The organism is Pseudomonas sp. GW821-FHT10C09 (assembly GCF_059415465.1).
This window is the reverse complement of the sequence record NZ_JBWKNG010000004.1, coordinates 1-57,671: the sequence shown is the minus strand read 5'-3', so window position 1 is coordinate 57,671 and position 57,671 is coordinate 1. Positions and strand designations below refer to the sequence as shown.

The following is a 57,671-nucleotide window of genomic DNA, read 5'->3' as shown; positions in this document are numbered from 1 at the left end:
GTGTTGCCTGGCAATGTTGACCGCCGAATCCGCTGCGCGCGGCACGGCGCGTTACGCCCGGGTCGGGTCGGGAAGTGCACGCGCTCAGCGGGTTGTACGCCTGGGCTCACGCGACATCGCGCTCGGCCTGCTCCTGCAAGGCATCACCTGCGCACTGGCGCTGGGCGTGCCATTGATCACGCTCGGCAAGTGGCTGATTGCGGGCGGTACGGAGGTCTGGCAACTGGATGACCTGATGCCGGCGTTGCAACAAACGTTGCTGTTAGGCGCTGCAGGCGCGGTCCTCACCACCTGCGCCGCGATCCCGATTGCCTGGCTGTCGATTCGCTCGCCGGGCCGGCTGCAACGGGTACTGGAAAGCTGCAACTACATCACCAGCTCGTTGCCGGGGATTGTCGTTGCGTTGGCCCTGGTCACGTTCACCATCCATTTTGCCCGGCCGATTTACCAGACCACGATCACCGTGTTGCTGGCGTATCTACTGATGTTCCTGCCCCGAGCGCTGGTGAGTCTACGGGCCGGTATTGCCCAGGCACCGGTGGAGCTGGAAAACATTGCGCGCAGCCTCGGCCGCTCACCGGGTCGGGCCTTGTGGCTGATCACCCTGCGCCTGGCCGCGCCGGGGGCTGCCGCCGGCGCTGCACTGGTGTTTCTGGCGATCACCAACGAGCTCACCGCCACCCTGCTGCTGGCGCCCAATGGCACGCGCACCCTGGCCACCGGCTTCTGGGCCCTGACCAGTGAAATCGACTATGCCGCCGCCGCACCTTATGCCCTGTTGATGATCCTGCTGTCGCTACCGCTGACCGGACTTCTTTATCACCAATCCAAACGAACGGCTGGCCGATGAACGCACTTGAACTGCATGCCATTTCCAAGTCTTACGGCGACCATCAGGCGCTGGAGAGCATCAACCTGTCGGTGCCCGCCGGCAGCCGGACGGTGATTGTCGGCCCGTCGGGTTCAGGCAAGACCACCCTGTTGCGGATGATCGCCGGCTTCGAGTTCCCAGACACCGGCCGCCTGTCGCTCAACGGCCAGACACTCGTCGACAACACCCACGAGGTGCCGGCGCATCAGCGCCTGATTGGTTACGTGCCCCAAGACGGCGCCCTGTTCCCGCACATGACCGTGGCCGCGAATATCGGGTTCGGGCTTGCGAGCAAGGGCAGTGAAAAAAGCGAGCGTATCGCCGAGCTGATGGACAGCGTGTCCCTCGACGCAAACATGGCCAATCGTTGGCCCCATGAACTCTCCGGCGGCCAGCAACAGCGTGTGGCGCTGGCCCGGGCGTTGGCGCAACAGCCGCGCCTGATGCTGCTGGACGAACCGTTTTCCGCCCTCGATACCGGCCTGCGCGGTGCCATGCGCAAAATGGTCGCCCGGCTGCTGTCCGATGCCGGCGTCACCACCATCCTGGTCACCCATGATCAGAGCGAAGCGCTGTCGTTTGCCGATCAACTGGCGGTGATGCGTGACGGTCGGCTGGTGCAGTCAGGCCATCCCCTGGACCTTTACCGCTACCCCGACGACGAACAGACCGCGCTGTTTCTCGGCGATGCGGTGGTCATGCCGGCCCGAATCGAAGCTGGTTGGGCGCATTGCGACCTCGGCCGGATACCGGTGAACAACCACCGCAATAACAGTGCCGCGCAGATCATGCTGCGCCCCGAACAACTGCAACTGGTCAGCGCCCAGCCCAATCCCACCGAGGCTGCCGGCTGCCGCGCGGTGGTCACTGAACGGGATTTCAGCGGCAACTCCTGCACATTGACCGTGGAGCTGGAAGCCTCGAGTGCCGGTGAACAGGCCGGACGGTCATTAACGGTTCGCAGCTCGGGCATGTATGCGCCCCCTGCCGGCAGCGCGGTTCACGTCTCGACCATCGGCCATGCCCACGTGTTCAGCGACGCCTGACAGCGGTGCGTCAAAGGTCAAAGCGATCCACTGCGCGACGCCGCTCGTTGTCGTCGCGCACATCGTAGTTGGCGGTTGTCTGGATGTTGCTGTGATGCGCCAGTTTCTGCGCGATCGATAAGTCGTGTTCCTCGATCACGCGAGTGATGAATGAACGGCGAAAATCATGCGGCATGATCTTGACCCCGACTTCAGCACCGCGCTGGCGCGCAATGTAATAGATCGCATGTTTGGTCACGCGCTCGCGGGTGATATGGCTGCCACGGCGGATGCGGTTGAACAGAAACGGGTCATCCACCTCGCCTTCCTTGAGCTGGGATCGACGGAACGCCAGCCAGGCTTCCAACTTGGCGAAGGCCCAGGCCGGCGCGTACTTGATCAATTGCTTGTTGCCCTTGGCGGTGACCCGCAGGCTGCGCTCGGCAAAGTCGACCTGTGACAGCTCGAGGTTCACCGACTCGGACTTGCGCATCCCCGAACCGTACAAAATCCCGATGATCGCCGCGTCCCGCAACCCTTGTGGGCGTGGATCGGCAGCACACACCGCCATCAACTCCTGGATCAGCGTGCGCCGCAAGTTGCGCCCTTGCGACAGCCGGGTGCCGGCAATGCCTTTGACCGAGCGCATTTTCAGCAGGTGTTCCTGACTGATCAGGCTCATGCGCCACGCCTCATTCATCACCCCGCGTACCGCGTTCACGTACAACGAAGACGTGTTGGGCGCGTAGCCGTCTTCGCGCAACGCCGCGACCAGTGCAATGACATCTTCTGGCTGTAGCTGATGCCAGGGAATTTCCTCGATGTTCATGTCTTCGAAGCCCAACCGGTCGGCGGCATCCTGCAAAACATAACGCATGGTCAGCTGGCTGGAGGGCGCTAGCCGGGCCAGGTATACCGTCAACGGATTGGTCTTTGATGCAACAGGATGGGTAACAGGTAAGTCAGTCAAACGAAACGGCCTTGAGTTAAAACACTGCAGTAAAACAACTAAGGATTGAAACATTCCTCATATAAAGCGGAGACTTCCGTAGGACTTTTCTTCTAAAAACCGCGATGAGCGGCAGGAGTCTGAACAGTGCCTGTATGACTCTCATATAAACGAATTGCCGACCGGGTTTTCATGTTCCTTTCACGAAATTGCGCATACCCTCAATGAGTCGCGGCTGTCCCTCACAGGCCCCCAACGTGCCGACTGAAACAGAAAAAGTCAATTGATGCGGTTTGTCAGGCATTTTATGTAACCAATTGAAGCAGCTTCTTTTTTATCGACTACGCTTGCTTTGGATCCAATAAATCCAGTACCACCGTTTGTTCAATTTCAGCCCGAGGTGCCCATGAGTCAGGCGTTTCTCCCCTTCTCCCGCCCCAGTATCGGCGATGAAGAAATTGCAGCCGTCGAGCAAGTATTGCGCTCCGGCTGGATCACCACCGGGCCCAAAAACCAGCAACTGGAAGAGCAGTTCGCCAACTATGTCGGATGCCGACATGCCGTTGCACTTTCTTCCGCCACCGGTGGCATGCACATCACCTTGTTGGCCTTGGGCATTGGTCCGGGCGATGAAGTCATTACCCCGTCCCAGACGTGGGTGTCCACCGCCAACATGATCTGCCTGCTGGGTGCGACGCCAGTGTTCGTCGATGTTGACCGCGACACCCTGATGAGCGATCTGGCAAGCATTGAAGCCGCCATCACCCCGCGCACCAAAGCCATCATTCCGGTGCACTACGCTGGCGCCGCCTTCGACCTCGACCCGCTGTATGCGCTGGCCGACAAACACGGCATTCCTGTCATCGAAGACGCCGCCCACGCCGCCGGCACCTTCTACAAAGGTCGTCATGTCGGCTCCAAGGGCACGGCCATCTTCTCGTTCCACGCCATCAAGAACATGACCTGCGCTGAAGGCGCGATGTTTGTCAGTGACGATGAAGCGCTGGCCAACCGGGTGCGCATGCTCAAGTTTCACGGCCTCGGTGTCGACGCCTACGATCGCATGACCCACGGCCGCAAACCGCAGGCGCAAGTAATGGAACCAGGCTTCAAATACAACCTGGCCGACATCAATGCCGCCATCGCCCTGGTGCAACTGGAGCGCCTGGACGAGATCAACGCCAAACGCACCGAGTTGGCTCACCTCTACCAGCAACGCCTGGAAGGCTGCGCCGTGCAACCGCTGGCGGTACCGACCTACCCGCAACAACACGCCTGGCACCTGTTCATCCTGCGCATCGATGCCGAGCGTTGCGGGCTGGACCGAGAAGCGTTCATGAAGGGTTTGCAGGAGCAGAACATCGGCACCGGCATCCACTTTATCGCCACCCATTTGCACACGTATTATCGTCAGCGGTACCCGAACATTTACTTGCCCAACACCGAATGGAATTCGGCGCGGCTGTGTTCGATTCCCTTGTTCCCGGACATGACTACCGATGATGTCAATCGTGTGGTCGATGCCATTGAAAACGTTATGGACAGATCTCAGTGAAACCTTACCCAATCCGTTGCGTGTCGGTTGTTATCCCGGTCTTCAACGAGCAAGACAGCTTGCCCGAGTTGCTTCGACGCACTGAAGCGGCCTGCGCGCAGTTGCACCATGAATACGAAATCGTGCTGGTGGATGACGGCAGTCGCGACAACTCGGCGCAAATCCTCGAAGAGGCTGCCAGTCGTGAAGGCAGCCCGGTGGTCGCGGTCATTCTCAACCGCAACTATGGCCAGCATGCGGCAATCATGGCCGGTTTCGAACATTGCAAAGGTGACGTCGTCATCACGCTCGATGCCGACCTGCAAAACCCGCCTGAAGAAATTCCGCGCCTGGTGGCCCAGGCCGAACTCGGTTATGACGTGGTCGCCACCGTGCGCAACAACCGTCAGGACTCGGCCCTGCGCCGCTGGCCGTCGAAACTGATCAACATGGCCGTGCAGCGTTCGACCGGCGTGGCCATGAGCGATTACGGCTGCATGCTGCGCGCTTACCGCCGGACCATCGTCGACGCGATGCTGGCCTGCCGTGAACGCAGCACCTTCATCCCGATCCTGGCCAACAGTTTTGCCCGGCACACCACGGAAATCCTGGTGATGCACGCCGAGCGCGAACACGGTGAATCCAAGTACAGCCCCATGCGCCTGGTCAACCTGATGTTCGACCTGATCACGTGCATGACCACCACGCCGTTGCGCCTGTTGAGCATTGTCGGCTTCGCCATGGCCGGCCTGGGCGTGCTGTTCGCCATGACCCTGATTTTCTTGCGCCTGGTGTTCGGCGCCGAATGGGCCGGCGACGGATCGTTCGTGCTGTTCGCCGTGCTGTTCGTCTTCACCGGCGGACAATTCATCGGCATGGGCCTGCTGGGCGAGTACCTGGGTCGCATGTACAGCGACGTCCGCGCCCGCCCCCGTTTCTTCGTCGAAAAAGTTTTGCGTAGCCAACCCGCCGCGCCCGCTCCCGTTGTCACCGTTGACGGCCTCACTTCCACTTCAGATCAGGTTCTCTCATGAGCGCAAAAGCTGTTGTCTTCGCCTACCACGATATTGGCTGTGCCGGTATCGAATCCCTGCTCGCGTCCGGCTTTGAAATTGCCGCCGTGTTCACTCATGCCGATGACCCGAAAGAAAACGCGTTCTATGGTTCCGTTGCGCAGTTGTGTGCCCAAAAAGGCATCCCGGTGCATGCGCCGGAAGATGCCAACCATCCGCTGTGGATCGAGCGCATCGCCAAACTCAACCCTGATTATTTGTTCTCGTTCTACTACCGCAACCTGTTGACCGAGCCGCTGCTGGCCACCGCCCGCAAAGGCGCATTCAACCTGCACGGCTCGTTGCTGCCCCGCTACCGTGGCCGTGCGCCGGCCAACTGGGTGCTGGTGAACGGTGAGACCGAAACCGGCGTGACCCTGCACCGCATGGTCAAGCGCGCCGACGCCGGCGCGATCATCGCCCAGCAAAAAGTTGCCATCGAGCGCAGCGACACCGCGCTGAGCCTGCACGGCAAATTGCGCGTGGCCGCTGTCGACCTGTTGCGCGACACCCTGCCCGCCTTGCTGCAAGGCAAAGTCACCGAAACGGCTCAGGACGAATCCAAAGCCACGGTATTTGGTCGCCGCACGGCAGCCGACGGCAAACTGTTCTGGAAGAAACCGGCTGAAGAACTGTTCAACCTGGTTCGCGCGGTTGCCCAGCCGTATCCGGGTGCGTTCTGCGACGTGGGCGAGCACAAGCTGATTGTCTGGAGTGCCGAAGTTGCCAAGGGCAATGAAGGCCTGGCACCGGGCCGTGTGATCAGCGTCGATCCACTGCGTATCGCGTGTGGCGAAGACTCGCTGGTGATCACCGCCGGTCAACGCAATGACAACGGTCTGTACCTGAGTGGCCCGCAACTGGCCAACGAATTGGGCCTGGTCGATGGTTCCGTCCTGCGCGGCGCTGAATCCGGGCGCAAGCCACGTCGCACCCGCGTGCTGATCCTCGGCGTCAACGGCTTCATCGGCAACCACTTGTCCGAGCGCCTGCTGCGCGACGACCAGTACGAAGTCTACGGCCTGGACATCGGTTCGGACGCCATCGACCGCCTGCGCAGCCACCCGAACTTCCACTTCGTCGAAGGCGATATCAGCATTCACTCCGAGTGGATCGAGTATCACATCAAGAAGTGCGACGTGATCCTGCCACTGGTAGCGATTGCCACGCCGATCGAATACACCCGTAACCCGCTGCGCGTGTTCGAACTGGACTTCGAAGAGAACCTGAAACTGGTTCGCTACTGCGTCAAATACAACAAGCGCGTGATCTTCCCGTCGACGTCCGAAGTCTATGGCATGTGCCAGGACCAGAACTTCGACGAAGACACCTCCAACCTGATCGTCGGCCCGATCAACAAGCAACGCTGGATCTACTCGATCTCCAAGCAGCTGCTTGACCGCGTCATCTGGGCCTACGGCCAGAAAGGCCTGAACTTCACCCTGTTCCGCCCTTTCAACTGGATGGGCCCGCGTCTGGACCGTCTGGACTCGGCGCGTATCGGCAGCTCCCGGGCCATTACCCAACTGATCCTGAACCTGGTGGAAGGCACGCCGATTCGCCTGTTCGATGGCGGCGAGCAAAAGCGTTGCTTCACTGACATCGCGGACGGCGTAGAAGCCCTGGCGCGGATCATCGACAACGAAAACGACGCCTGCAACGGTCAGATCATCAACATCGGCAACCCGGAAAACGAAGCGAGCATTCGCCAGTTGGGCGAAGAGCTGCTGCGTCAGTTCGAAGCTCACCCGCTGCGCGACAACTTCCCGCCGTTCGCCGGTTTCCGCGACGTGGAAAGCAAAGCCTTCTACGGCACCGGCTACCAGGACGTGTCCCACCGCAAACCAAGCATCGCCAACGCCAAACGTCTGCTGGACTGGACGCCAACCGTGGAGATGAGCGAGACCATCGGCAATACGCTGGACTTCTTCCTGCGTGAAGCCATGCTCGAAATCGCGGATCACTCTACCGAAAAAGCATGCTAATGCAGTCAGGCCTTCGAATCGATGTCGACACCTACCGAGGCACCCGTGAGGGGGTGCCCCGGCTGCTGGAAATCCTCGACGAAGCGCAGGTCAAGGCGACGTTTTTCTTCAGCGTCGGGCCGGACAACATGGGGCGCCACTTGTGGCGCCTGATCCGCCCGCAATTCCTCTGGAAAATGCTCCGTTCCAATGCCGCCGGGCTGTACGGCTGGGACATTTTGCTGGCCGGCACTGCCTGGCCGGGCAAACCGATCGGCCGGGACCTGGGGCATTTGATGCGCCAGGCCCAGGCCGCCGGGCATGAAGTCGGCCTGCACGCCTGGGATCACCATGGCTGGCAGGCCAATGCCGGACGCTGGAGCGACGCGCAACTGATCGAGCAGATCCGCCAGGGCGTCGACACGCTCAGCGACATCCTCGGCAACAAGGTCGAGTGTTCGGCCGCCGCCGGTTGGCGCGCGGACGAGCGCGTGATCGAAGCCAAGGAAACTTTCGGTTTTCGCTACAACAGCGACTGCCGGGGCCAGAGCGTGTTCCAGCCGACGCTGGCAAACGGTGGTTTAGGTGCCCCGCAGATTCCGGTGGACCTGCCGACCTTCGATGAGGTGGTGGGCCCGACGGTCGCTGCCGAGGATTTCAACGCCTGGATTCTTCAGCGCTTTACCCCCGAAAAACTCAACGTCTACACCATTCATGCAGAAGTAGAAGGGATTCTGATGGCCAACGATTTCCGTCAGCTGCTGGCCGATGCACGCCAGCGTGACATTCATTTCCAGCCCTTGGGCGATTTGCTGCCCGACGCCCCCAACACCTTGCCCACAGGACGTGTCGTTCGCGGCGTCCTTGAAGGTCGCGAAGGCTGGTTGGGAGTGCAAGGCGCATGAGCAAACGCTGGGCATTACCCCTGCTGTTGGTCCTTTTCGTCCTGGGCTATCTGCTGCCTCTGGGCACCCATGGCTTATGGATCCCGGACGAAACCCGCTACGCGCAAATCAGTCAGCACATGCTCCTGAGCGGTGACTGGGTGTCGCCGCATTTCATGAACGTGCGCTATTTCGAGAAACCGGCGGCGGGTTACTGGATGATCGCCGCCAGCCAGGCGCTATTCGGTCAGAACCTGTTTGGCGTGCGGTTTGCCTCGGCCCTGAGCATGGGCCTGAGCGTGCTGCTGTGCTTCCTGATCGCCCGCCGATTGTGGAACGATCCGCGCAAAAGTTTTGCCTGTGCCCTGCTGTACATGAGTTTCAGCGTCATCGCCGGTCAGGCCGGTTACGCCAACCTTGATCCGCAATTCACCTTTTGGGTCAACCTGAGTCTGGTGGCGTTGTGGTTTGCGCTGGACAGCGTCGGTCGTCGTCAAAAAATCCTGAGCTGGGCAATGCTCGGCCTGGCCTGCGGCATGGGTTTCATGACCAAGGGTTTCCTTGCCTGGTTGCTTCCGGTGCTGGTCGCCCTGCCCTACATGATCTGGCAGAAGCGCTGGAAAGAACTGCTGGTCTACGGCCCCGTAGCGATTGTCGTGGCCATCGCAGTGAGCCTGCCCTGGGTGCTGGCGGTTCATTCGGAAGAGCCCGATTACTGGCGGTTCTTCTTCTGGCACGAGCACATTCAGCGCTTTGCCGGTGAGGACGCCCAGCATGAAGAGCCGTTCTGGTTCTACTTGCCGCTGCTGGTCGGTTTCAGTCTGCCGTGGGCGGCGTTGCTGCCGTCGGCGCTGAAGCAGGCCTGGCAAACCCGACGCCAGTCCAGCATCGGCTTCCTGCTGCTCTGGTTGGTGATGCCGCTGGTATTTTTCAGCATCAGCAAAGGCAAACTGCCCAGTTATATCCTGCCGTGCCTGCTGCCCCTGGCCTTGTTGCTGGGTCACACGCTGGCTGACCGACTGAAGCTCGAACAGGGACGGGTGCTGGGGCTCAACGGGTTGCTCAACCTGGTGTTGGGTCTGGTGACCCTGATCGCCCTGGTTTACCTGCAACTGAAAAAGCCGCTGTACGACCATGAACTGCACAATCTGGTGCTGGTGTTCATCGGTTTGATCGGCTGGATCATGGCCAACCTTCTGCAAGCCTTCAGGCCGCTGCAATGCTGGGCTGCACCGGCGTTCGGCAGTCTGCTGCTGATCGGCTTGATTCCCGCCGGACTGCCCAATTCGGTGGTCGCCAACAAGACGCCCGACCAATTCATCCTGCATCACATGGATGAACTGGCGCAGACCGGCAAACTGCTGAGCAACGATCTCGGCGCCGCCTCCGCTCTGGCCTGGCGCATGAAGCACCCGGACGTGTCGTTGTACAACTCGGTAGGCGAATTGAAATATGGTCTCGCCTATCCTGACTCCGTACAGCAACTGGTCACCGTCGGCCAGGTTCAGCAGTGGATGCGCGACGCCCGCCGTAGCGGCTCTGTCGGTGTCGTCATGCGGGTTAAAGGTGAGGACGAATTGCAGGAAATCGAATTGTTGCCCAAGGACGGTAAACGCTATGAACAGGGCAACCTGGTGATTCTGATTTTCCCTCAGGAGGCGCCATGAGCCTGCTACTGGTTCTGGTCGCGTGCCTGTTGACGTGCCTGGGTCAGATTGCTCAGAAGTACGCCGTCGAGAGCTGGCGCGGCCAGGCTTCGGGATGGGGCGCGAAACTGCGTTCGCCGTGGCTGTGGCTGGCGCTCGCCGCGCTGGGATCGGGCTTGCTGGTCTGGCTGCTGGTGCTGCAACGCCTCGAAGTCGGCATCGCCTACCCGATGCTCAGCCTCAATTTTGTATTGGTCACGCTGATCGCCCGCTTCGTCTTTCACGAAACCATTGATCGCCAGCACTGGTTCGGCGTCGCACTGGTGATCGGTGGCGTGGTTCTGCTGGGGCAACACGCATGAGCCTGCGTCGCGGAATCACTTTCGCCATGGGCAGCGTGGTGCTGGGCAGCGCCGCGCAACTGGGCATGCGCTGGAGCATGACCCGCCTGCCCTCGCCCGAAAACTGGCTGGCCGCCAGTTTCGAACTGGTCCCGGTACTGGTCGTGCTGAGCGCGATTGTGGCCTACGCCCTCTCGATGCTCTGCTGGCTGGCCGCCCTGCGCGACTTGCCGCTGGGGCGGGCCTATTCGCTTTTGAGCATCAGCTACGCGCTGGTGTACGTGCTGGCTGCCAGCCTGCCGCTGTTTCACGAATCGTTCAGCCTTTCCAAGACTGTCGGGGTGGCATTGGTCATTCTCGGGGTCATCACTATCAACTCTCGTTCAGTCCGTGCGACCGAACTCCGGGGTGCGTCATGAAAATCAGTGTATTTGGTAGCGGTTATGTCGGCCTGGTCCAGGCAGCCGTACTGGCTGAAGTGGGCCATGATGTGGTCTGCATGGACATCGACGAGAAAAAAGTCGCACTGCTGCAACAGGGCCACGTGAGCATTTTCGAGCCAGGGCTGGCCAGCCTGGTACGTGAAAGCCTGGAAGCCAAACGACTGCAATTCACCACCGACGAGAAACTCGCCGTCCAGCACGGCCAGGTACTGTTTATTGCCGTGGGCACGCCGTCCCGGGACGATGGCTCGGCAGATTTGAGCTACGTGATGTCGGTCGGTGACGCCGTGGCGCGGCATCGCGAGCAACCGGTGATTCTGGTGGAGAAGTCCACGGTCCCGGTGGGCACCGGCGATGCATTGCGCGCGCATATCGACAAATCCCTGGTGAAGATCGGCCGTGTGTTGCAGTTCGATATCGTCTCCAACCCCGAGTTTCTCAAGGAAGGTTCGGCCGTCGCCGACTGCCGGCGCCCGGACCGGATCATCATTGGCTGTGAACGTGACGAAGTGCGCGAAGTGATGCGCGACCTCTATGCACCGTTCAACCGCAACCACGACCGCGTCATGTTCATGGACCTGCGCAGCGCCGAACTGACCAAGTACGCCGCCAACTGCATGCTGGCGACCAAGATCAGCTTCATCAACCAGATCGCCGAACTGGCCGAACACCTCGGCGCCGACATCGAATCGGTGCGTCTGGGCATCGGCGCCGACTCGCGCATCGGTTACCACTTCATCTATCCCGGCTGCGGTTATGGCGGCTCGTGTTTCCCCAAAGACATGCGCGCCCTGATTCACAGCGCCCAGGAAGCACACTGTTCCAGCGACCTGCTGCAAGCGGTGGAAGCGATCAACGAGCGCCAGAAACACAAACTGTTCGAGCGGATCAACGCGTTCTACCGTGGCGACTTGCGCGGCAAGACCTTTGCGGTCTGGGGCCTGGCGTTCAAGCCCAATACCGATGACATGCGTGATGCGCCGAGCCGGGTCTTGCTTGAATCGTTGTGGGCCGCCGGGGCCAACGTCCGCGCGTATGATCCGGAAGCGATGCAGGAAACCCAGCGCCTGTACCCTGACGAATCGAAACTGATGCTGATGGGCACTCCGGAATCCGTGCTGTCTGGCGCCGATGCCTTGATCGTCTGCACCGAGTGGCAACAATTCAAGGCCCCGGATTTCGAACTGATCGAGCAGCGTTTGAATGCGCCGGTGATTTTCGACGGACGTAACCTGTACGACGCCGAACGCCTTGAGCGCAGCGGGTTCAAGTACTTCCCGATGGGCCGTGGCGAGTCACGCAACCTGCCGATTCCGCACCAGCAATGGGCTGCTGACTCGGTTGTTGCCTGATCGTGTTATCACCGACTCGCCAGCAGTCCCTGGGTATCGGGTTACTGGCACTGATCCTGTTCAGTGCCGGGGTTTATCAGCAAGCAACCATCGGTTTCGATTCGCGGTTCGTGCTGTTTGCCCAGGAAATGTTGCGTAACGGGCCATCAGTGTTTCCCACCACCTATGGCCAGCCTTACGCCGACTACTCGGCCGTCTCGACGCTGTTCATCTGGTTGCTGTCCTTGCCGTTCGGGCAGGTCAACAGCCTCAGCGCCTGGCTGCCGAGCGCGATGGCCGGTGCGGTGATTGTCACGTTGATGTACCGCTTGCTGGCGCCCTACTCCCAACGCTGGGCGCTGCTCAGCATTGCCTTGATGCTGATGACCAGCACGTTCATCACCGAAGCCCGCGCGGTGTCTCAGGACCTGATACTCGCGGCCGTCGCGTTTTCGGTGTTTTATCTGGGGTATGCCGCCGACCACTTCGGGGCACAACGCCGCTGGTGGCTGATCCTTGCCCTGCTGGTCCTCGGTTTCGGAGTACGCGGGCCGATCGGGCTGGTGGTGCCCACTGGCATCCTGTGCAGCTACTTCTTGCTCAATCGCCAATGGCGCCACCTGTTCGGCTTCGGCCTGACAGCGGCCGCATTGTTGGCGGTCAGCGTCGGCGCCTTGTTGTGGCTGGCCGACACCGATGGCGGCCCGGCCTTCATGCAAGACGTGGTGCGCATGCAGTTCATGGGGCGCCTGGACGGCAGCGAAGGCGCCAGTGGTGCGCTGTTTTACTTCACCAGTTCGATGGGCAACTATGCGCTCGCCTATCCGCTGGCCTGGCTTGCGTTGGCGGCGATTGCGCTGACCCAACCCCGCCAGGCAGGCCCGGCATGGCGCCTCTTGCAGTACTGCGTGGCGGCCGGGTTGATTGTGATGATCGGGCTGTCGATCCCGCAGGCAAAAAAGGCCCGCTATCTACTGCCGATGTTGCCGATGGCGGCGATTATTGCGGCGTACCCGTTTCAGGTGGCGCAAGGTCGGTTGTTTGCCGCGCTACGTGGGTTGATGCAAGGGTTATGGTTGCTGATCCCGATGCTCATGATCGTTGGATTGGTGGTCGCCCAGCGCCGGTTTCCCGAGCAACTGACGTCGATCCGCTCGATCGTGATCCTGCTCGGCGTGTTGCAGGCCATCGCGCTTGCCATGCTGTTCAAGCCCCGTTGGCGTGCAGAGACGCTGGCTTTTTGCGCGGTGCTGGCGGTGTGGTCGGTGTACATGAGCGTGTTCGAGCCGGTTGAGCGTCGGCTCTATGACACCCGCACATTCAGCCTGGCCGTCTATGAACAGGTCCAGGAAGCACCGGCGCCCCTGGTGTTGCACGGGATGGGCAAAGACGCCAAGGCGATCAAGTTCATGATCAACATCCCGCATGACTTGCAACCGCTGTTTACCGACTCGATCCCGGAACTGCAAAGTCTTTCAGGGCCTGCCTGGTTGATGATGGACCTGAACGCTTACGACGCCTTGCAGGGCACTGCCCTGGGTAACTTGCAACCGGTGTTGAGCGGGCGATTCGACAAGAATGATTTCGTGCTGCTGCACGTCGTGCAGTAGTGCGGCAACGCGCCGCGTAAAACACTTTCGTCCCACCGAAAACTCGGAAACCTCCTACATCCCCCCTGAGACATTTTCAATAAGGTGCCCCTCCGACGAAAAGGAGTGGCACCCCTATGGCCAATCACGGCTACATGACCATTACAGGCAACACCCAAGGATTGATATCGGCGGGCTGTTCAACTCAAGCGTCCATCGGCAATAAATGTCAGACAGGGCATACAGACGAAATCATGGTGCTGTCCTACAGCCACAACATGGCCAATATCGGTAACATCAACAAGCCTACGCACAGCCCTCTCGTCATCACAAAAAACGTCGACAAGTCCTCTCCGCTACTCGCTCAAGCGCTATCAACCAGAGAAGAAATAAGCTGCGCGATCAACTTCTATCGAATTTCTGCATTTGGTCTTCAAGAGAAATTTTTCAGCATTGAAATCGAAGGCGGCATCATTGCCAACCTGACACTTGATATGCCCCACGTTGTTTTACAAAACGACGTCGAACCCCAAGAGCACGTGGCTATTCGTTATCGCGAAATCACCTGGAGGCACCACCTCGCAGGCACCAGCGGGCACGGATCCTGGGGGAACAGCGAATGGGACAGTTGAAAGCGCGCTGCGAAGACAGTAGTTGCGATTACTGGGCCGTCAGCAAAGCGGCGGCCAATTTGACCCAACAAGCCTGCACGTTGGGCGCCCGTTATATCAATGACGGGACGCTACGCCTGCAATTCAATCGCGAGGTGTCTTACTACGCGAGGGGGATTGTTAATGATGTGGCGCAGGGACGGAAGAGCGCTGATCAGGGTTTGAACGAGATCAAGAGCGAACAGAGTAGTTTGCTTGTTCAGGCATCGGAAGTTGCACAGAAAGGCGTCGGATTTATTGCAGGCGCTCTTCAATTCGCAACGGGTGTCGGGATTTGTTATGGATCGGCGGGAACGCTTTGTCTGCTCGGTGGTACACCGATGATGTTGCATGGAACCAACAACATGTATGAAAACGGCAAAAATCTATGGGAGGGACGTTCAGATGTACAAGGACCTGTCAGAAAAGGCTATCAGATGATTTCAAAAATAGTTGGCCAAAGTGATGCGGAAGGAAACTTTATGTACGGGGCTGGCGATTTGGCAACATCTGCTTTAGGGGTGACCAAGCTGGTTCTAAAGCCCGATTCTTGGCGTCTATTCAGATATGTACGTACTGACTATGTTCGGGCGTACAAAACCACACCTGTACCCGTTCTTATTTTGGAAAGAACCGCAGACGCTATAACGATCGACGGGATGTTGGACCAGCTAGAAAGCCACAAATAAATCAATTAGCAGCCAAGGTAAGCCTGTATGAAAAAAATAGTATCAGATGCGCGACTGTATTTATTTTCCTTTGGATGCGCCGGGTTTCATACAGTATGGATTGCATCAATAATAGATTATTTTTTCGAGATGGATATCTTCGCCGCCAGAACAGTGGTAATTATTTGCTTTATTGTAATCTCAGCCTATTGCATAAAAATCATACCTGAAGGACTTCGAAAACTTGAAAAAAAATAAAGTCTTACTCACTCCATATAGCCCCTTAATCCACCACTCTCAAATCAAACCTCAAACCGCAGTCTTCAAATTAACACCCAACGCCTGCGCAAACGCCTTTACCAGCGGACTGCGTACCGTGTTGTGACGCAGGATCAGATTGAACGGCGTGACGATGTTGATCAGGTCCGGGCGTACCGCGCGAAACTGCCCCTGAACCACCAGGGGGCCCGCGTAATGCTGCGGCAGGAAACCGACAAAACGACCGGTCTTGATCAACAGCGCCACGGCCTCCACCTGGGTGGCGGACGCCGAGAAGCTGTCGTAGTGAGCGAAATTCAGCTTGTCCCGATGAATCGCGTAGCGATGGTTGATGCACTCGTGATGCCTGAGCACATCGCTGCCCATTTCGGCGTCCGGCATCGAAAACAACGGGTGCCCGACCGCGCAATAAACTTCCGAGCGTTCTTCATACAGCGCGTAATAATCGAACTCCTCTCTTTTTTGATACACCGGCACGATTCCCGCCACTAATCTCCCCTCCACTACACCCCGTTCCACTTCGTCCAATTGAGACGCTTGAAGTTGAAACCTTACTTTCGGCGACTCTTCGTTTATTCGTCTAAGCGCCGCAACTAACGGTGAATTAGCATCGGAAATCGTATTATCAATAACCCCCACTCCAAGATCGCCGATCAGTTCGTTCTGCGCTGAACTAAGCCGATCCCGAAAGTTATCGACCGAGGCAAACAAGTCGATCGATGCCTGATACACCAAGCGGCCTTCTTCGGTCAGGTGAAAGCCTTCTCGACCCCGGGTACACAGGCGCATGCCGATGCGGATTTCCAGGTCGGAGATCTGTTTGCTGATGGCCGCCAGCCCCACATTCAGCTCGTTTTGCGCCGCACTAAAGCCCCCGGCCTCGACCACAGCCTTGAATACTTTGAGCAATTTGAAGTCCAGCCCACTGAGGGCCAACGGTGCCCGTTGCAGCGGTTTTGGCGGCGGGTTTCCGGAATTGGAAAGTGGGGTTTCCATAATGCTTATTTACCTCTGGCGCCGTATTCAACAACCTGTGCCCAACAACAAAAAATATGCCGGTAAATAATAATGACCACAGAAAACCAGGCTTGGCAACCGCCAATAATTTCCGTACTTCAGTGCCAACTCACTGATGTCCAACGACTAAAAGCTGACACTTCGATCAGCTCTCGTGACTTCGCAACTGCGCTTATCCCCTGCCCTTGAATTAATGATTAGGCCGAACCGCGCCCGAATGATTTTCGGCGCGTGTTCCAGGCCCGGCATACCGATTTCAGTTCGCTTTACCGACGAGGAAAACAACAATGTCTCAAACCACCGACCGTCTCTGGGGTGCTCGCTTCAAAAGCGGCCCGTCTGAAGCCCTGGCGGCCCTGTCCCGTTGCCCCGAGCGCTACTTTCGCCTGACCCCGTACGACCTCGCCGGTTCCAAGGCGCATGCCCGTGAACTGCAACGTGCCAGGCTGCTGACCGAGCAAGAAACCCTGACCATGCTCGACGCCCTGGAGCGCATCGGTGATGACTTCCGCGCCGGCAGCATTGCGCCGACGCTGGACGACGAAGACGTCCACACCTTCATCGAGCGCCTGCTGACCGAGCGCCTCGGTGCCTTGGGCGGCAAGCTGCGCGCCGGCCGCTCGCGCAACGACCAGACCGCCAACGACCTGCGCCTGTTCCTGCGTGATCACGTGCGCACCCTGGCCGTCGAAGTGCTGGCCCTGCAACAGGCCCTGGTCGATCAGGCCGAGCAACACATCGAAAGCATCTGCCCGGGCTTCACCCACCTGCAGCAGGCGCAACCCATCGTCTTCGCGCACCACTTGCTGGCCCACTCGCAATCGATGCTGCGTGACGTGCAACGCCTGGTGGATTGGGACATACGCACCTCACTGTCGCCACTCGGCGCTGCGGCCATGGCCGGTTCCGCCATCGCTCGCCTGCCGCAACAGTCGGCCAAGGAAATGGGCTACAGCGGTGTCTGCGAAAACTCCATCGACGCGGTCGCCAGCCGCGATCACGTCGCCGAGTTCCTGTTTATCGCGAGCATGCTCGGGATCAACATTTCACGCCTCGCCGAAGAATTCTGCCTGTGGTCGTCGCGGCAATTTCGCTGGGTAGCGCTGGACGATGCCTACGCCACCGGCAGCTCGATCATGCCGCAGAAGAAAAACCCGGACATCGCCGAACTGGCACGGGGCAAGGCGGGTCGCCTGATCGGGAACCTGACCGGTCTGCTCTCCACGCTCAAATCCCTGCCGCTGTCGTACAACCGCGACTTGAGCGAAGACAAGAACGGCGTGCTCGACAGCGTCGACACCTTGCTGCTGGTGCTGCCGGCCATGGCCGGGATGGTCGCGACCATGAAGGTCAACGTTGAAGAACTGCGGCGTCAGGCGCCACTGGGCTTCACCCTCGCCACCGAAGTCGCCGACTGGTTGGCCATGCGCGGCGTGCCGTTCAAGGAAGCGCATGAAATTACCGGCGCGCTGGTCCAGGCCTGCGAGAAACACGACATCGAGTTGTGGGAAGCCTCGCCGGCGTTGCTGGCCGAGATCGACCCGCGCCTGACGCCGCAAGTGCGTGACAGCCTGACCCTGGAAGCCGCCATCGCCGCCCGCAGTGGCTGGGGCGGCACCGCGCCGCAACAGGTGCGCGAGCAGATCGGCCGCCTGAAAACCGCCCTCGCGGCTCAGCACGCGTGGACCGAGAACTATCAGGGTTTCCGCCTCTGAAGCAGTACGCAAAACCTGTGGGAGCGAGCCTGCTCGCTCCCACAGGGAATGTGGTTGGCCTGAATTACCCAGTGTACGGAGAAACAACATGAGCCAGACCCAGGCAGAACGACTCCAGTCGGAGCGCAAACTGGCGGAAAACCAGTTCGACATCACGCAATACCAGCATGTGCCACGGCGTTATTACGGGCGGATTTTCTTTGCCACCGTCATCGTCGTCGCCATTCTCGGTCTGGTGCGGGCCTTCGCCGAAGGCAAGATCGAATGGTCGTACATCGGCCAGTTCCTGACCTCCCAGGCGATCATGTGGGGCTTGCTCAACACCATCGTCATGGCCGTGCTGGCGATGGCGCTGGGCATTATTTTCGGGGTGATCACCGCGATCATGCGCATGTCGGCCAACCCGATCCTGCGCTACGTGGCCGTGACCTACACCTGGCTGTTTCGCGGCACGCCGCTGATCCTGCAACTGCTGTTGTGGTTCAACCTGGCGCTGATTTTCCCCACCATCGGCATCCCCGGCCTGTTCGAAATGGACACCGTCAGCCTGATGACGCCGTTCGTGGCCGCCCTGCTCGGCTTGAGCATCAACCAGGGCGCCTACACCGCCGAAGTGGTGCGCGCCGGGTTGCTGTCGGTGGACACCGGCCAGTACGAGGCCGCCAAGTCGATCGGCATGCCGCGCCTGCAAGCGCTGCGTCGGATCATCCTGCCGCAGGCCATGCGGATCATCATTCCGCCGGTCGGTAACGAGTTCATCGGCATGGTGAAAATGACCTCGCTGGCGAGCGTCATCCAGTACTCGGAACTGCTCTACAACGCCCAGAACATCTACTACGCCAACGCCCGCGTGATGGAGCTGCTGATCGTCGCCGGTATCTGGTACCTGGCCACGGTCACCGTGCTGTCGTTTGGTCAAAGCCGCCTGGAGCGTCGATTCGCTCGCGGCGCCGGCAAGCGTTCTTGAGGAGCCCCACATGAGAAGCATCGTCAAGGCCGTGAGCCTGAACAAATATTACGACCAGTACCACGCGCTCAAGGACATCAACATCGAAGTCGAGCAAGGCGAAGTGCTGTGCATCATCGGCCCGTCCGGCTCCGGCAAAAGCACCTTGCTGCGCTGCGTCAACCAACTGGAAAAAATCGACAAGGGCGGCCTCTGGGTCGACGGCGAACTGGTGGGTTACCGCGTCGTCGGCAACAAACTGCATGAACTCAACGAGTCGCAGATCGCCCGGCAACGCCTGTCCACCGGCATGGTGTTCCAGCGTTTCAACCTGTTCCCGCACATGACTGTGCTGCAAAACATCATCGAAGGGCCGTGCCAGGTGCTCAAGCGTTCGCCCAAGGAGGCGCACGAAGAAGCCGTGGAACTGCTCGCTCGCGTCGGCTTGGCCGACAAGCGCAACAGCTATCCGATCGAACTGTCGGGTGGTCAGCAACAACGCGTGGCCATCGCCCGCGCCCTGGCCATGCGGCCCAAGCTGATGCTGTTCGATGAACCCACTTCGGCACTCGACCCGGAACTGGTCGGTGAGGTGCTGTCGGTGATGCGCGATCTGGCGCAATCCGGCATGACCATGATCGTCGTCACCCATGAACTGGGCTTCGCTCGCGAGGTTTCCAACCGCATGGTGTTCATGGACGGCGGGCAGATCGTGGAGGCAGGAAGCCCCGAAGAAATACTAATAAGTCCGCAAAACCCGCGCACCCAAAGCTTCATTTCTGCCGTTCGAACCTAGGTGTCCTTTGGCACTCACAACACTCATAAGAGAACGACCATGAAGAACTTCGTTATTCCAGCAGTACTCGCCGGCCTGATGGCTTCCAGCTTCACCTTCGCCGCCGAATTGCCGGCCAGCATCAAGGCCAAGGGCGAGATCGTGGTAGCGATCATGCCGAACTACCCGCCGATGGATTTCAAGGACCCGGCCACCAACACCCTCACCGGCCTCGACTATGACCTGGGCAATGCCCTGGCCGAGCGTCTGGGCGTGAAGATCAAATGGCAGGAAACCGGTTTCGAACAGATGATCAATGCGCTGACCACTGACCGCGTGGACATGGTGTTGTCCGGCATGACCGACACCGCCGAGCGTCAGGCCAGTGTGACCTTCGTCGACTACTTCACCAGCGGTCCGCAGTTCTACACCCTGCAGAAGAACAAGGACTTCAACGAGATCATCGACCTGTGCGGCAAGAAAGTCGGCACCAGCCGCCGCACCACGTTCCCGGCGGAAATCGCCGAGTGGAGCAAGGCCAACTGCGAAGCCGCCGGCAAGCCTGCGATCAACGTGATCGGCACCGAAGGGTCGGCCGATGCCCGTGCGCAACTGCGCCAGAGCCGTATCGACGCGGCGATGCAAGGTAGCGAGACCCTGCCTTACCTCAAGACCCAGGAAAAGGACATGTACAAGACTGTGGGCCTGCCGATCTCCTCGCAGTTCACCGGCCTTGGCGTGAGCAAGAAAAAGCCGGAGCTGAGTGAAGCGGTGAAGGTGGCGTTGCAGAGCATGATCGATGACGGCACCTACCAGACCATCCTGAAGAAATGGGACCTGGAATTGGGCGCGATCAAGACTGTGACCATTAACGCCGACAAATAAACCTGTATGGGATGAAAACATCCCTTGTGGGAGCGAGCCTGCTCGCGAATGCGGAGTATCAGTCAACGGTGATGTTGAATGTGACGGCCCCTTCGCGAGCAGGCTCGCACACAGGTATTGAGTAGTGCCTATAAATTATTGGAGTGCCACTGATGTCCTCCTCGCTGCAACCCACCTGGCCCGACCGGCACAAAGCCTGCCTCGCCCTGGCCTTCGACCTCGATGGCCCGACCGGCGATGCCATGCTCAATGGCTCGATCTGGCACAAGCCCGAGTACTTTGGTTTCGGCGGATACGGCCCTTACCGGTCGCTGCCGCGAATCCTCGACCTGCTGGACGAGTACCAGATCCCTACGACATTCTTCGTCCCGGCCTGGGTCGTGGAAAACTGGCCAACGCAGTGCCAGGCGATTGTCGAGCGCGGGCATGAGGTGGCGTACCACGGCTACAAACACGAATCCTTTTACGCCCTGACGCTGGACCAGCAAAAGGACGTGATGAAGAAATCCCGCGAGGTGTTCTGGAAACACCTGGCCATCCGCGCCGAAGGCTTTCGCACGCCGTCCGGCGATTGGCGCGCCGAAACCCCGGCGATGCTGGTTGAAGCCGGCGTGACCTATTCCAGCAGCATGCGCGGTGATGACCGGCCGTATCTGGTGAAAGTGCCCGGCCACGACACGCCCTTGGTGGAAATCCCCGGCCGCTGGGAAATGGACGACTACGCCTCCCTCGCCTACACCCGTGCCCCGGACTTCCCCTCGGGCCTCGACCGCACAGCCAGCTACGAACTCACCCTCGACAACTGGTGCCGCGAATACGACGGCGCGATGAACGAAGGCCTGTGCCTGACCACGCTGTTCCACCCCAAGATCACCGGCAAGCCGGGACGCATCCTGTTGCTGGAAAAACTCTTCGAACACATGCGTCAGCGCGATGACGTGTGGTTCGCCACGTGCCGCGATGTCGCCCAGTGGTGGCTGAAGGAGCATCACCATGGCTGATTCCACTGTGTGGCCCCAAGGCAAGCGCTGCGCCGTGGTGCTGACTGTCGATTACAACGACATCCACGGCATTCTGACCCAGGCCCCTGAAGTCGCCGGGCGCGACAAGACGCTGTCCGTCTGGCGTTACGGCACTCAACGGGGGGTCGAGCGATTGCTCGGTTTGTTCAAGGAACTGGGGGTGCCCAGCAGTTGGTGCATCCCCGGCATCGTCGCCGAGGAAAACCCTGAACACATCCGCGCAATACAGGCCGGCGGGCATGAAATCGCCTGCTCAGGCTATCGCCATCAGAACTACGACACCCTCGATCTCGCCCAACAGAGCGCCGAGATTGCCAAGGGTTGCGCAGCGCTGACTGCGCTGACCGGCCAGCGTCCGACGGGGTTTCGCATCCCGGCCGGCAACGGCGCGCCGGGTTTCATCAAGGCATTAAGGGATCACGGCATTCGCTGGTCTTCATCGTGGCGTGGCGATGACTTGCCGTTCAAGCATCCGACTGCACCTGAAGTCATCGAGTTGCCGCTGCACTATGAACTGGAAGACGAGCCCTACTTCGCCTTCAACCTCAGCCCTGCCGTGCCTCCGGCGCAATCGCGGATCGCGTCTTACAGCCACACCCTGGGCAATCTGCAAATGGACTTCGCCGGGTTCCACCGGTTTGGCCTGTGCTACGTGTTGCGCCTGCACCCGGAAATCATCGCCACGCCGGGGCGCATCGGTGTGCTGCGCGAATTGCTGGAGGGCATTCAGCAGCACAAAGACGTATGGATCGCCACGGCCGCTGAAGTATCAAAATGGTGGGCCGACAAGGCGCAGCCCGTGACCGAGGATCACCCGGCCTCGGTGTATGAACGCCATTATCGGGATTACCTCGTATGACCGAACGCATGCAGCGACTGGTGCAATTCTGCATCGACACCCGCTACGAAGACTTGCCCCCGGCATTGGTGGTGCAAGCCAAGCGGCACATCCTCGACACCTTCGGCGCGACGTTGGCCGGTTCTGTCAGTGAGGTGGCGAAACAGGCGCAGCAGGTGTTCGCGGGTGAAACCGGCGAAACGTTGGTCTGGGGCACAGGGTTGCGGGTCGGGGCCATTCAGGCGGCCATGCTCAACGGTGTGGCCGCCCATGCGCTGGAACTGGACGACACCGGTGGCTGCGACCATTCCGGCGCGGTGGTGCTTCCAGCGGTCATGGCTGCGGTGTCGATGTCGCCCACGCCAGTCAGCGGCCGCGAACTGATCACCGCCGTGGTCATCGGCTACGAAGTCGGCCGACGCGTGCTCGAAGCCTGCGGCGGTTACTCGGCGCACAACGGCGCGGGCTGGCACTCCACCGCCACCTGCGGTGTATTCGCCGCCGCCGCGGCGAGCGCTCGGATCCTGCGCCTCGATTTTCAACAAACGTTATCGGCGCTGGGCATCGCCGGCAGTTTCAGTGGTGGGTTATGGGCCTTTATCCACGACGGTTCGCACAGCAAGAAACTGCACAGCGGTCGGGCCGCAGAGGGTGGATTGCTGGCCGCGCGGTTTGCGCAACAGGGCATCAGTGGGCCGACAAAGTTGTTTGATGATGTCTGGGGCGGGTTTCTGAAAACCCTGGCCGGCGTGACGTCGCAACCTGAGGCTCTGGATGCTGAACTGGGCGTCGTGTGGAAACTCGCCCGCTGCTCGATCAAGCCTTACGCCTCGTGCCGGGGCACGCATTCGGCCATCGACGCAGTGGGGCTGTTACTGGATCAATTGCAGGTCAACGTCGATCAGGTCGAAGACATTCATGTGTCGCTGAGCGGGTTTCTTCAAGGCATGTGCGGTGATCAGGAAGTCAGCACACTGGCGGCGGCGCAGATGAGCTTGCCGTATGCCCTTGCTGCAAGGCTGGTTCATGGTCATTGCCGGTTGCAGGCGTATGACGATGCGCAACGCAGCGATCCGCGTATCGCGCACTGGATGTCGCGCGTTCGTCTTGAAGTGGACCCGCAACTGTCAGAGGATGGCGAACCGGTCGTCAGCCTGCGCACCGTGGACGGTCGGCAGGCGAGCCTGTGTGTCGAGGTGCCGCTGGGGGCGCCAAGGAATCCGTTGAGTGATGCGGAGCTGGAGCAGAAGTTTTTCAGTCTGGCTGGGCGGGTGATGGCGCGGGAACAGGCGGTGTTATTGCTTGGACAGTTGTGGCGGCTGGATGAGATGGAATCGGTTCGTTTGCTGGATCGGTGGCTGGGTTGAATAGGATTTTGTCTGTGCCGACCCCTTCGCGAGCAGGCTCGCTCCCACATTTGGAATGCATTCCCCTGTGGGAGCGAGCCTGCTCGCGAATGGCCGCACCTCGGTCCAACGACAAACACTACAAAACCAAATAAGGACATTTGCCCCACCGTGGCCACTTACTCGCTCGTTATCCGCCGTTTGATGATCGTCTCGCTGACGATTGTCGTCAGCCGCGCCATCACCAGCCCGCTGCTCACGCTGTTCCTGAGCAACAAACTCGGCCTCAATCAACAGGACGTCGGTTTGCTGCTGGGCATCGCGGTGTTCATCGCCACGCTGCTCGCGCTGTATGGCGGCTACATCATCGACCGTCTGGAAAAGCGCCGGCTGCTGATCCTCGCCATGCTTTCCAGCTCCATCGGTTTTGTACTGCTGACGTTCGCCGAAAACCTCTACCTGACCACCGCCACGCTGGTGATCACTGAAACCGCCTCGGCGCTGTTCCTGATCGGATCGAAAGCGATCCTCAGCGAAAACCTGCCCATGGGCCAGCGCGCCAAGGCTTTTTCCCTGCGCTACACCTTGACCAACATCGGTTACGCCACCGGGCCGATGCTCGGCGTGGTGATTGCCGGCGTGTACCCGATTGCGCCGTTCCTGATCGCCGGCGGCATCGCGTTTTTCAGCATTTTCCTGATGATCGGCATTCCCAAGGATTCGGCCCAGCCACCCGCCATCGGCCAGCCCCAGAGTTTTCTCAAGACGCTGATCACCCTGAAGAACGACCGCACCCTGATCATGTTCACCTGCGGCTGCCTGCTCAGTACCGTGGTTCACGGCCGGTTCACGTTGTACCTGTCGCAATACCTGCTGGTGACTCACGATTCCAAACGCGCGCTGGAAACCATGGCCGCCCTGCTCGCCTGCAACGCCATCAGCGTGATCCTGCTGCAATACCAGATCGGTCGGTTCCTCAAGCGCGAACAACTGCGCTACTGGATTGCCGGGGGCACCAGCCTGTTCATCGTCGGCTTGATCGGCTTCAGCCTGGCCGACAGCCTGGTGTCGTGGTGCGTGGCCATGTTCATCTTCACCCTCGGTGAAATGATCATTTACCCCGCCGAGTTCCTGTTCGTCGACACCCTGGCTCCGGAAGAACTGCGCGGCAGCTATTACGGCGCGCAGAACCTCGCCGCACTCGGCGGTGCACTGAGCCCCGTGATTTGCGGTTTCCTGCTGATGCACACGCCCGCACCGACGATGTTCTATGCCCTGAGTGCACTGACCGCGATGGGCGGATTCCTGTGCTTCATGAGCGGACGGCGAGTGGCGATACTGCAAAATTAATGCATTGAAGCTGCATTAATATGAATTTGTCAGCACATCGAATCAACGGCACACTGTGCCTCGTTCCTCCCCCAATAGTTGGAACACCTTCAAGGGCTTTCTGGATATCCCAGCCAAGCCTTTTTTTTTGCTCGTTTTTTTGTCCACGGATCGATTTCATCATGCTTGCTCGCTGGTTGCCCGCCGCCATCAACACCCGCCCTTCCGAATGGAGCCGCGCCGCCATTGGCATGGCCCTTGGGACGCTGTTCAGCGTATGGGTTTGCGGGCAAGTGTTTGGCATGGAAGTGGCGCAGCACCTGATCGGCCCGTTGGGTGCATCGGCCGTGTTGTTGTTCGCCGTGTCCTCTGGTGCGCTCGCCCAGCCGTGGTCGATTCTGGGCGGCTACTTGAGCGCCGGGGTGGTTTCGCTGCTGGTCGCCCACGTGCTCGGGCGAACCCTGGGCAGTGCCTGCCTGGCAGCGGGCATGGCGCTGATGTTGATGTGCTGGTTGCGTTGCCTGCATCCACCGGCCGGGGCGTTGGCGCTGCTGTTGGTGTTGGCCGACCCCGCCACCATCGCCATGGACTGGAAGGCCCTCGGCCCGGTGATGCTCGGTGCCTCGGCGATGCTGCTCAGCGCCCTGGCGTACAACAACCTGACACGCATTCGCTACCCGAAACGCGCCAGCGAACCGGCGGCCGTGATCCCCGCCGACCACCCGCCCGTCGACACCCAGGCCATTACCGCCCAGGACCTGAAACTGGCGTTGGCGGACATGGAGGCGTTCTTCGATGTCACCCCTGAAGACCTCGAACAGCTGATCCACGCCAGTGAATTGCACGCCAAGCGGCGCAGTATTGGTGAAGTGCTCAGCAATCGAATCTGACGCCCCCCCTTTGTGGGAGCGAGCCTGCTCGCGAAAGCGTACGACTATTCAACATCGAAGTTGTCTGTCACTGCGCTTTCGCGAGCAGGCTCGCTCCCACAAGTTGAGTGCAGGGTTTTCGTCGGGCCTTTAAGGCAAAAACGCAGACAGAACCTGCACATATCCCGGTTGTACATCACAAATTTGCACTGGTACGATCCTGCATCGCTCGCGCGCGAGCATCTCTATAAAGAACAATAAAAGCAGGGAGTTAGTGATGACTGCTCAGGTTTCATCGAAGGGGGTTTCATCGAAGGAAGCGTCGTCCATCGATGCCATGCAAAACGAAGTGCTGGCCGAGGTTCGCAACCACATCGGTCACCTGACCCTCAACCGCCCCGCCGGCCTCAACGCCCTGACCCTGGACATGGTGCGCAACCTGCAGCGTCAACTCGACGCCTGGGCTCAGGATTCGCACGTGCATGCGGTGGTCTTGCGCGGTGCCGGCGAGAAAGCCTTCTGTGCCGGCGGCGATATTCGCTCGCTGTATGACAGCTTCAAAAGCGGCGACACGCTGCACCAGGACTTCTTCGTCGAGGAATACGCTCTCGACCTCGCCATTCACCATTACCGCAAACCCGTGCTCGCCTTGATGGACGGCTTCGTGCTGGGTGGCGGCATGGGTCTGGTGCAAGGCGCCGATCTGCGCGTGGTCACGGAAAAAAGCCGTCTGGCGATGCCGGAAGTCGGCATCGGCTACTTCCCGGATGTCGGCGGTAGCTACTTCCTGCCACGCATCCCAGGCGAACTGGGTATATACCTCGGCGTCAGCGGTGTGCAGATTCGCGCGGCGGATGCGCTTTATTGCGGGTTGGCCGACTGGTACCTGGAGAGCAACAAACTGGCCGTGCTCGACGACAAGCTCGATCAGCTCGAATGGCACGACTCGCCGCTCAAAGACCTGCAAGGCTTGCTGGCCAGACTCGCGGTGCAGCAACTACCCGACGCGCCGCTCAAAGTCTTGCGTCCGGCCATCGACCACTTCTTCGCCTTGCCCGATGTGCCGAGTATTGTTGAGCAACTGCGCGAAGTGACGATTGCCGACAGCCATGACTGGGCACTGACCACTGCCGACCTGCTGGACAGCCGTTCGCCGCTGGCCATGGGCGTGACCCTGGAAATGCTCCGTCGTGGTCGGCACTTGAGTCTGGAAGACTGCTTCGCCCTTGAGCTGCACCTGGACCGTCAATGGTTCGAGCGCGGCGACCTGATCGAAGGCGTACGCGCCTTGCTGATCGACAAAGACAAGTCGCCGCGCTGGAACCCGCCGACCTTGCAGGCGCTGGACGCCAAGCATGTCGCGAGTTTTTTCACCGGCCTTGATGAAAGCGGGAACTGAGCCATGCACGATATCGAATTGAGCGAAGAGCAAGTCATGATCCGCGACATGGCCCGGGACTTTGCCCGCGGTGAAATCGCGCCTCACGCACAAGCCTGGGAAAAGGCTGGCTGGATCGACGACGGTCTGGTGGCGAAGATGGGTGAACTCGGGCTGCTGGGCATGGTGGTGCCTGAGGAATGGGGCGGCACCTACGTCGACTACGTGGCTTACGCCTTGGCGGTGGAAGAGATTTCCGCAGGTGATGGCGCTACCGGCGCGCTGATGAGCATCCACAATTCGGTCGGCTGCGGACCGGTCCTCAACTACGGCACTGAAGAACAGAAACAGACCTGGCTGCCGGATCTCGCCAGCGGCCAGGCCATCGGCTGCTTCTGCCTGACCGAGCCGCAAGCCGGTTCCGAAGCGCACAACCTGCGCACCCGCGCCGAACTGCGCGACGGCCAATGGGTAATCAACGGCGCCAAGCAATTTGTCAGCAACGGCAAACGCGCGAAACTGGCGATTGTGTTTGCCATGACTGACCCGGACATGGGCAAACGCGGCATTTCGGCCTTCCTGGTGCCAACCGACACCGCCGGTTTCATCGTCGACCGCACCGAACACAAGATGGGCATTCGCGCCTCGGATACCTGCGCGGTGACGTTGAGCAACTGCACGATCCCCGAAGCGAATCTGCTGGGTGAACGTGGTAAAGGCCTGTCCATCGCCCTGTCCAACCTCGAAGGCGGCCGCATCGGCATCGCCGCGCAAGCGTTGGGCATTGCCCGTGCGGCGTTTGAAGCGGCGCTGGCCTATGCGCGGGATCGGGTGCAATTCGACAAGCCGATCATCGAACACCAGAGCATCGCCAACATGCTCGCCGACATGCACATGCAGCTGAACGCAGCGCGTTTGCTCATCCTGCATGCGGCGCGCCTGCGCACCGCCGGCAAACCCTGCCTGTCGGAAGCCTCACAGGCCAAGCTGTTCGCCTCGGAAATAGCCGAGAAGGTGTGCTCGTCCGCGATTCAGATTCATGGCGGGTATGGGTATCTGGAAGACTATCCAGTCGAGAAGTACTACCGGGATGCGCGGATTACGCAGATTTACGAAGGGTCGAGCGAGATTCAGCGGATGGTGATCGCCCGCGAGCTCAAGAACTATCTGGTGTAAAAAGCTAAAGCTAAATGCTTCGCGAGCAGGCTCGCTCCCACAGTGGATCTCAGGTGTTAATGAGATCCACTGTGGGAGCGAGCCTGCTCGCGAAGGCGTCAGTCAGAACAACGCGTTACTTACCGACGAACTGCGCCTCACGCTTGGCAATAAACGCCGCCATCCCTTCCTTCTGATCCTGCGTCGCAAACGCCGCATGGAACACCCGGCGCTCAAAGCGCACGCCTTCGGACAGGCTCACTTCGAACGCGCGGTTCACGCTTTCCTTGACCATCATCGCAATCGGCAGTGACTTCTTGGCGATCAACGCCGCGACTTTCAACGCTTCGTCCAACAACTCATCCGCCGGCACGATTCGCGCAACAATGCCGCAACGCTCCGCTTCCACCGCATCGATCAAACGACCGCTCAGGCACATTTCCATGGCCTTGGCCTTGCCCACGGCGCGGGTCAGGCGCTGGGTGCCGCCCATGCCCGGCAGCACGCCGAGGTTGATTTCCGGCTGTCCGAATTTGGCGTTGTCGCCGGCCAGGATGAAGTCGCACATCAGCGCCAGTTCACAGCCTCCGCCCAGGGCAAAACCGTTGACCGCGGCGATGATCGGCTTGCGGCGGTTGGCCACGCGATCGCTGTCGCTGAACAGGTCGTCGATATAGATTTGCGGGTAGGTCAGCTCGGCCATTTCCTTGATGTCGGCGCCGGCGGCAAAGGCTTTTTTCGAGCCGGTCAGCACGATGCAGCCGATGTTCGAATCGGCTTCCAGGCCATCGAGGGCGTGGTTCAGCTCGCTGACGATCTGCGCATTCAACGCGTTCAGCGCTTGCGGGCGGTTCAAGGTAATCAGGCCGACGCGACCATGGGTTTCCAGCAAAATCGTTTCGTAACTCACAGAGGGACTCCTTCTTATAAATTGCGCGAAATAACCATGCGTTGAATATCGCTGGTGCCTTCGTAGATCTGGCAGACCCGCACGTCGCGATAAATGCGCTCCAGCGGGAAATCGTTGAGGTAACCGTAACCGCCGAGGGTTTGCAATGCCGAGGAGCAGACCTTTTCAGCCATTTCCGAGGCGAACAGCTTGGCCATGGACGCTTCGACCAGTGCCGGTTTGCCGCTGTCACGCAGCGCCGCCGCGTAATGCACCATTTGCCGGGCCACGGCAATTTGCGTGGCCATGTCGGCGAGGCGGAACGCAACGGCTTGGTGTTCGATGATCGGCTTGCCAAAACTCTCGCGCTCACGGGCGTAGTCGCGGGCCGCTTCGAATGCGGCACGGGCCATGCCCACCGATTGCGAGGCGATGCCGACGCGGCCACCTTCGAGGTTGGCCAGGGCGATTCGGTAACCTTCCCCCTCTTCGCCCAAGCGGTTGGCGACCGGGACTTTAACGTCTTCGAACAGGATCTGGCAGGTGTCAGACGCGTGCTGACCGAGTTTGTCTTCGACCCGTGCGACTTTATAGCCCGGTGAATCAGTTGGCACGATCAACGCGGTGATCCCACGCTTGCCGGCATTCGGGTCGGTCACGGCAAACACAATCACCACTCCGGCATTCTGCCCGGAGGTAATGAACTGTTTGCAGCCGTTGAGCACGTAGTGATCGCCTTCCAGGCGCGCGCGGGTTTTGAGGCCGCTGGCGTCGGAACCAGCCTGCGGTTCGGTCAGCGCAAAGGCGCCAAGCATCGCACCGCTGGCCAAGGGCTTGAGAAAGCGTTCTTTCTGATCGTCGTTGCCGTAGTGCAGGATCGGCACGCAGCCCACGGAGTTGTGCACACTCATGATGGTCGAGCACGCGCCGTCGCCGGCGGCTATTTCTTCCAGGGCCATGGCGTAGGCCAGGTAACCGGTGTCGCAACCGCCCCACTGCTCCGGCACCAGCATGCCGAAGAAGCCAAGCTCACCCATTTCACCGATGGCTTCCTTGGGGAAGCGGTGTTCGCGATCCCACTCGGCGGCGAACGGTTTCAGCCGTTCCTGGGCAAATTGCCGGGCGGCTTCGCTGATCTGCAGTTGTTCATCATTGGGAATCATGCCAAGTCCTTAAAATAAGCCTGTCGTACAAAATGACCGGTTGAAACACTGAACCTGTGGGAGCGAGCCTGCTCGCGAATGCGGTGTATCAGTCGATAAAAATGTCGAATGTGAATCCGCTTTCGCGAGCAGGCTCGCTCCCACATTGGAATAGCGCCGGCCTCAATAGAGGCATTCAACCGCCATGGCCGTGGCTTCGCCGCCGCCGATGCAGATCGCTGCGACGCCGCGTTTCAGGCCTTTCTGGCGCAGGGCCGAGAGCAAGGTCACGAGAATCCGCGCGCCCGATGCACCAATCGGATGGCCCAAGGCGCACGCGCCGCCGTGAACGTTGATCTTCTCGTGCGGGATTTCCAGTTTGGTCATCGTTACCAGACTGACCACGGCAAACGCTTCGTTGACTTCGAACAGTTCCACCTGGTCCAGCGACCAGCCGGTTTTCTTCATCAGCTTCTTGATCGCGCCCACCGGTGCCACCGGGAACAGGCCCGGGGTGTCGGCAAACGCCGCATGGCCGTGAATCACTGCCAGCGGTTTCAGCCCTTGTTTCTCGGCTTCGGAACGGCGCATCAGCACCAGTGCCGCCGCGCCATCGGAGATCGAACTGGAGTTCGCCGCCGTGACCGTACCGCCCTCGCGGAACGCCGGTTTCAACGAGGCAATCTTGTCCAGCTTGGCTTTCGGTGGCTGTTCGTCGTTGCTGATCAGTACCTGTTCTTTACCGACCATGACCGACACCGGGACGATTTCGTCCTTGAAGCTGCCGTCCTTGATCGCCTGCTGCGCGCGGGTGGTCGAGGCGATGGCAAAGGCGTCTTGCGCTTCACGGGTGAAGCCGTTGGTTTCGGCGCAATCCTCGGCGAAGGTGCCCATCAGGCGGCCCTTGTCGTAGGCATCTTCCAGACCGTCGAGGAACATATGGTCAAGCACACGCCCGTGGCCCATGCGATAACCGCTGCGCGCACGGTCCAGCAGGTACGGCGCGTTGGACATGCTTTCCATGCCGCCCGCGACCACCACGTCGGCACTGCCGGCCACCAGCATGTCGTGCGCCAGAATCGCCGCTTCCATGCCCGAACCGCACATCTTGTTCAGCGTGGTGCAACGGGTCGATTTATCCAGCCCGGCGCCCAGTGCGGCCTGGCGCGCCGGCGCCTGGCCGAGGCCGGCGGACAGGACACAGCCGAACAGCACTTCTTCAACGGATTCGGCGTTGATGCCGGCGCGTTCGACGGCGGCGCGGATGGCCAGAGCGCCGAGTTGCGGGGCGGTCAGGCTTTTCAGTTCGCCCTGAAAACCGCCCATAGGGGTGCGGACGGCGCTGACAATAACAATCGGATCGTTGGCAATGGTCATGTCAAAACTCCTTACTTGGCGGCCATGCGCAAGGCACCGTCGAGACGGATTACCTCGCCGTTGAGCATGCTGTTTTCAATGATATGCCGGACCAGCGCGGCGTACTCGCCGGGTTTGCCCAGGCGTGGCGGGAATGGCACGCCAGCGGCCAGCGAATCGCGGACCTCCTGGGTCATGCCGGCCATCATCGGTGTTTCAAAAATGCCGGGAGCGATGGTCATCACGCGGATGCCAAAGCGCGCCAGTTCACGTGCGGCGGGCAAGGTCAGGCTGACGATGGCGCCTTTGGACGCGGCGTAAGCAGCCTGGCCGATCTGGCCGTCATAAGCAGCGGCCGAGGCCGTGTTGATGATCACGCCGCGTTCGCCATCGGCGTCCGGCTGGGTTTCAGCGATGGCGGCCGAGGCCAGGCGCAGCATGTTGAAGCTGCCGATCAGGTTGACGTTGATCACCTGGCTGAAACTGGCCAGTGCATGCGGGCCGTTCTTGCCGAGGATCTTCTCGCCACGCACGATACCGGCGCAGTTGACCAGACCGTTAAGGCCACCGAAAGCTTTGACCGTCGCCTGCACCGCCGCTTCCGCCGCTGCTTCGTTGCTGATGTCCGCAACCACGCTTTGCGCGCCCAGACGCTGGGCCTGCGCCGCAACGGCCTCGGCATTCATGTCCACCAGCATCACTTTTGCGCCGGCTGCGACCAGCATTTCAGCCGTGGCGGCACCCAGGCCGGAAGCGCCGCCGGTGACCAGAAAAACCTTGTTTTCGATCTGCATCATTGTTTCCTTGGATTCAAGCTGAAACGTTCTTCGCGGCGGCCTCTTGAGCCTTGGCGATTTCCTGGTTGCGCAAGATAAAGCGCTGCAATTTGCCGCTTGGGGTTTTCGGCAACTCGCTGACAAATTCGATTTCACGGGGATAGGAATGCGCCGCCAGACGCTTGCGCACGTGTTGGCGCAGTTCTTCGGCCAGTTCTGGTGTAGCGCGGTATTGCGAGCAGATCACGACGAAGGCCTTGACCAGTTCGGTGCGCTCCGGATCGGGTTTGCCGACCACCGCCGCCTCGACCACGGCCGGGTGCTCGATCAACGCGCTTTCGACGTCGAACGGGCCGACGCGGTAGCCGGACGTGGTGATCACGTCATCGCTGCGGCCAACGAAGCTGATGCTGCCGTCCGGGTTCCACTCCACTGTATCGCCACTTAAATAATAGTCGCCGACGAACGCCTTGGTCGGCGCGCCTTCGTAGCCGTTGAACCAGCACATCGGCGATTGGGTGCGGTCGATGGCCAGAATGCCTGGCTGACCGACACCGAGTTCCTTGTATTCGTCGTCCAGCACCACGATGCGGTGGCCAGGCGAGGCAAAACCGGCGGCGCCAACGTGAACCGGATGTTCCAGCGCGTGGTGATTGCACAGGACCATGCCCAGTTCGGTCTGGCCGTAATGGTCGTGGATGACCACGTCGAGGTTGTCGGCAAACCAGCGGATCACTTCCGGGTTCAGCGGCTCGCCGGCGCTGCTGACGATGCGCAGCTTGCCTTTGATCGTTTTGGCGAACTCATCGCCGCCCGCGATCAGCAAACGGTAAGCGGTCGGGGATCCGGTGAGGTTGGTGATCCCGTACTTGTTGATCACCCGGCAGGTGCTTTCGAGGGTAAACGGGCCATCGTAAAAGGTGATCGGATGCCCCATCGACATCGGCCCGGTGACGCCGAAATAGATGCCGTAGGCCCAGCCCGGATCGGCCACGTTCCAGAACGCGTCTTCGGGACGCAAATCCACGGCGTCGCGGGTGTAGCTCTGGAAGGCGACGATGGCTTTCAGTGGCACGGACAAGGCTTTCGAAGGACCGGTGGTGCCCGAGGTGAACATGAGCAGGAACGGGTCTTCGCCGGTCAACAAAACGGGCTCGCACACGGCGGAATAATTGGCCAGTTCGGCCCAGAAGCTGTAATCGCCACGGACGATGCCCTGGCCTTTGGCACCACCGACAGTGACGGTGGTCGGGCAATCGGCGACTTCAGCGAGTTTCGGGCGATTGACCGCGTCGGTCACCACGACTTTCGCGCCCGAGCAGCCGAGACGGTGTTCGATGGCTTTGGGGCCGAATGCGGTAAACAGCGGCTGATACACCGCACCAATGCGCCAGGTGGCGAACACGGTGATCAACAATTCGATGTTGCGTGGCAGGAGGCCGGCGACCTTGTCGCCCTTCTTCACCCCTTGGGCCAGCAGGAAATTGGCAAAACGCGCGGCTTTGTCCTGCAGGTCGCTGAAGGTGTACGTGGCGCTGGCACCATCGCGACCTTCCCAGAACAGCGCAATGCGCCCCGGCAAGGCATGCCGGTCGCAACACTCGACGCAGGCATTGAGCGCTTGCAGGGAACCGCTGAGTGCGGCGTCGACGGTGTGCTGATAATTGAAATGTGATGTGGCAGACAAGTAATCGCGCATTGCCAGAATCCCTCTGTATTTTTATTAGGTTGGGGGAACCGTAAAAACCAGGGAAATACTCGCTCTGTGGGCAGAACGGGGCAATGGTCAAAGTTATCAAGTTGCGTGACTGCTTTGGCCAAGGTTCAGCAGGTGTGGTGGCAGGGATGTCCCCTTCGCGAGCAGGCTCGCTCCCACAGGGGGAGTGCATTCCAAATGTGGGAGCGAGCCTGCTCGCGAAGGGGCCAGACTGAACGACACAAAATCCGGATCAGTGCGCTTCGTTCAGAATCAGGCTGCGATAATGCCCCGGATTGGACCCCGACCACTTGCGGAACGCCTTGTAGAACGAGCTGGCATCGGCAAATCCCAACCGCGTCGCAATCTCGGCAAAGCTGATGTTCGGCTCGGCCAGCCAAACGATCGCCAGCTCCTTGCGCACGCTGTCCTTGAGCCCTTGATAGGTCTGCCCTTCTTCAGCCAAGCGCCGGCGCAAGGTCGAGGCGGACATGCACAGTTGCTGTGCCAGCGGCTCGGTTTCCGGCCAGCGTTCTGCGGGCAACTGGCGCAAATCCTGTTTGATGCGGCTCGCCAGGCTCTCGGGGTCGCGGTACTTGACCAGAATATTGGCTGGCGCATGAGCCAGGAAACGCTTGAGCTCCTCCGGGCTGCGCTTGATCGGAAAACCCAGGCAGTCGGCCGAGAAAATCATCCGCGTGCGCGGCCGGTCAAAGCGCAGGTTCTGCGAGAACATCACCTGATAGTCGCCGCAAAAATCCGGTTCCGGGCAGCGCAATTCGACAGCCAGGATAGGAATTCGCCGCCCGGCCAGCCAACAGGCCACGCCATGGACGATCATCCAGTAGGTGAAATAGGTGAAGGCGCGGCGCGGGTCCTGGTCGTCCTCCAGCAGCACGATTTCGGCCAGGCTTTGTTGGCGAACCAATTGCGCGGGCAGGTGTTCGAGCATCAACGACAGAAAGCTCAACCCCGAGGTTAAACCGGCGGCGAGGCTCGGCTGGACCATCGAGCAGCGGCACAGGAACTCCAGGCTGCCGGATTTGAGCTTGCGCGGGTCCATGCCAAAAAATTCGTCATCGCCGCGCCGGGCCAGCAAGCGCCAGAGCCGCGCATAGGCGGTGGCCGGAACACGGGCATCGGTGGTTTGCAGCCAGGCCGGATCGATGCCGACCTTGTTCAACACCTCATCGGTGGCCTGGCCGGGGGCGCAACTTTGCAGCAGCGCTTCGCGCACCAGTTGAATGGAGATGGTGTCTTTTTCCGACATTGAGCGCGGTGAGCCCTGTTGTTTTTTTGAGTGCGGGCATCTTACCGCAGCCCGCTTGAGCAAAGGAGATCCCCTGTGGAAGGAGCCCCCCTGTGGGAGCACCGGGTGGATCAGGGGAATGGGTGATGTTCAGGCTCGTTCAGGTTAGGTTCAGGTAAATGGCAATCAACCCCATATGGGAATGAGTGTCATTATGTTACAAATTAGCACCCTATCTAATTCCACCGGTGCTGAATGCTCGTCCCTTTCCTGATCATGCTGCGCGAAGGCATTGAAGCCGCGTTGATCGTTGGCATCATCGCCAGCTACCTCAAGCAAACCGGCCGTGGCCAGTGGATGCCCGCCGTGTGGATCGGAGTGTTCCTCGCCGCCGCCCTGGCCCTGCTGGTGGGCGGTGGCCTGGAGCTGGTCAGTGCCGAGTTTCCGCAGAAACAACAAGAGCTGTTTGAAGGTGTGGTCGGTCTGGTGGCCGTCGGCATTCTCAGTTCCATGGTGTTCTGGATGCGCAAAGTGGCGCGTTCGATCAAGCATTCCTTACATGTATCCCTTGATCACGCGCTGACCGGTTCCAGAAACCAGGTGTTCGCGCTGATCGCCATGGTGTTTTTCGCCGTGGCCCGGGAAGGCCTGGAGACAGTGTTTTTCCTGCTCGCCGTGTTCCAGCAAAGCGAAGGCCCCGCCGCACCCATCGGCGCCCTGCTCGGTCTGGTCCTGGCCATCGTCATCGGTTTCCTCATCTACACCGGCAGCATGCGCCTGAACCTCAGCGCGTTTTTCCGCTGGACCGGGTTGTTCATCCTCGTAGTCGCCGCCGGCATTCTCGCCAACTCGGTGCAGGCGCTGCATGAGGCCGGGCTGTGGAATCACCTGCAAAGCGTGCTGTTCGACGTCAGCGCCACGCTGCCGATGGACGGCCCGCTGGGCTCGGTGTTGGCCGGCATGTTCGGCTATCAGGACGCGCCAACCGTCAGCACCCTCGGCGCTTATCTGATTTACCTGGTGGTGGCGCTGGTGATGTTTTTTCTCCCGGCCCCGCCGCCCGCTAAACAGTCTTCTTCCGTTTCCAGTCAGTAAGGGCTTTCATGTCAACGCCTACTCCAAACGTGGCCGCACCTTCCAGGGCATTGCGCTGGGCGGTGGCCGGTTCGGTGATCGTGATGATCGCTGCCGGCGGCCTGTTCTACTACGCCTCGAAAATGGCCGCGGCCAAGCGTCAGGCCAACCATGACGAAATCGTGGTGAACATCCACCCGCACAGCTGCGAACCGAATGCGCTGACGGTCCCGGCCGGTCGCGCCAGTTTCCGCATCGTCAACCGCTCGGACCGCGCCGTTGAATGGGAAATCCTCGACGGTGTGCTGGTGCTCGAAGAGCGCGAGAACATCGCACCAGGCCTGAGCCAGGTGATCAACGCCAACCTTGTGCCCGGTGACTACACCATCACCTGCGGCTTGCTCAGCAACCCGCGCGGCACCTTGCACGTGACCCCGACGGCCGCGTCCGACGCCGCCGCCAAGGCCAAACCATCGATGGTCGCGTTCATCGGGCCGCTGTCGGAGTTTCGTGTGTACCTGAGCAGCCAGGGCACTGCGCTGATCAAGGCGACCACCGCCCTTGAGCAAGCGATCGAAGCCGGCGACCTGAGCCAGGCGCAAGCCTTGTACGTGCCGGCCCGTGCCGCGTATCAACGCATCGCCCCGGCCGCCCAGCGCCTGGCCGAACTGGACAACGCGATCAACGCCCGCGCCGATTATTTCGAAAAACGCGAACAGGACCCGGCCTTCGTCGGCTTCCATCGCCTGGAATATGCGCTGTTCCAGCAACGCAACCTCGACGGTCTGACGCCGGTTGCGCTACGCCTGACCCGCGATGTCACCACGCTCAAACAGCAACTGCTGGCCGAGCCGCTGCCGCCGGAACAACTGGTGAACATTGTGGTGCGCAACCTCAACACCCTCGCCGATGTACGCGCCAGTAGCGGTGAGGAAGAACGCTACAGCCACACCGACCTCAACGGTTTCGCCGCCAACCTCGACGTCGCGCGCAAAGTCGTCGAGCTGTTGCGACCGATGCTGAGCAAGTCCGCCGCTGACGTGCTGCCGAAGATCGACAGCGCCCTCACCGCCTTCGACAGCGAACTCAATGGCCTCAAAGTCAAGGATGGCTACGCCAGCTACGACAGCGTCAGTGCCGAGCAGCGCAAACAGATTGCCGACAAGGCCCAGGCACTGGCCGACGCCCTCGACACCATCGATCCCGCCCTTGGCCTGTCCGGCCTGTAAGCAGAAGACGACATTCAGATGAACGATTCAGAGCAATTCAACCTCCAGCGTCGCCGGGTCTTGATGGGCATGGGCGCCGCCGGCGTGGCACTGGCCGGCACCGCCCTGAGCTGCCCGGCGATGGCCGCCAGCCCCGCGCAAGTCACCGAAGCGCCGAGCAGCGACAAGACCGAGGACCGCCATGCGTTCCATGGCAAATACCAGACTGGCATCGTCACCCCGCGCCCGGCCTCCGGCATGCTGGTGTCGTTTGATGTGTTGGCCAGTGACCGCGAAGACCTCGAGCGCCTGTTTCGTACCCTCAACGAGCGCATTGCGTTTTTGATGAAGGGCGGCCCGGTGACCCAGGTCGATCCGAAATTGCCGCCGGTGGATTCCGGGATTCTCGGCCCAGTGGTGACCCCGGACAACCTGACCATCACCGTCTCGGTGGGCGAGTCGCTGTTCGATGAGCGTTTTGGTCTGGCGGGCGTCAAGCCCAAACGCCTGATCCGCATGGTCGGCTTCCCCAACGATGCGCTGGAAGCTGACTGCTGCCACGGCGACCTGAGCTTGCAGTTCTGTTCCAACACCACTGACACCAACATCCACGCCCTGCGCGACATCGTGAAAAACCTCCCGGATTTGCTGCTGGTGCGCTGGAAGCAGGAAGGCAGCGTGCCGCCGCAAGCCCCGGCGAAACCGGGTGTTCCGGCACAGAGCGCGCGCAACTTCCTCGGTTTCCGCGACGGTTCGGCGAATCCGGATTCCAACAACGCCAAGACCATGGATAGCATCGTCTGGGTCCAGCCTGGCAGCGATGAACCGGCCTGGGCGGCGAATGGCAGCTATCAAGCGGTGCGGATCATCCGCAACTTCGTTGAGCGCTGGGACCGCACGCCGTTGCAGGAACAGGAAAGCATCCTCGGACGCGTCAAAAGCTCCGGAGCCCCCATGGGCGGCGCCCATGAAACCGAGGTTCCGGACTACGCCAAGGACCCGGAAGGCAAACTGACCAAACTCGACGCGCACATCCGCCTGGCCAACCCGCGCACCGCCGCGACCCAGGCCAACCTGATTCTGCGCCGGCCGTTCAACTACTCCAATGGCGTGAACAAGAACGGTCAGCTCGACATGGGCCTGCTGTTCATCTGTTACCAGGCCGATCTGGAAAAAGGCTTCATTACCGTACAAACCCGACTGAACGGCGAACCGCTGGAGGAATACCTCAAGCCCGTCGGCGGCGGCTATTTCTTCACCCTGCCGGGTGTCACGGGCGATCAGGATTTCATCGGTCGCTCGCTGCTGGACGCCACCCATTCAACAACCACCGCATAACAACTCCCAACACGGAACCGCCCCATGAAAAAGTCGCCCCTCGCTTTGCTGCTGACCCTTGGCTTGCTCAACCCTGCGCTTTCAGCGTTCGCGGCGACAGCGCCGTTGGACCTGGTGGGGCCGGTGTCGGACTACAAGATCTACGTCACCGAACAACTGGACGAACTGGCCAGCCACACCCAGCAATTCACCGACGCGGTGAAAAAAGGTGACCTGGCCACCGCGCAAAAGCTCTACGCCCCGACCCGCGTCTACTACGAGTCGATCGAGCCAATTGCCGAGCTGTTCAGTGACCTGGACGCATCCATCGACTCCCGTGTCGACGACCACGAAAAAGGCGTGAAAGCTGAAGACTTCACCGGTTTCCACCGCATCGAATACACGCTGTTCTCGGAGAAAAGCACCCAGGGCCTGGGCGACCTCGCCGACGGACTGAACAAAGACGTCAAGGACCTGCAAACCCGCGTGGCCGGCCTGACCTTCCCGCCTGAGAAAGTCGTCGGCGGCGCCGCGGCGTTGCTGGAAGAAGTGGCGGCGACCAAGATCTCCGGCGAAGAAGACCGTTACAGCCACACCGACCTGTATGACTTCCAGGGCAACGTCGACGGCGCGAAGAAAATAGTTGATTTGTTCCGTCCGCAGATCCAGAAGCAGGATGCAGCGTTCATCGCCAAGGTCGACAAGAACTTCGCGACCGTGGACAAGATCCTGGCCAAGTACAAGACCAAGGACGGTGGTTTCGAAACGTATGACAAAGTGAAAGAGAGCGACCGTAAAGCGCTGGTTGGGCCGGTGAATACGTTGGCTGAAGATTTGTCGACGTTGCGCGGAAAGCTCGGTTTGAACTGAGGTTTTTGTAGCGTCTGGGCTGTCCCCTTCGCGAGCAGGCTCGCTCCCACAGGGGGTTTGTGTCGTTCACAAATCCAGTGTGGGAGCGAGCCTGCTCGCGAAGGCATTATCACTACCACCGATATTCCCCCCGCCTTTCCCATACCCGCGCTACCATCCCCCGCAAACAACAAAAGCTCACGGAAGACTCACCTCATGACCACCCCCGCCTTCGACCTGCGCCCATTAATGGTCGCCAACATGGCCTGCTCCATGTCGATGATGGCGTTTGTCTCGCTGATCGGCCCGATTGCCCGGGTGCTGGGCCTGGCCACGTGGCAGGCTGGTGCGGCGGTGACGGTGTCCGGGGTGATCTGGATGCTGTTGGCCCGTCCGTGGGGCCAGGCCAGCGACCGCTATGGCCGGCGCCGTATTCTGCTGATCGCCACCGCCGGTTTCACCCTCGCCTATTGGGCCTTGTGCCTGTTCATCGACGCTTCATTGCGATTCTTGCCATCCGCGTTGCTGGGGTTCATCGGCTTGATGATCGGCCGTGGCTTGATCGGCGTGTTCTATGCCGCGATCCCGGTGGGAGGCAACGCGCTGATCGCCGACAACATCGAACCGCAGCACCGCGCCAAAGCCATGGCCGCGTTGGGCGCCGCCAACGCCTGTGGCCTGGTGATCGGGCCGGCCATCGCTGCGTTGCTCTCGCGTTTCAGTTTGAGCCTGCCGTTCTACGCCATGGCTGTCCTGCCGTTGCTGGCCTTTCTGGTGTTGCGCTTCAAGCTCAAGGGCCAGGAATTGCACCTGCGGCAAGTTCCGCGCAAGGTGCACCTGAATGATCCGCGCCTGCGCCGGCCCATGGCGGTCGCGTTTGTGGCGATGTTGTGTGTGTCGATTGCGCAGATCACCGTCGGCTTCTTCGCCCTCGACCGGCTCGGCATGAGCCCGGCCGACGCCGCGCAAACGGCGGGCATTGCCCTGACCATGGTCGGGTTCGCACTGATCTGTTCGCAACTGGTGGTGCGCCGACTGGAATGGCCGCCGCTGCGGTTGATCCGCGCGGGTGCACTGGTGGCGTCCGTGGGATTTGCCGGCAGCATCCTGGCAAATACCGCGTGGGGCTTGTGGCTGTGCTTTTTCGTGTCGGCGGGCGGGATGGGGCTGATCTTTCCGTCGTTCGCAGCGCTGGCGGCAAACGCCGTGGACGCTTCGGAGCAAGGCGCGACGGCGGGCTCCATCGGCGCTGCGCAAGGCTTTGGCGTGGTCATCGGGCCACTGGCAGCCACATTGATCTATGACCTCGAACCGCGCCTGCCCTATCTGGTGGCCGCGGCGTTACTGCTGCTGGTGGCCCTGTGGCCAAAGCCCCCGGCAGCGCGCAGCCTTACAGAATCCGATAGAGCAACCGCTCGATCCGCACCCGACTGACGCGCGTGAGGAACTTGGCCACGGCCGGCGGGTAGTCCAGCAGCGTTTCGAGGTCCTGGTAACGCTCGATGCGCTTTGTGTTCTGGAAAATCTCCACCAGCTCAGCCTTGCGGGGCTCGAGCAACTCGCCTTTCGGGTCATCGATCAGCAGCGCGTTTTCCAGGTCGAGACGGAACGCGCGCGGGTTGAGGTTGTTGCCGGTCAGCAAGGTGTAGCGCTGGTCGATCCACATGCCTTTGAGGTGATAGGTGTTGTCGCCGTCACGCCACAAATGCAGGTTCAACTTGCCGCTGTCGATGCTGTGTTGATGGCGTTTGGCAAAACGTCGCAGGCTGATTTCGTAGAGATACGGCAGCGCCGCAATTACCTTGAACGGCTCGCTCGGCGGGATATAGAAGTCGTTGGCGGTCTTGTCACCGACCACAATGTCGACCTTCACCCCCCGGCCCAGCGCCCGGTTGATTTCCCGGGTCACCGCCAGCGGCAGGTTGAAGTACGGCGTGCAAATGGTCAGTTGATGCTGGGCGCTGGCGATCAGCTCGCAAATCACCCGGTTCAATGGATTGTTCTTGCCCACACCGAGCAAGGGACTGACGCACAAACCACCTTTGAGCGTGGTGCCCGCCGTGGTGTCGTAGGCCGCGTGCTTGAGACGGCTGCGCAGGTCGCCGATGTCATTGCGCAGGCTGCGGGTGGTCGGCAGGTTCGGCAAGTCGAGACGGTGCACGGCTTTGGACGCGATGAAACCGTGCTGGATCAGGTGCTGCATGGAGTTGGCCAGCGCCTGGTTCTGCAGCACGTGATAACGGTCGAAGCGGTATTTGTCGAACTTGTGCAGGTACACGTTGTTCAGGCTCGCGCCGCTGTAGATCACGCAGTCATCGATGACGAAGCCTTTCAAATGCAGCACGCCGAACAGCTCGCGGGTCTGCACCGGCACGCCATACACCGGCACTTCACTGGCGTGGGTGCGGGTCGCTTCCTGATACCACGCCGAGTTGCCCGGTTGCTTGCCAGCACCAATCAAGCCGCGCTGGGCACGCAGCCAGTCCACCACCACGACCACGTCCAATTGCGGACGCGCCAGTTTGGCGGCGTGCAAGGCATCGAGGATTTCCTGGCCGGCTTCGTCCTGTTGCAGGTACAGCGCGACGATATAGATGCGGTGCGTGGCCTGGGCGATTTTCTCCAGCAGGCAACGACGAAACTCGGCAGCGCCGGAAAGGATGGTGACGGCATCGGCGGTCAGCGGAAAACTGCGCAGTTTGGGCAGCAGAGAGCGTTTGAAAAGCGACGGCATAGGGCTCGCAATGGGTCGAATCCGGAGAATTCAAGAGCTTACACCATGGATCGGTTCGGGTCTTGTTACTGTCTGTAATACCGCCTTCGCGAGCAGGCTCGCTCCCACATTTGAAATGCACTCTCCTGTGGGAGCGAGCCTGCTCGCGAAGAGGCCATAACCAACAATGAAAATTTTAAGTTGACCATGGAGAACGAACGTTCTACTGTTCGCCACATGAACGAATTAACCAGCAACACCACACGCGACATCATTCTGGATGTCACCGAAAAGTTGATCTATAAAAGTGGCATCGCGGCCACCGGCATGGACCTTCTGGTGAAAACCGCCGGCGTCTCCAGAAAAAGTATCTACCGCTACTTCGCCAACAAGGAGGAGCTGACCGTCGCGGCCCTGCAACGCCGCGACGTGCGCTGGATGCACTGGTACAAAACCGCCGTCGATCAGGCTGAAACACCGGCCGATCGTCTGCTCAATCTGTTTACCGTGCTCAAAGCCTGGTTCGCCTCCGAAGGCTTCCGCGGCTGCGCCTTCATCAACACCAGCGGCGAAACCGGCGACCCGCAAGATCCGGTCCGCCTCGTCGCCAAGGAACACAAACAGAAGCTGCTCGACTACGTACGCGAGCTCTGCACCGAACATGGCGCCACCGATCCGGAGAAGACGGCCAGACAGCTGCTGATCCTGATCGACGGCGCCATTACCGTGGCGCTTGTCATGGGTGATCACAGTGCCGCCGATAATGCGCAATGCATGGCGCGAAAGTTATTGGACCTGTAACACTTTATATAAGCGCTACAACGTGTTTGAACTTTACTTTTATTGGGAGACTTTACATGTCTAACGCTGAAGTTCGTCCGCCATTGCCCCCTTTCACCCGCGAGTCGGCCATCGAAAAAGTTCGCCTGGCCGAAGACGGCTGGAACTCTCGCGACCCGCAACGGGTGTCGCTGGCCTACACGCTGGACACCAAATGGCGTAACCGCGCCGAGTTCGCCTACAACCGCGAAGAAGCCAAAGGTTTCCTGACCCGCAAATGGGCCAAGGAACTGGATTACCGCCTGATCAAGGAACTCTGGGCCTTCACCGGCAACCGCATCGCCGTGCGCTATGCCTATGAATGGCACGACGACTCGGGCAACTGGTTCCGGTCCTACGGCAACGAGAACTGGGAATTTGATGAAAACGGGCTGATGGCTAACCGGTTTGCCTGCATCAACGACCTGCCGATCAAGGAAAGCGAGCGCAAGTTCCACTGGCCGCTGGGACGTCGGCCGGATGATCATCCGGGGCTGTCTGACCTGGGCCTGTAAATTCAAACTGTAGGAGTGAGCCTGCTCGCGATGGCTGAGTGTCAGTCGATACATACTTGACTGATACACCTCAATCGCGAGCAGGCTCACTCCTACAGGGGTTTTGTGCGGGTTATGCGGCTACGGTGGCTGGTTTGGATTGAGCCTTGGCCTCTAACTCCCGCACCAACGGCAACACGCGCTGGCCGAAATATTCCACCTCTTCCTGAAAATGCAGAAACCCCGCCAACACCAGGTCCACGCCCACCGCCTTCAGTGCCACGATCCGCTCGGCAATCTGTTGCGGCGTGCCAATCAGGTTGGTCTTGAAGCCATCGTTGTATTGCACCAGATCTTCAAATGTCGACTTCGCCCAGTTGCCCTCACCTTCCGGCGATGCCTTGCCCGCTTGTTTCGCCGCTTCGCCAAAGGCATTCACCGCGTCTGGATCGGCCTGATCGATGATTTGTGCCAGCACCGCCCTTGCCTCTTCTTCGGTGTCCCGAGCGATGACAAACGCATTCACGCCGATTTTCACCGAATGATTATTCTCGGCAGCCTTCACGCGGATATCGTCGACTTGCGCCTTGATGCCTTCTGGGGTGTTGCCGTTGGTGAAGTACCAATCCGACACCCGCGCCGCCATGTCTCGGGCGGCACGCGAGCTGCCGCCCTGAAAGATTTCCGGCTGGCCCAGCGGCTTGGGTTTGAGGCTGTAGTTGTCGAAACGGTAGAAGTCGCCGCGAAAGGTGAAGTTGTCCTGGCTCCAGATGCCCTTGAGCGAACGTATGAACTCCTCGGAACGGCGATATCGCTCGTCGTGCTCCAGCCAATGCTCGCCAATCGCCTGAAACTCACCTTTGAACCAGCCGCTGACGATGTTCACCGCGACTCGTCCATTGGTCAGTTGATCGATGGTCGCCAACTGCTTGGCCGCCAGCGCCGGTTGCCACGGGCCGGGCAGGATCGCGGCGATCACTTTGAGTGTGGTGGTGGCGGCCAGCAGCGCGTGACTGAAGGCAACCGACTCATGCTGGTATTCGGCGCCGTAACCGGCCGTGAAGCGGATTTGGGTCAGGGCGTATTCGAACCCCGCGGCTTCGGCCAGTTGCGCCAGTTTGCGGTTGTAGTCGATGCCCCAGTGGGTGCGTTGCTCGATCTTGCTGACCACCAGCCCGCCGCTGACGTTCGGCACCCAGTAGGCAAATTTGACGGCTTGCTGACTCATTGGCGTGTCCTCGGGACTCAGGGATGTGCCAAGGGTTAGAGCAGCAACCGTGCCAGTGCTGAAATGGTGGTTTTGCGGGGTTTTCAGGGGGATTGGCTGTCAGGCATCAGGGCGATTTGTCGATGCACTGTTGGTGGGGCAACAGATTGAGTGGATGGGGCCAGACCGGTCGCCGCAACGTCCGGATCTAGGTAAGATACCGCCCCTTCCCCGCAGCCCCTTTCCTGCACCCCGCCGAATAAGCCGATTCCATGCCTTTCGAACTCAGCGTTGACCTCACCACCCTGGCCATTCTGGCCGTCGTTGCCTTTATTGCCGGTTTCATCGACGCGATTGCCGGAGGTGGCGGCTTGCTCACCACGCCGGCACTGCTCACCGCTGGCCTGCCGCCGCACCTGGTGCTGGGCACCAACAAGTTGAGTTCGACCTTCGGTTCGGCCACCGCCAGCTTCACCTTCTACCGGCGCAAGCTGTTCCATCCGCGGCAGTGGGTGCATGCCATCGTCGGCACCCTTGTCGGTGCATTGACCGGTGCCATCGTCGCGCATTACTTGCCCGCCGAGTGGCTGAACAAAATGCTCCCGGTGATCGTCTTCGCCTGCGGCGTGTACCTGTTGTTCGGTGGCACACCCAAGGCTCCGCTGGACAGCGATGCACCGATCAAGAAAAAGTGGCAATCGACCCAAGGCTTCAGCCTCGGTTTCTACGACGGTGTGGCCGGTCCCGGTACTGGCGCATTCTGGACCGTCAGCACGCTGCTGATGTACCCCATCGACCTGGTGAAGGCCAGCGGCGTGGCGCGCAGCATGAACTTCGTCAGCAACATTGCGGCGCTGTCGGTGTTTGTGTTTTCCGGGCAGGTGGACTGGATCATCGGCCTGAGCATGGGCGTGTCGGTGATGGCCGGCGCATTCTTTGGGGCTCGCACCGCCATCAGCGGCGGCGCGAAGTTCATCCGTCCGGTGTTTATCACCGTGGTGCTGGGATTGACCGTGCGCTTAGCCTGGCAGCACTGGTTCAGCGTGGCCTAAGCGCCGCGCCACATAGACGTCGATCAGGTAACGGGCAATCGAGCGCGACGCCGGCAACGGCGGTAGCGCGTGGACGTTGAACCACTGGGCGTCCTCGATTTCGTCTTCCTGACAGACGATCTCGCCGCCGGCGTACTCGGCATGGAAGCCGAGCATCATCGAATGCGGGAACGGCCAGCACTGGCTGCCCAGGTACTGGATGTTCTTGACCTCGATCTGCACTTCCTCGCGAACCTCACGAATCAGACAGTCCTCGGCCGACTCACCCGGCTCGGCAAACCCGGCCAACGTGCTGTAGACCCCGCTGACAAAACGCGGCGAACGCGCCAGAAGCACTTCATCGCCACGGGTTACCAGCACGATCATGCTCGGCGAGATCCGTGGGTAATAGCGCAAATCACACGGCTCGCAGTACATCGCCCGCTCACGCGGAACCTGCGTCGCCGCCTGCCCACAGTTGCCGCAAAAGCGATGCTCGCGGTACCAGGTGCCAATTTGCGCGGCATAGCCGAGCACCTTGTACACCGTGTGATCGCCCTCGAGCATGAACGCGCGCAGGCCTTTCCAGTTGCAACCCGCCACCTCGCTGGCACTGCGCAGTTCCAGCAGGTAGACCGGCTCACCGTCGAGATGGCCAATGCCGTGTTCGGCGAGAATCGACAAGTCCTGGCGCTTGAGCCATTCACGCGGGAACAGCGCGCCATTGTCATCGAACAGGAAGCCTTCGGGGCTACGGGCCACGGCCCAGCCGCCGGGTAGGTCGGTGTCCAGTACTGCGGTGGTCCAGCGTGAAGTCATGTTTAATCAGTCCAGAAATTCGGGTTTCTGTTTGCTCATATGGGCGGCCATGGCCACGCGCAAATCAGTGGATTGCAGCATGGCGGCGTTCCAGGTGGCGACGTATTCGAGGCCGTCGTCGATGCGGTGGTCACGCATGTAGCTGATCATCTCTTTGGTGCCGGTGACCGCAATCGGCGACTTGCTGGCGATTTCCCGGGCAATGCCCATGACGCCATCCAGCAGACTGGCACTGTCGCTGTAAACGCGATTGACCAGGCCGATGCTGCGCGCTTCCTCGGCGCCAAACGTGCGACCAGTGTAAGCCAGTTCACGCAGCATGCCGTCACCGATGATACGCGGCAAGCGTTGCAAAGTGCCTACATCCGCCGCCATGCCGATGTCGATTTCCTTGATCGAGAATTGTGCGTCTTCGGCGGCGTAACGCATGTCACACGCAGCGATCAGATCAATCGCGCCACCCAGGCAATAGCCCTGAATTGCCGCCAGCACTGGCTTGCGGCAATTATCGACGGCATTGAACGACGCTTGCAGGGCGAGGATCTTGCGGCGCAGCAGACGTGCATTGCGGCCGACGTCCTTACCCAGTTCATTGGCCACGCCGGCCAGCATCATCAGATCGATGCCGGAAGAGAAATGCTTGCCGGCGCCGCTGAGCACCACCACACGCGCTTCATCGGTGTCGTCGATCCACTGGAAAATCTCGATGATCTCGCTCCAGAACGCGGCGTTCATCGAGTTGATCTTTTCCGGACGGTTGATCTGCACATGGGCGATGTTGTCGGCGAGTTCGACGGTGAACGCTGTGTACTGAGACATGGCAGTGATCCTTTTACCGGGCAAAAAATGAGGTCCGGACTATAACAAGGCATGGGCGGGGGGAGTAAGGCAGTGGTTCGGCCAAAAGCGGGACTGGCTTCAAGTTCTTTGGTGTCCGGGCTGGCCCCTTCGCGAGCAGGCTCGCTCCCACATTGGATTTATGGCGTTCACAAATCCCCTGTGGGAGCGAGCCTGCTCGCGAAGGCCGCACCGCCGATCTAACTGCCCTTCACCGCGACAAACGCCGCCGTCTCATAAGGCACCGTCACCACATCCCGCCCACGCAACGCCGGCTCCCCGGCAATCAACGCCCGAACCTGCTCATCCACCTTCGCCCGCTGCGCCTGCGGCAGCGCCGCAATAAAACTGGTTGAACGCACCCGATTGAAAATCACATCCTCAGGCGCCCCTGTATGACCATGGCTGAAATGCTGCGCCCGCAACGGCCCGAACGCCGGATGAGGAAACGCCCGACGCCAGGCACCGGTGTAATAACGTGGCGTATCGCCTTCCAGCGCATTGACGATCGCATCCAGTTTCGGCACCCAACTCACCTTGGTATCGCGCACGTTCCACACCAACCCCAACCGCCCGCCAGGTTTCAGGACTCGGGCAATTTCGGTCAGCGCTTCAGCGCTGGCAAACCAGTGAAAGGCCTGGGCGCAGACCACCACGTCCACGCAGGAATCCGGCAGCGGCAGGTCCATGGCGGTGCCGCTCACGGCCAACACCTCGGGATAGGCCAGGGAAAGTTTTTCCAGCATCTGCGGTACGGGCTCGACGGCAATCACCTGAGCCCCGGTCGCCAACAAGCGGCCAGTGAATTTGCCGGTGCCAGCGCCAAGATCGATCACGGTGCTGTCCGCGTTCAAGCCCAGCGTACCGGTCAACCAGTCGGCCACGGCCGGCGGATAGTCCGGGCGGCCGCGAACATAGGTGTCGGCGCCGGTTTTGTATCCCGCCGCTGCAGAATGATGAACGTGGTCTTTCATGGCAGTTCTCCGCTGGACAACGAATGCTGTCGAGCATAGCGCCAAGGTTTAAGCTTTCCTCGTAATGATCGCCAGAAAGAAATGAATAATTGTTCACGCTGCGGTGTTCTTGTATCAGCACCCCGAACGATCGTGGATCAAACCCTGGAGCCTTGCCCATGAACCTGCGTTTTGCTGTTTTCACCGCCCCGCTGCTGCTTGCCGGTTGTCTGACGGCAGCACTGACCAGTTCCCTGGCCCTGGCCCATGGCGACGAAGATGAGCCCGCCAAACCAAACTGCCCGAAAGGCCAGGCTTTTGATTCCAAGTCGCAAAAGTGCCTGAAGCAGACCAGCAGTCTGCTGCCGGATGCCGACCGCACCAATTACGCCTATCGTCTGGCCAAGGACGGTCGCTACGAAGAAGCCCTGGCCCTGCTCGATACGCTGAAAGAACCGAACACCGCCAAAGCCTTGAACTATCGCGGCTACGCTACGCGTAAACTTGGGCGCACCGACGAAGGCATCGGTTATTACCTGCAATCGGTCAAACTCGACCCGCAGTATGCGCAAGTGCGCGAGTACCTCGGCGAGGCGTATGTGATCAAAGGCCGGCTGGATCTGGCGCAAGAGCAGTTGCAGCACATCAAATCGATTTGCGGCAGCACCTGCGAGGAATACCAGGACCTGGCCGAAGCGATAAACGAATCATCGAAAACCTGACACCGAATAAACGACGGAGGTCGCTATCGCCAGCGATCAGGCAATACGGGCAGAACTGGGCCAACATCTGGCGCGTTTGTGGCGCTATGGCTTGCTGCTGTCCCGGCAACGGCATGTGGCTGAAGACCTGGTGCAGGCGACCTGCGTGCGGGCGCTGGAGCGTGCCGGACAGTTTGTCCCCGGCACGCGCATGGACCGCTGGCTGCTGAGCATTCTGCATTCGATCTGGCTCAACGAAGTGCGCGCGCGACGGGTGCGTCAGGGGCAAGGATTGGTAGACGCAGAAAGCCAGTTATCGTTTGACGGCGAGCACGCGGCGCAAACCCATGTGCGCGCAGCCCAGGTGATTCGGCGTGTCGACGCGTTGCCCGAAGCCCAGCGCGAAACGGTGTACCTGGCGTACGTCGAAGGTTTGTCGTACCGCGAAGTCGCCGAGGTGCTGCAAGTACCCGTCGGGACGGTCATGAGCCGGCTCGCCGCTGCACGAGTGAAACTGGCCGAATATCCACCGCTGCACGCTGTACCGAACCCTTCCTCGGGAGAACGTCGATGAACGACCGCGCCACACCCTCAGACGAGCAACTCGTGGCCTACCTCGACGACCAGCTCGATGCCGAGCAACGCGCCCGCATCGACACGGCCATCACCGAGGATTCGACGCTCAACCTGCGCCTGCAATGGCTGGCCCGCAGCAGCCTGCCGTTCAAGGACGCGTTTGCCCAATTGTCGCAACAGGCGCCCATGGATCGTTTGCAGTCCATGCTCGACACCTTGCCATCGCCGGAACGCCCGTCGATGGATCGTCGCTGGTTTCTGGCGGCCGCGGCCGGGTTGGTGGCCACCAGCGTGGTGGCGGACCGCTTGTTCCTCGGCTGGCAATTGAGCCAGGAAAAGCACAATTGGCGCGGGTTGGTGGCGGATTACATGGCCCTCTACGTGCCAGAAACCCTGGAGCACTTGCCCAGCGATGAGGCCACCCAACTTGCGCAACTGCGCTCCATCGATACGCGCCTGGGCCTGAACCTTGCGCCCGCGAAGCTGACCTTGCCGCGCTCTGAGTTCAAGCGCGCGCAAATCCTCGAATACGATGGTGTGCCGATTGCCCAGATCACCTACCTGGACCCGGCGAATGGCCCGATGGCGCTGTGCGTCACGCTCTCCAACAGCGGCAGCCGACACTTCGCCCGTGAGCGTCGGCACGGCATGAACGTCGTGTATTGGGCGGACATGGAGCACGCGTGGATGCTGATCGGGCACAACCCGGCGGCGGAGCTCGAAGACATGGCGAAGTTATTACGATCCCGGCTTAGTACCTAGTTCTGCGCGTTCCTGTGGCGAGGGAGCTTGCTCCCTCGCCACAAAGGTCGGTGCTGGATCAGGGTTGGGTGGGCAGCCATAACCGGAACCGTGCGCCGCCCAGTGGCGATGGTTCAACCGTCAACGTGCCGCCCTGCGCCTCCAGCGCCCGACGGCTGATCGCCAGCCCCAAACCAAACCCGCCCGTGGCCCTGTCCCGACTGCGGTCCAGCCGATAGAACGGCTCGAAAATCCGCTCCCGCTCGTCATCCGGAATGCCGATCCCGTCGTCATCCACCCAGATCTCACAGCCCTTCGCACACACCTGCACGCCAACCTGAATGCGTTTTTCGCAATAACGCATGGCGTTGCGCAGCAGGTTCTGGATCGCGCGGGCGGTCAGGCGCGGGTCGAGCGTGAAGCGTTCAAGTTGGCCGTGAAGCAGCACATCCATGACGATGTGCGGCGATTCCAGCTCTTCATCAACGCTGCCCAGAATGCTGTCGATAAACTCGTCCAGCGCCACTTCAACCTGCTCCGGCAGTTGCGCCGGGTTTTGCAGGCGGCTGTAGGACAGCAATTCCAGGACCAATTCATCCAGCTCACGGATGTGCGCGACCAACCCTTGCAAGCGCTCGCGACTGGTCACGGGCAAGTCATCGGACAGTGCCAGCGCCAGGCCGAAATCCAGGCGGGTCAGCGGCGTGCGCAGTTCGTGAGAGACAGCGTTAAGCAAGTCGCGCTGCTGATTCAGCAGGTTTTCGATGTCGCCGGCCATGGTGTCGAAGACATTGGCCAGGCTGCCGATGTTGGAGTGCCGGGAAATCCGTGTGCGTTCGCTCAGGTGGCCTTTGCCGAAACGCTCGGCGGTGCCTTTGAGTCGCTCCAGGTCGCGCCAGTGCGGGCGCAGCCACAGTAGCAGGCAGGCGAGCATGGTCGCCCCGATCAGCACGTTGATACTCCAGTACAACAGGCTGACGTCCATCGGGTCCGGCGGCACGATCATTTGCACCACCGTCTCCGCGTTCAGCGGCGCCACGGCCAGTGTGCGCCAGCCCCAGTCGCCGATGCGCACCACGTTTTCGCCGCTTTGCAGGCGTTCGCGCTCGTACAAAGTGAAGTCGGGGTCGTCATTGCGCGTCAACGCGATGTGCAGCGGGGCGAAATCCTTGTCCATCTCGACCGCCAACGCCGGCCACTGCGCTTCGGGCACGGCATGGAACTGTTTGACGATGAGGGTTTGCAAGCCGCGCGAATAGTCGAGGTTGTAAGTGACGAAGCGCTCGTGGAAGACCTTGATCACCAGGTCCGGCACCAGGTAAATCGCCGCGCTGAACGAGACGATAGTCACCAGATACAGACGAAACAGAATCCTGAACATCGTCTCAGCATTCCCACTCGGAACGGCTGAACAGGTAGCCCTTGCCCCATACCGTCTTGATCTTGCGCGCCTCGCCCGCGTGGTCGTCGAACTTGCGCCGCAACTTGGAAATCGCCACGTCCACCGAACGGTCGGTGCCGTTGAATTCGATACCGCGCAGACGTTGCAGGATCTGGTCGCGGCTCAGCACCTCGCCGGCATGCCGGGCAAGCACCACCAGCAGGTTGTACTCGCCGCTGGACAGTTCGACCAGTTGCTCACGCCAGGTCACGGTGCGCTCGGACAGATCGATGCACAGGTTGCCCATGAGGATGCGGTCGTTGGCCGTCTGTGGTTCGCCAAGGCTGCTGCGGCGCAACAAGGTGCGCACGCGGGCTAGCAGGACGCGGGGCTCGCAGGGCTTGGTGACGTAGTCGTCGGCGCCCATTTCCAGGCCCAGCACTTGATCGTGGCTGTCATCGCGGGCGGTGAGCATCAGGATCGGCAACGTCGCCGAATCCGCCCGCAGCAAGCGGCAGACTTGCAGGCCGTCGAGGCCCGGCAGCATCAGGTCGAGGATCACCAGGTCCGGCGGATTGACCCGCGCGCGTTCACGCACGTGGTCGCCACGGCTGATCACGCTGACCGAATAGCCGTTGCGTTCCAGGTAGCTGGCGATCAGTTCGGAGAGCGCGGAGTCGTCTTCGACCAGGAGGATGTTGGGCATGGGTGTTCCAGAAAGTGCTGTGGCGACTGGTAGATTGCTTTCGCGAGCAGGCTCGCTCCCACAGGGGATTGGGGATGTTCACGAAATTTGTGTCCACCTCAACTCCCTGTGGGAGCGAGCCTGCTCGCGAAAGCGGTCTACCCGTCGCAAAAAGTTTCAAGCTGCAAAGGATATACGCCCTCACCCCCGCCTGAGTAAAACCCTTACACAATTTCACACAGCACCAACAAAGCTTCACCGCTACCCTCCTCCGCTCCCCGTAGGATGCGGGTGGTCATTATTGGGGTAATTGCATGTCAAAGAATCTGTTCGCCACGCTCGGCCTGCTCGCACTGGCGCTGACGCTGAGCGCTTGTGACAAGTCCTCCACCGCCGAAGAACAGGCGCCGTTGGCCACCGTGCGCATCGAAACCATCGAAGCCCGCCCCCTGTCGATCACCAGCGAATTGAGCGGGCGGATTGCCGCGCCACGGATCGCCGAGGTTCGCGCCCGCGTCGCTGGCGTCGTGTTGCAACGCACCTTCAACGAAGGCAGCGATGTAAAAAAAGGCGACGTGCTGTTCCGTATCGATCCGGCCCCCTTCAAGGCTGACCTGGACAGCGCAGAAGCGGCGTTGCGCAAGGCCGAGGCCAATGCGTTTCAGGCTCGACTGCAGGAACAGCGCTATGCCCAGTTGATCGAAGGCAACGCCATCAGCGGCCAGGATTACGACAATGCGCGGGCCAATACCCGGCAAACTGCGGCCGATGTTGCCGCCAACAAAGCCGCCGTGGAACGGGCGAAACTGAACCTCGGTTATGCCACCGTCACCGCACCGATTTCCGGTCGAGTCGGCCGCGCGCTGGTGACCGAAGGCGCGCTGGTCGGGCAGAACGAAACCACGCCACTGGCGCTGATCCAGCAGCTCAATCCGATCCATGCCGACCTGACCCAGTCGACCCGCGAACTCAACGACCTGCGCCGCGCCTTCCGCTCAGGCCAGTTGCAGCAAGTCGGCCAGGGCCAGGCCAAAGCCACGTTGATCCAGGACGATGGCAGCCTCTACCCGCTGCCGGGCAAGCTGTTGTTCACCGACATCACCGTCGACCCGGGCACTGGCCAGATCATCCTGCGCAGCGAATTCCCCAACCCGGACCTCGACTTGCTGCCCGGCAGTTTCGTGCGGGTGCGTCTGGAGCAAGCGGTGAACCAGCAAGGCATCAGCGTGCCGCAACGGGCGATCCAACGCGACAGCGCGGGCATTGCTCATGTGTTGCTGCTGGACGCCGGGCAGCGCGTCGGCCTGCAACCGGTTGAACTGGGCGCGGTGCAGGACGATCGCTGGATCGTCACCGGCGGCCTCAAGCCTGGCGACCGCATCGTCACCGAAGGCCTGCAACACGCACGCCCCGGTGAGCAGGTGCAGATCGACAGTTCCCCTCTTCCACTTGCCCAGGTTTCTGGTCAGTAAGCAGGACGCTTTTTATGCCGCAGTTCTTTATTGATCGCCCGGTATTTGCCTGGGTGGTTGCCTTGTTCATCCTGCTGGCCGGTGCATTGGCCATTCCGCAGTTGCCGGTGGCGCAATACCCCGACGTCGCACCGCCGCAAATTGAAATTTACGCCCAGTACCCGGGCGCTTCGGCGCAGACCGTGGACGAGAGCGTGGTCAGCCTGATCGAGGAAGAACTCAACGGCGCCGACCATTTGCTGTATTTCGAATCGCAAAGCAGCCTCGGCAGCGCCACCATCAAGGCGACTTTCCAGCCGGGCACTGACCCGGAAATGGCTCAGGTCGATGTGCAAAACCGCCTGAAAGTCGTGGAATCACGGCTGCCACAAGCGGTCATTCAGCAAGGCCTGCAAGTCGAGAAAGTCTCCGCCGGTTTCCTGCTGCTGGTCACCCTCACCTCCAGCGACGGCAAACTCGATGACGTAGCGCTCAGCGATTACCTGGCGCGCAACGTGATGAACGAGATCAAGCGCCTGGACGGTGTCGGCAAGGCGCAGTTGTATGGCGCCGAACGGGCGATGCGCATCTGGATCGACCCGCAGAAGTTGATCGGTTTCAACCTGACCCCGGCGGACGTCAACGCCGCCATCGTCGCGCAGAACGCCCAGGTCTCCGCTGGCAGCATCGGCGACTTGCCGACCCGTACCACGCAGGAAATCACCGCGACCATTCTGGTGAAGGGCCAGTTGTCGACGCCGGAAGAATTTGCCGACATCGTGCTCAAGGCCAATCCCGACGGATCCACCGTGCGCATCGGCGATGTCGCGCGGGTTGAAATCGGCAGCCAGGAATACAACTTCTCCACCCGCCTGAACGGCAAGCCGTCGACCGCCGTCAGCGTGCAACTGGCCCCGGGCGCCAATGCCCTGAGCACCGCCACGCTAGTGCGCGCGAAGATGGATGAACTGGCGCGCTACTTCCCGGCCGGTGTGGAATACAAGATCCCGTACGACACCTCGCCTTTCGTCAAAGTCTCGATCACCAAAGTGGTTTACACCCTCGGCGAGGCGATGCTGCTGGTGTTTGCGGTGATGTTCCTGTTCCTGCAAAACATTCGCTACACGCTGATCCCGACGCTGGTGGTGCCGGTCGCGTTGATGGGCACGTTTGCAACCATGCTGGCGCTGGGCTTCTCGATCAACGTATTGACCATGTTCGGCATGGTGCTGGCCATCGGTATTCTGGTGGACGACGCCATTGTGGTGGTGGAGAACGTCGAACGGATCATGGCCACCGAAGGCCTGTCACCCAAGGAGGCGACGCGCAAGGCGATGACGCAGATCACCGGGGCAATCATCGGCATTACGCTGGTACTGGTGGCGGTGTTCATTCCGATGGCGTTCATGCAGGGCTCGGTCGGGGTGATTTACCAGCAGTTCTCGTTGTCGATGGCCACGTCGATCCTGTTCTCGGCATTCCTTGCGCTGACGCTGACCCCGGCGCTGTGTGCGACGTTGCTCAAGCCGATTGCCAAGGGGGAGCATCACGAAAAAACCGGCTTTTTTGGCTGGTTCAACCGTGGCTTTGAACGCTTGACCGAGCGCTATCAAGGCTGGGTCGCCTATGCGTTGAAACGCACCGGCCGATACCTGCTGATCTACGGTGTGCTGCTGATCGGTCTGGGTGTGTGTTTCAGTCGTCTGCCCTCCTCGTTCCTGCCGGTTGAGGATCAGGGTTACACCATCACCGACATTCAGCTGCCGCCGGGCGCGAGCAAGAACCGCACGGTGCAGGTGGTTGAGCAGATTGAAGCGCACAACGCCACTGAACCGGGCATCGGCGACAGCACGATCATTCTCGGCTTCAGTTTTTCCGGCAGCGGGCAGAACGCGGCGCTGGCATTTTCCACGCTCAAGGATTGGTCTGTACGCGGCAGTGACGACTCGGCGAGTTCGATTGCCGACCGGGCCAACATCGCGCTGAGTGAAATCAAGGACGCCGTAGTGTTCTCGGTTTTGCCGCCACCGGTTGATGGCCTTGGCACCTCCAGCGGTTTCGAGTTTCGTTTGCAGGACCGTGGTGGCCTCGGCCATGCCACGCTGATGCAGGCGCGCAGTGAACTTCTCGCAGCGGCTGAGAAGAGCCCGATCCTGATGAACGTTCGCGAAAGCGCCTTGGCCGAGGCACCGCAAGTGCAACTGGAGGTCGACCGCAAGCAAGCCAACGCGCTGGGCGTGTCCTTCGCCGACATCGGCAACGTGCTGTCCACGGCCGTCGGTTCGGCCTACATCAACGACTTCCCCAATCAGGGGCGGATGCAACGGGTGGTGGTGCAGGCCAAAGGTGATCAGCGCAGTCAGGTGGCTGATCTGCTGAAAATGCACGTACGCAACAGCAACGGAAAAATGGTGCCCCTGTCGGCCTTCGTCCAGGCCAAATGGACCCAGGGCCCGGCGCAACTGACGCGCTACAACGGTTACCCGGCGATTGCCATTTCCGGTGAGCCGTCGCCGGGGCACAGCACCGGTGAAGCCATGGCGGAAATCGAGCGCCTGGTGGCGCAAGGGCCGGCAGGGTTGGGTCAGGAATGGACCGGGTTGTCGCTGCAGGAACGCTTGTCCGGCAGTCAGGCGCCAATTCTGCTCGGCCTGTCGCTGCTGATCGTGTTCCTGTGCCTGGCGGCGCTGTATGAGAGCTGGTCGATTCCGACGTCGGTGCTGCTGGTGGTGCCGCTTGGTGTGCTCGGCGCGGTACTGGCCGTAACCTTTCGCGGCATGCCCAATGATGTGTTCTTCAAGGTCGGACTGATCACCATCATCGGCCTGTCGGCGAAAAACGCGATTCTGATCATCGAGTTCGCCAAGAGCCTGTATGACGAGGGGCATGACCTGATCGACGCCACCCTGCAAGCCGCACGGTTGCGGTTGCGACCGATTGTGATGACGTCGTTGGCGTTCATTCTGGGCGTGGTGCCCCTGGCGATTGCCACGGGCGCCAGCTCGGCGAGTCAACAGGCGATTGGCACCGGAGTGATTGGCGGGATGATTACGGCGACGTTGGCGGTGGTGTTTGTGCCGGTGTTTTTTGTGGTGGTGATGAAGCTCGTCCGCAAACGCCACAAGAACCTCTAACTAACAACACCGACCCAATGTGGGAGCGAGCCTGCTCGCGAAAGCGGTTGTACATTCAACACTGATGTTGGC

General features: G+C 60.6%; 52 protein-coding genes (1 of these 52 running past the window's edge). 37 read left to right on the top strand and 15 right to left on the bottom strand.

Annotation, left to right across the window (positions count from 1 at the left end; all coding sequences use genetic code 11):
• Nucleotides 1-850, top strand: partial view of an ABC transporter permease gene (locus tag AC07N8_RS04780; RefSeq protein ID WP_493141793.1) — the 3' portion only. It extends 749 nt beyond the left edge of the window; the window shows 850 of its 1,599 coding nt (coding positions 750-1,599); the start codon falls outside the window, past its left edge; its stop codon occupies nt 848-850.
• Nucleotides 847-1,917: an ABC transporter ATP-binding protein gene (locus AC07N8_RS04775; RefSeq protein WP_483842283.1), complete on the top strand. Its 1,071-nt coding sequence runs from the start codon at nt 847-849 to the stop codon at nt 1,915-1,917. The genes AC07N8_RS04780 and AC07N8_RS04775 overlap by 4 nt, the downstream gene beginning before the upstream one ends.
• 10 nt (nt 1,918-1,927) lie before the next feature.
• On the opposite strand, the gene AC07N8_RS04770 is transcribed toward AC07N8_RS04775, so the two are convergent.
• Entirely contained in the window at nt 1,928-2,866 is a 939-nt protein-coding gene (locus tag AC07N8_RS04770) for a site-specific integrase (RefSeq protein WP_493141794.1), read from the bottom strand.
• 385 nt (nt 2,867-3,251) lie between these two features.
• Between AC07N8_RS04770 and arnB the strand changes: the two genes are divergently transcribed.
• The 11 genes from arnB to AC07N8_RS04715 all read left to right on the top strand — a co-directional run bounded on the left by arnB (nt 3,252) and on the right by AC07N8_RS04715 (nt 14,968).
• Entirely contained in the window at nt 3,252-4,400 is a 1,149-nt protein-coding gene (gene arnB / locus AC07N8_RS04765) for a UDP-4-amino-4-deoxy-L-arabinose aminotransferase (RefSeq protein WP_483842285.1), read from the top strand.
• A complete protein-coding gene (gene arnC, locus AC07N8_RS04760; RefSeq protein ID WP_123431686.1) occupies nt 4,397-5,413 on the top strand; it encodes an undecaprenyl-phosphate 4-deoxy-4-formamido-L-arabinose transferase in 1,017 nt (338 codons plus the stop codon). The genes arnB and arnC overlap by 4 nt, the downstream gene beginning before the upstream one ends.
• A complete protein-coding gene (gene arnA, locus AC07N8_RS04755; protein WP_493141796.1) occupies nt 5,410-7,416 on the top strand; it encodes a bifunctional UDP-4-amino-4-deoxy-L-arabinose formyltransferase/UDP-glucuronic acid oxidase ArnA in 2,007 nt (668 codons plus the stop codon). The genes arnC and arnA overlap by 4 nt, the downstream gene beginning before the upstream one ends.
• Entirely contained in the window at nt 7,416-8,300 is an 885-nt protein-coding gene (arnD, locus tag AC07N8_RS04750) for a 4-deoxy-4-formamido-L-arabinose-phosphoundecaprenol deformylase (protein WP_483842287.1), read from the top strand. Before arnA ends, arnD begins: the two co-directional genes overlap by 1 nt.
• The gene (arnT, locus tag AC07N8_RS04745; protein WP_493141799.1) at nt 8,297-9,946 is read left to right on the top strand and encodes a lipid IV(A) 4-amino-4-deoxy-L-arabinosyltransferase; all 1,650 of its coding nucleotides are present in this window, start codon (nt 8,297-8,299) and stop codon (nt 9,944-9,946) included. The genes arnD and arnT overlap by 4 nt, the downstream gene beginning before the upstream one ends.
• Entirely contained in the window at nt 9,943-10,287 is a 345-nt protein-coding gene (gene arnE, locus AC07N8_RS04740) for a 4-amino-4-deoxy-L-arabinose-phosphoundecaprenol flippase subunit ArnE (protein WP_027923061.1), read from the top strand. Before arnT ends, arnE begins: the two co-directional genes overlap by 4 nt.
• Nucleotides 10,284-10,685, top strand: a complete 402-nt coding sequence (gene arnF, locus AC07N8_RS04735) for a 4-amino-4-deoxy-L-arabinose-phosphoundecaprenol flippase subunit ArnF (RefSeq protein WP_483842289.1) — start codon at nt 10,284-10,286, stop codon at nt 10,683-10,685. Before arnE ends, arnF begins: the two co-directional genes overlap by 4 nt.
• Nucleotides 10,682-12,061: a UDP-glucose dehydrogenase family protein gene (locus AC07N8_RS04730; RefSeq protein ID WP_493141802.1), complete on the top strand. Its 1,380-nt coding sequence runs from the start codon at nt 10,682-10,684 to the stop codon at nt 12,059-12,061. The genes arnF and AC07N8_RS04730 overlap by 4 nt, the downstream gene beginning before the upstream one ends.
• Entirely contained in the window at nt 12,058-13,650 is a 1,593-nt protein-coding gene (locus AC07N8_RS04725) for an ArnT family glycosyltransferase (protein WP_493141997.1), read from the top strand. The genes AC07N8_RS04730 and AC07N8_RS04725 overlap by 4 nt, the downstream gene beginning before the upstream one ends.
• 116 nt (nt 13,651-13,766) lie before the next feature.
• Nucleotides 13,767-14,261, top strand: coding sequence for an Hcp family type VI secretion system effector (locus AC07N8_RS04720; protein WP_493141805.1), 495 nt, complete (start codon nt 13,767-13,769; stop codon nt 14,259-14,261).
• Nucleotides 14,249-14,968 (top strand): DUF4225 domain-containing protein, encoded by a 720-nt coding sequence (locus tag AC07N8_RS04715; protein WP_493141807.1) that lies wholly within the window; start codon nt 14,249-14,251, stop codon nt 14,966-14,968. The genes AC07N8_RS04720 and AC07N8_RS04715 overlap by 13 nt, the downstream gene beginning before the upstream one ends.
• Before the next feature lie 288 nt (nt 14,969-15,256).
• Here the strand turns inward: AC07N8_RS04715 and AC07N8_RS04710 are convergent, their stop codons facing one another.
• Nucleotides 15,257-16,222 carry a LysR family transcriptional regulator gene (locus AC07N8_RS04710; RefSeq protein ID WP_493141809.1) on the bottom strand — a complete coding sequence of 322 codons (966 nt, stop codon included), beginning with the start codon at nt 16,220-16,222 and terminating at the stop codon, nt 15,257-15,259.
• Between the two features lie 308 nt (nt 16,223-16,530).
• On the opposite strand from AC07N8_RS04710, the gene argH reads away from it, so the two are divergent.
• The 11 genes from argH (at nt 16,531) to AC07N8_RS04655 (ending at nt 28,522) form a co-directional block, all read left to right on the top strand.
• Complete coding sequence (gene argH / locus AC07N8_RS04705) at nt 16,531-17,958, top strand: argininosuccinate lyase (RefSeq protein ID WP_493141811.1); 1,428 nt, start codon at nt 16,531-16,533, stop codon at nt 17,956-17,958.
• Nucleotides 17,959-18,046: 88 nt separating this feature from the next.
• On the top strand, nt 18,047-18,925 hold the full coding sequence (locus AC07N8_RS04700; protein ID WP_483842294.1) for an amino acid ABC transporter permease: 879 nt from the start codon (nt 18,047-18,049) through the stop codon (nt 18,923-18,925).
• A gap of 10 nt (nt 18,926-18,935) precedes the next feature.
• On the top strand, nt 18,936-19,700 hold the full coding sequence (locus AC07N8_RS04695; RefSeq protein WP_123431697.1) for an amino acid ABC transporter ATP-binding protein: 765 nt from the start codon (nt 18,936-18,938) through the stop codon (nt 19,698-19,700).
• 39 nt (nt 19,701-19,739) lie between these two features.
• Nucleotides 19,740-20,564 carry an ABC transporter substrate-binding protein gene (locus AC07N8_RS04690; RefSeq protein ID WP_493141814.1) on the top strand — a complete coding sequence of 275 codons (825 nt, stop codon included), beginning with the start codon at nt 19,740-19,742 and terminating at the stop codon, nt 20,562-20,564.
• A 152-nt stretch (nt 20,565-20,716) separates the two neighbouring features.
• Nucleotides 20,717-21,565 (top strand): polysaccharide deacetylase family protein, encoded by an 849-nt coding sequence (locus tag AC07N8_RS04685; protein ID WP_493141816.1) that lies wholly within the window; start codon nt 20,717-20,719, stop codon nt 21,563-21,565.
• Nucleotides 21,558-22,445, top strand: coding sequence for a polysaccharide deacetylase family protein (locus AC07N8_RS04680; RefSeq protein WP_493141818.1), 888 nt, complete (start codon nt 21,558-21,560; stop codon nt 22,443-22,445). The genes AC07N8_RS04685 and AC07N8_RS04680 overlap by 8 nt, the downstream gene beginning before the upstream one ends.
• On the top strand, nt 22,442-23,791 hold the full coding sequence (locus AC07N8_RS04675) for an MmgE/PrpD family protein (protein WP_493141820.1): 1,350 nt from the start codon (nt 22,442-22,444) through the stop codon (nt 23,789-23,791). The genes AC07N8_RS04680 and AC07N8_RS04675 overlap by 4 nt, the downstream gene beginning before the upstream one ends.
• Before the next feature lie 150 nt (nt 23,792-23,941).
• Nucleotides 23,942-25,120, top strand: a complete 1,179-nt coding sequence (locus AC07N8_RS04670) for an MFS transporter (RefSeq protein WP_493141822.1) — start codon at nt 23,942-23,944, stop codon at nt 25,118-25,120.
• Nucleotides 25,121-25,281: 161 nt separating this feature from the next.
• Nucleotides 25,282-25,989: an HPP family protein gene (locus AC07N8_RS04665; protein ID WP_493141824.1), complete on the top strand. Its 708-nt coding sequence runs from the start codon at nt 25,282-25,284 to the stop codon at nt 25,987-25,989.
• A 256-nt stretch (nt 25,990-26,245) separates the two neighbouring features.
• A complete protein-coding gene (locus AC07N8_RS04660; protein ID WP_493141826.1) occupies nt 26,246-27,367 on the top strand; it encodes an enoyl-CoA hydratase/isomerase family protein in 1,122 nt (373 codons plus the stop codon).
• A gap of 3 nt (nt 27,368-27,370) precedes the next feature.
• A complete protein-coding gene (locus AC07N8_RS04655; RefSeq protein ID WP_493141828.1) occupies nt 27,371-28,522 on the top strand; it encodes an acyl-CoA dehydrogenase family protein in 1,152 nt (383 codons plus the stop codon).
• A gap of 115 nt (nt 28,523-28,637) precedes the next feature.
• On the opposite strand, the gene AC07N8_RS04650 is transcribed toward AC07N8_RS04655, so the two are convergent.
• From AC07N8_RS04650 to AC07N8_RS04625, 6 genes are all read right to left on the bottom strand, one after another.
• Complete coding sequence (locus AC07N8_RS04650; RefSeq protein ID WP_140669223.1) at nt 28,638-29,411, bottom strand: enoyl-CoA hydratase; 774 nt, start codon at nt 29,409-29,411, stop codon at nt 28,638-28,640.
• Between the two features lie 14 nt (nt 29,412-29,425).
• Nucleotides 29,426-30,553, bottom strand: a complete 1,128-nt coding sequence (locus tag AC07N8_RS04645; protein ID WP_493141830.1) for an acyl-CoA dehydrogenase — start codon at nt 30,551-30,553, stop codon at nt 29,426-29,428.
• Between the two features lie 162 nt (nt 30,554-30,715).
• Nucleotides 30,716-31,909, bottom strand: a complete 1,194-nt coding sequence (locus tag AC07N8_RS04640; protein WP_483842304.1) for an acetyl-CoA C-acyltransferase — start codon at nt 31,907-31,909, stop codon at nt 30,716-30,718.
• Nucleotides 31,910-31,920: 11 nt separating this feature from the next.
• Nucleotides 31,921-32,682, bottom strand: coding sequence for an SDR family NAD(P)-dependent oxidoreductase (locus AC07N8_RS04635; protein WP_493141832.1), 762 nt, complete (start codon nt 32,680-32,682; stop codon nt 31,921-31,923).
• A gap of 16 nt (nt 32,683-32,698) precedes the next feature.
• The gene (locus tag AC07N8_RS04630; RefSeq protein WP_493141834.1) at nt 32,699-34,363 is read right to left on the bottom strand and encodes an AMP-binding protein; all 1,665 of its coding nucleotides are present in this window, start codon (nt 34,361-34,363) and stop codon (nt 32,699-32,701) included.
• 250 nt (nt 34,364-34,613) lie between these two features.
• Nucleotides 34,614-35,630 carry an AraC family transcriptional regulator gene (locus AC07N8_RS04625; protein ID WP_493141835.1) on the bottom strand — a complete coding sequence of 339 codons (1,017 nt, stop codon included), beginning with the start codon at nt 35,628-35,630 and terminating at the stop codon, nt 34,614-34,616.
• A 234-nt stretch (nt 35,631-35,864) separates the two neighbouring features.
• Between AC07N8_RS04625 and efeU the strand changes: the two genes are divergently transcribed.
• From efeU to AC07N8_RS04600, 5 genes are all read left to right on the top strand, one after another.
• Nucleotides 35,865-36,704 (top strand): iron uptake transporter permease EfeU, encoded by an 840-nt coding sequence (gene efeU / locus AC07N8_RS04620; protein ID WP_483842307.1) that lies wholly within the window; start codon nt 35,865-35,867, stop codon nt 36,702-36,704.
• An 8-nt stretch (nt 36,705-36,712) separates the two neighbouring features.
• On the top strand, nt 36,713-37,912 hold the full coding sequence (gene efeO / locus AC07N8_RS04615; protein WP_493141837.1) for an iron uptake system protein EfeO: 1,200 nt from the start codon (nt 36,713-36,715) through the stop codon (nt 37,910-37,912).
• 18 nt (nt 37,913-37,930) lie between these two features.
• Nucleotides 37,931-39,229: an iron uptake transporter deferrochelatase/peroxidase subunit gene (gene efeB / locus AC07N8_RS04610; protein ID WP_493141839.1), complete on the top strand. Its 1,299-nt coding sequence runs from the start codon at nt 37,931-37,933 to the stop codon at nt 39,227-39,229.
• Between the two features lie 24 nt (nt 39,230-39,253).
• Nucleotides 39,254-40,078, top strand: a complete 825-nt coding sequence (gene efeO / locus AC07N8_RS04605; RefSeq protein WP_483842310.1) for an iron uptake system protein EfeO — start codon at nt 39,254-39,256, stop codon at nt 40,076-40,078.
• A 195-nt stretch (nt 40,079-40,273) separates the two neighbouring features.
• Complete coding sequence (locus AC07N8_RS04600) at nt 40,274-41,491, top strand: MFS transporter (RefSeq protein ID WP_483842311.1); 1,218 nt, start codon at nt 40,274-40,276, stop codon at nt 41,489-41,491.
• Here the strand turns inward: AC07N8_RS04600 and pssA are convergent.
• The gene (gene pssA / locus AC07N8_RS04595; protein WP_123431717.1) at nt 41,448-42,791 is read right to left on the bottom strand and encodes a CDP-diacylglycerol--serine O-phosphatidyltransferase; all 1,344 of its coding nucleotides are present in this window, start codon (nt 42,789-42,791) and stop codon (nt 41,448-41,450) included. The two genes, AC07N8_RS04600 and pssA, sit on opposite strands and share 44 nt — an antisense overlap.
• 216 nt (nt 42,792-43,007) lie before the next feature.
• Here pssA and AC07N8_RS04590 point away from each other — a divergent pair, with 216 nt between their 5' ends.
• The gene (locus tag AC07N8_RS04590) at nt 43,008-43,571 is read left to right on the top strand and encodes a TetR/AcrR family transcriptional regulator (protein WP_483842313.1); all 564 of its coding nucleotides are present in this window, start codon (nt 43,008-43,010) and stop codon (nt 43,569-43,571) included.
• Nucleotides 43,572-43,627: 56 nt separating this feature from the next.
• The gene (locus AC07N8_RS04585; protein WP_140669239.1) at nt 43,628-44,104 is read left to right on the top strand and encodes a nuclear transport factor 2 family protein; all 477 of its coding nucleotides are present in this window, start codon (nt 43,628-43,630) and stop codon (nt 44,102-44,104) included.
• A 112-nt stretch (nt 44,105-44,216) separates the two neighbouring features.
• Here the strand turns inward: AC07N8_RS04585 and sfnG are convergent, their stop codons facing one another.
• On the bottom strand, nt 44,217-45,311 hold the full coding sequence (gene sfnG / locus AC07N8_RS04580) for a dimethylsulfone monooxygenase SfnG (RefSeq protein WP_493141843.1): 1,095 nt from the start codon (nt 45,309-45,311) through the stop codon (nt 44,217-44,219).
• A 251-nt stretch (nt 45,312-45,562) separates the two neighbouring features.
• Here sfnG and AC07N8_RS04575 point away from each other — a divergent pair, with 251 nt between their 5' ends.
• Nucleotides 45,563-46,342: a TSUP family transporter gene (locus AC07N8_RS04575; RefSeq protein WP_140669240.1), complete on the top strand. Its 780-nt coding sequence runs from the start codon at nt 45,563-45,565 to the stop codon at nt 46,340-46,342.
• On the opposite strand, the gene nudC is transcribed toward AC07N8_RS04575, so the two are convergent.
• The 3 genes from nudC to AC07N8_RS04560 form a co-directional block, all read right to left on the bottom strand.
• Nucleotides 46,310-47,140, bottom strand: a complete 831-nt coding sequence (nudC, locus tag AC07N8_RS04570) for an NAD(+) diphosphatase (protein WP_493141845.1) — start codon at nt 47,138-47,140, stop codon at nt 46,310-46,312. The genes AC07N8_RS04575 and nudC overlap by 33 nt on opposite strands.
• Nucleotides 47,141-47,146: 6 nt before the next feature.
• Nucleotides 47,147-47,959: a crotonase/enoyl-CoA hydratase family protein gene (locus tag AC07N8_RS04565; RefSeq protein WP_483842317.1), complete on the bottom strand. Its 813-nt coding sequence runs from the start codon at nt 47,957-47,959 to the stop codon at nt 47,147-47,149.
• Nucleotides 47,960-48,177: 218 nt separating this feature from the next.
• Nucleotides 48,178-48,951 (bottom strand): class I SAM-dependent methyltransferase, encoded by a 774-nt coding sequence (locus AC07N8_RS04560; protein WP_493141848.1) that lies wholly within the window; start codon nt 48,949-48,951, stop codon nt 48,178-48,180.
• Between the two features lie 158 nt (nt 48,952-49,109).
• Between AC07N8_RS04560 and AC07N8_RS04555 the strand changes: the two genes are divergently transcribed.
• The 3 genes from AC07N8_RS04555 to AC07N8_RS04545 are packed head-to-tail and all read left to right on the top strand — an operon-like array spanning nt 49,110 to nt 50,969.
• Nucleotides 49,110-49,652, top strand: a complete 543-nt coding sequence (locus AC07N8_RS04555; RefSeq protein ID WP_493141850.1) for a tetratricopeptide repeat protein — start codon at nt 49,110-49,112, stop codon at nt 49,650-49,652.
• 55 nt (nt 49,653-49,707) lie between these two features.
• Entirely contained in the window at nt 49,708-50,205 is a 498-nt protein-coding gene (locus AC07N8_RS04550; protein WP_081743930.1) for an RNA polymerase sigma factor, read from the top strand.
• Nucleotides 50,202-50,969 carry an anti-sigma factor family protein gene (locus AC07N8_RS04545; protein ID WP_493141852.1) on the top strand — a complete coding sequence of 256 codons (768 nt, stop codon included), beginning with the start codon at nt 50,202-50,204 and terminating at the stop codon, nt 50,967-50,969. The genes AC07N8_RS04550 and AC07N8_RS04545 overlap by 4 nt, the downstream gene beginning before the upstream one ends.
• A gap of 58 nt (nt 50,970-51,027) precedes the next feature.
• Here the strand turns inward: AC07N8_RS04545 and AC07N8_RS04540 are convergent, their stop codons facing one another.
• The gene (locus AC07N8_RS04540) at nt 51,028-52,329 is read right to left on the bottom strand and encodes an ATP-binding protein (protein ID WP_483842321.1); all 1,302 of its coding nucleotides are present in this window, start codon (nt 52,327-52,329) and stop codon (nt 51,028-51,030) included.
• Nucleotides 52,330-52,333: 4 nt separating this feature from the next.
• On the bottom strand, nt 52,334-53,035 hold the full coding sequence (locus AC07N8_RS04535; protein ID WP_123431727.1) for a response regulator: 702 nt from the start codon (nt 53,033-53,035) through the stop codon (nt 52,334-52,336).
• A 293-nt stretch (nt 53,036-53,328) separates the two neighbouring features.
• On the opposite strand from AC07N8_RS04535, the gene AC07N8_RS04530 reads away from it, so the two are divergent.
• Both AC07N8_RS04530 and AC07N8_RS04525 read left to right on the top strand, forming a co-directional pair.
• Nucleotides 53,329-54,486: an efflux RND transporter periplasmic adaptor subunit gene (locus AC07N8_RS04530; RefSeq protein ID WP_483842322.1), complete on the top strand. Its 1,158-nt coding sequence runs from the start codon at nt 53,329-53,331 to the stop codon at nt 54,484-54,486.
• A gap of 14 nt (nt 54,487-54,500) precedes the next feature.
• Nucleotides 54,501-57,599 (top strand): multidrug efflux RND transporter permease subunit, encoded by a 3,099-nt coding sequence (locus AC07N8_RS04525; protein ID WP_493141855.1) that lies wholly within the window; start codon nt 54,501-54,503, stop codon nt 57,597-57,599.
• The last annotated feature ends 72 nt before the right edge of the window (nt 57,600-57,671 follow it).

Coding starts and splice junctions, on each gene's coding strand:
- AC07N8_RS04775 (WP_483842283.1), top strand. CDS start 847: ATGAACGCACTTGAACTGCATGCCATTTCCAAGTCTTACGGCGACCAT.
- arnB (WP_483842285.1), top strand. CDS start 3,252: ATGAGTCAGGCGTTTCTCCCCTTCTCCCGCCCCAGTATCGGCGATGAA.
- arnA (WP_493141796.1), top strand. CDS start 5,410: ATGAGCGCAAAAGCTGTTGTCTTCGCCTACCACGATATTGGCTGTGCC.
- arnD (WP_483842287.1), top strand. CDS start 7,416: ATGCAGTCAGGCCTTCGAATCGATGTCGACACCTACCGAGGCACCCGT.
- arnT (WP_493141799.1), top strand. CDS start 8,297: ATGAGCAAACGCTGGGCATTACCCCTGCTGTTGGTCCTTTTCGTCCTG.
- arnE (WP_027923061.1), top strand. CDS start 9,943: ATGAGCCTGCTACTGGTTCTGGTCGCGTGCCTGTTGACGTGCCTGGGT.
- arnF (WP_483842289.1), top strand. CDS start 10,284: ATGAGCCTGCGTCGCGGAATCACTTTCGCCATGGGCAGCGTGGTGCTG.
- AC07N8_RS04730 (WP_493141802.1), top strand. CDS start 10,682: ATGAAAATCAGTGTATTTGGTAGCGGTTATGTCGGCCTGGTCCAGGCA.
- AC07N8_RS04720 (WP_493141805.1), top strand. CDS start 13,767: ATGGCCAATCACGGCTACATGACCATTACAGGCAACACCCAAGGATTG.
- AC07N8_RS04715 (WP_493141807.1), top strand. CDS start 14,249: ATGGGACAGTTGAAAGCGCGCTGCGAAGACAGTAGTTGCGATTACTGG.
- AC07N8_RS04710 (WP_493141809.1), bottom strand. CDS start 16,222: ATGGAAACCCCACTTTCCAATTCCGGAAACCCGCCGCCAAAACCGCTG.
- argH (WP_493141811.1), top strand. CDS start 16,531: ATGTCTCAAACCACCGACCGTCTCTGGGGTGCTCGCTTCAAAAGCGGC.
- AC07N8_RS04700 (WP_483842294.1), top strand. CDS start 18,047: ATGAGCCAGACCCAGGCAGAACGACTCCAGTCGGAGCGCAAACTGGCG.
- AC07N8_RS04695 (WP_123431697.1), top strand. CDS start 18,936: ATGAGAAGCATCGTCAAGGCCGTGAGCCTGAACAAATATTACGACCAG.
- AC07N8_RS04690 (WP_493141814.1), top strand. CDS start 19,740: ATGAAGAACTTCGTTATTCCAGCAGTACTCGCCGGCCTGATGGCTTCC.
- AC07N8_RS04685 (WP_493141816.1), top strand. CDS start 20,717: ATGTCCTCCTCGCTGCAACCCACCTGGCCCGACCGGCACAAAGCCTGC.
- AC07N8_RS04680 (WP_493141818.1), top strand. CDS start 21,558: ATGGCTGATTCCACTGTGTGGCCCCAAGGCAAGCGCTGCGCCGTGGTG.
- AC07N8_RS04675 (WP_493141820.1), top strand. CDS start 22,442: ATGACCGAACGCATGCAGCGACTGGTGCAATTCTGCATCGACACCCGC.
- AC07N8_RS04665 (WP_493141824.1), top strand. CDS start 25,282: ATGCTTGCTCGCTGGTTGCCCGCCGCCATCAACACCCGCCCTTCCGAA.
- AC07N8_RS04660 (WP_493141826.1), top strand. CDS start 26,246: ATGACTGCTCAGGTTTCATCGAAGGGGGTTTCATCGAAGGAAGCGTCG.
- AC07N8_RS04655 (WP_493141828.1), top strand. CDS start 27,371: ATGCACGATATCGAATTGAGCGAAGAGCAAGTCATGATCCGCGACATG.
- AC07N8_RS04645 (WP_493141830.1), bottom strand. CDS start 30,553: ATGATTCCCAATGATGAACAACTGCAGATCAGCGAAGCCGCCCGGCAA.
- AC07N8_RS04640 (WP_483842304.1), bottom strand. CDS start 31,909: ATGACCATTGCCAACGATCCGATTGTTATTGTCAGCGCCGTCCGCACC.
- AC07N8_RS04635 (WP_493141832.1), bottom strand. CDS start 32,682: ATGCAGATCGAAAACAAGGTTTTTCTGGTCACCGGCGGCGCTTCCGGC.
- AC07N8_RS04630 (WP_493141834.1), bottom strand. CDS start 34,363: ATGCGCGATTACTTGTCTGCCACATCACATTTCAATTATCAGCACACC.
- AC07N8_RS04625 (WP_493141835.1), bottom strand. CDS start 35,630: ATGTCGGAAAAAGACACCATCTCCATTCAACTGGTGCGCGAAGCGCTG.
- efeU (WP_483842307.1), top strand. CDS start 35,865: ATGCTCGTCCCTTTCCTGATCATGCTGCGCGAAGGCATTGAAGCCGCG.
- efeO (WP_493141837.1), top strand. CDS start 36,713: ATGTCAACGCCTACTCCAAACGTGGCCGCACCTTCCAGGGCATTGCGC.
- efeB (WP_493141839.1), top strand. CDS start 37,931: ATGAACGATTCAGAGCAATTCAACCTCCAGCGTCGCCGGGTCTTGATG.
- efeO (WP_483842310.1), top strand. CDS start 39,254: ATGAAAAAGTCGCCCCTCGCTTTGCTGCTGACCCTTGGCTTGCTCAAC.
- AC07N8_RS04600 (WP_483842311.1), top strand. CDS start 40,274: ATGACCACCCCCGCCTTCGACCTGCGCCCATTAATGGTCGCCAACATG.
- pssA (WP_123431717.1), bottom strand. CDS start 42,791: ATGCCGTCGCTTTTCAAACGCTCTCTGCTGCCCAAACTGCGCAGTTTT.
- AC07N8_RS04590 (WP_483842313.1), top strand. CDS start 43,008: ATGAACGAATTAACCAGCAACACCACACGCGACATCATTCTGGATGTC.
- AC07N8_RS04585 (WP_140669239.1), top strand. CDS start 43,628: ATGTCTAACGCTGAAGTTCGTCCGCCATTGCCCCCTTTCACCCGCGAG.
- sfnG (WP_493141843.1), bottom strand. CDS start 45,311: ATGAGTCAGCAAGCCGTCAAATTTGCCTACTGGGTGCCGAACGTCAGC.
- AC07N8_RS04575 (WP_140669240.1), top strand. CDS start 45,563: ATGCCTTTCGAACTCAGCGTTGACCTCACCACCCTGGCCATTCTGGCC.
- nudC (WP_493141845.1), bottom strand. CDS start 47,140: ATGACTTCACGCTGGACCACCGCAGTACTGGACACCGACCTACCCGGC.
- AC07N8_RS04565 (WP_483842317.1), bottom strand. CDS start 47,959: ATGTCTCAGTACACAGCGTTCACCGTCGAACTCGCCGACAACATCGCC.
- AC07N8_RS04560 (WP_493141848.1), bottom strand. CDS start 48,951: ATGAAAGACCACGTTCATCATTCTGCAGCGGCGGGATACAAAACCGGC.
- AC07N8_RS04555 (WP_493141850.1), top strand. CDS start 49,110: ATGAACCTGCGTTTTGCTGTTTTCACCGCCCCGCTGCTGCTTGCCGGT.
- AC07N8_RS04545 (WP_493141852.1), top strand. CDS start 50,202: ATGAACGACCGCGCCACACCCTCAGACGAGCAACTCGTGGCCTACCTC.
- AC07N8_RS04540 (WP_483842321.1), bottom strand. CDS start 52,329: ATGTTCAGGATTCTGTTTCGTCTGTATCTGGTGACTATCGTCTCGTTC.
- AC07N8_RS04535 (WP_123431727.1), bottom strand. CDS start 53,035: ATGCCCAACATCCTCCTGGTCGAAGACGACTCCGCGCTCTCCGAACTG.
- AC07N8_RS04530 (WP_483842322.1), top strand. CDS start 53,329: ATGTCAAAGAATCTGTTCGCCACGCTCGGCCTGCTCGCACTGGCGCTG.
- AC07N8_RS04525 (WP_493141855.1), top strand. CDS start 54,501: ATGCCGCAGTTCTTTATTGATCGCCCGGTATTTGCCTGGGTGGTTGCC.